A 57,671-nucleotide genomic window follows, 5' to 3' on the forward strand; every position below is an offset into this window, starting at 1 on the left:
GGATGTCTGGGACCAGTTTAAATCGCACCGCGGTGCCTTGATCGGCGCTGGGTTCTTTTTGATCATTGTGTTTGGCGTAACCTTTGGCCCATGGTTGTGGACGATTGACCCAACCTACATTGATATTCGCGCCAGAAACCAAGGTCCTAGTTTTGCCCACCCCTTTGGCACCGACCAATTGGGGCGTGACACGCTGGCACGGATGATCAAAGGCGGACAAACCTCTATGTCCGTAGGGCTTGTCGCCATGGCGCTTGCCTTGTTCTTAGGAACATTCATTGGTGTGGTGGCAGGTTTCTTTAAGAAACTTGACGGCCCACTAATGCGCCTGACGGATCTGTTCCTTGCCTTACCATTGCTCCCGCTTCTGTTGGTTATGGTTATGTTGTTCCGGGATACTCTATCGTCGATCTTTGGTCCTGAGATGGGGATCTTTGTTTTGATGGTGACAGCAATCGGGATCACCAGCTGGATGCCCACAGCACGTATTGTACGCGGCGATGTTTTGGCAATCAAAGAACGTGAATTCGTTCTGGCTGCCCGGTCTATTGGAACGTCCAACCAAAAGATGATCATGCGGCATATTCTGCCAAATGTTCTAAGCCCAATTATGGTGTCTGCAACGCTCGGTATTGCCAATGCGATTATCACCGAAAGTGCGTTGTCGTTCCTTGGCCTTGGCTTCCCGCCGGATTTCCCAACTTGGGGACGTCTGTTGTTTGATAGCGTTGATTATCTCCAACAATACCCTGAACGCGTTATGTGGCCCGGTCTTGCGATTTCGTTCACCGTTCTCGCTGTGAACTATGTCGGTGACGGTCTACGCGATGCATTAGATCCGCGTATTCGTGGTCGATAGAATATTAAGAGAAAAAAAAGGCGGCTTGGTGCCGCCTTTTTCATGCCAACCATGCACCCTAAGTTTTAATGCGCTGAGTTTCGGATTTTTCGAATAATCGCCCAAACGCCCAAAATCACCGCCGGTGTCAAAAGTGCGGTCAGCGTATATTTTTCCAACCCAAACGTGCTGCCAATAGGCCATAACGCGTAAGTGGCCAGATTAACCGCGTAGTAGCTGATCGCAACAACCGATAGGCCCTCTACTGTTTTTTGCAATTGTAGCTGCACGTCTGCACGCCGATCCATGCTTTCAAGCACCTTTTGGTTCTGCGCTGATCTTTCGACATCCACCCGTGTCCGCAACAACTCCCCTACCCGCGTTGCACGTTCCGCCATTCGGGTAAGTTGTTCCCGCATAGATCGTACAGTTCGCATCGCAGGGTCAAAACGGCGCAACATAAATTCAGCAAAAGTCTGCCGGTGTTCAAATCGCTCTTCGCGCAGAACTTCAATCCGCTGTGCAACAATCGTTTCGTAGGCCCCGGTTCCCGCAAACCGGAACGCTGTCTGCGCCAACAGATTTTCAAGTTTGGCTGAAATAGGCAGCAGCGCATTCAAAGTGGTTTCGGGTGAGGTTACCTCATTTTCCATGTCGTTGACGACTTCGCGAAGTTGCTCATCAAATTCCCCGAGCTTACGGGATATTTCACGCGCCCGTGCAAACCCAAGCATCGACATAGTTTTATATGTCTCAATTTCACACATACGCTGAATGATCTGCCCAACCGTTCGCGCATTGGTTTCGGGCGGTACAAAAACAGCAAACCGCATGTGCCCTTCAGAATCTATCCTAAAATCAGCAGCAATCACTGCAGAACCATCCAACACACGACTGACCGCTAGGCTTTCTGGTACAAACCACTGCCGTAATTTTGGGCTTATGTCAGCATCTGTTGTGCCCTCTTCGACACGCACTAACGCCGAAGTCAATCGCGTGCCCGGAGCGTCTTTCAACCATTCTTTTGGAAACATGGAAAAGGTGCTTCCGTCAAATGGTCGCTCAGCAACCCCCTCCCCAAACAGAGTGTAAGTTACAAATTCAGTATGGCTTTCCCATTTCAAATACGCTTTTCCGATTTCACCGAAATAATGTGTCGCGCCAGGTTGCGGGTGCGCTGCACCATGACGATCCAATAAAGCAATCAGGTGTTTACGATCGGCATCTTTGTCACGTGATGCTGCATCAGTCGGACGCTTTAACGCAATGAAGGCCGCTCGACACGGAGCAGACATCGCAGGAAAAGGGCGTGCGTGTAGTTCATTTGATAACGCATAGCGCATCGGGTGGTCGATGATGTGTTGTTCCATCTCAGAAACTCTTTTTGCTGTTCGGAACCCTTTTTCGATTTTTGACCAATTGTAAATGGAAAACGGAGTTGTTTCAAAATGTTACAGGATACATCCGTATACAAACACCCATAAAAGCAAAAAGCGCCCCGCTTACAAAACAGGGCGCTTTTCCTTTTTTAGTTAGATAACTTATTGAATCATAGTCAGCAATTGATCGAGGGATGATTTCGCATCGCCATAGAACATGCGCGTGTTTTCTTTAAAGAACAGCGGGTTTTCGATGCCGGAATATCCGGTACCCTGACCACGTTTAGAAACAAACACCTGCTTGGCTTTCCAGCATTCAAGAACCGGCATCCCAGCGATTGGGCTGTTTGGATCTTCTTGCGCTGCAGGGTTCACGATGTCATTGGAACCAATCACAATCGCAACGTCAGTTTCAGGGAAATCATCGTTGATTTCATCCATCTCCATCACGATGTCATAAGGTACCTTAGCCTCGGCCAGCAAAACATTCATGTGGCCCGGCAAACGTCCCGCAACGGGGTGGATCGCAAAGCGAACGTTCTTGCCTTTCGCGCGCAAACGACGGGTGAGTTCCGCCACATTTTGCTGTGCTTGCGCAACTGCCATGCCATACCCCGGAATGATCACGATGCTGTCCGCGTCTTCCAAAGCTGCTGCAACGCCATCTGCTTCAATCGCGATTTGTTCGCCCTCGACTTCCATCTGAGGACCAGATGTGCCACCAAAGCCGCCCAAAATCACGCTCACAAACGAACGGTTCATCGCCTTACACATGATGTAGCTGAGGATCGCACCAGAGGAGCCGACCAACGCACCAACAACGATCAACAAATCATTGCCAAGGCTAAAGCCAATCGCCGCTGCCGCCCAACCAGAATAGCTGTTCAACATTGAAACAACCACAGGCATGTCAGCCCCGCCAATCCCCATAATCAGGTGATATCCGATAAAGAGCGCAGCCAAGGTCATCAAGAACAGGGGCAAAAACCCACCGGTGTTGAAGTACCAAATCAAACACAGAACGGAAATAACGGCCGCCCCAGCGTTCAACATGTGCCCACCCGGTAGTTTTTCGGCTGCCGACGATAGCTTGCCCGCAAGTTTGCCATAGGCGACAACTGACCCGGTAAAGGTCACCGCACCGATAAAGATGCCAAGGAACACTTCGACCCGCAGGATGTTGATCTCAACCGGTGATTTGTGTGCCAAAAGCCCGGCAAATCCTTCAAGTCCGGCACGTTCCTCGTGGCTCATCGCCAAAACGTTGCCCAGTTCAAGATGGGCGTTATAGCCAACAAAAACCGCAGCCAAACCCACAAGCGAATGCATCGCTGCCACCAGCTGTGGCATCTCGGTCATCTGCACCCGTTGTGCGACCTGATACCCGATCAGACCACCGCCTGCGATCAGCAGAAGCGATAGCAACCACAGACCAGAACCGGGTCCGACCAAGGTTGCAAACACCGCCAGCGCCATGCCGACAATGCCGTACCACACCGCGCGCTTTGCGCTTTCTTGTCCAGATAACCCGCCAAGTGACAGAATAAAGAGGACCGCCGCGACCACATAGGCCGCTGTTGTAAATCCGAAATCCATAATCCCTACCCCTTATGATTTCTGGAACATGGCGAGCATGCGCCGAGTCACGAGGAAGCCACCGAAAATATTGATCCCAGCCATAAAGACCGAAAGCGCGGCAAGCAGGATCACCAAGAAAGAACCAGATCCGATTTGCATCAAGGCCCCCAAAATGATGATTGACGAAATCGCATTGGTCACCGCCATCAATGGCGTGTGCAGACTGTGGCTGACGTTCCAGATCACTTGGAACCCGACGAACACAGAAAGAACAAACACGATAAAGTGCTGCATAAAGCTGGCCGGAGCGACCAAGCCAACGCCCAACAACAACACCGCACCAACTGTCAGCAAAGTGACCTGCTGTTTGGTTTGCTGCTTAAATGCTGCGACTTCGGCTGCACGCTTTTCTTCGGGTGTTAGTTCTGGAACCACTTCCTTGGGCTTGGCCGCGATGGCCTGCACTTTGGGCGGTGGCGGTGGGAACGTGATCTCACCTTCAAAGGTCACGGTTGCGCCGCGGATCACATCATCTTCCATGTCGTGATTGATCTGACCATCTTTTTCAGGGGTCAAATCTGTCATCATGTGGCGAATGTTGGTTGCATAAAGCGTTGAAGCCTGCGCCGCCATCCGAGATGGGAAATCGGTATACCCAACGATGGTCACACCGTTTTCGGTCACGATCTTTTCGTCCATCACCGTCAGTTTACAGTTGCCGCCTTTTTCCGCCGCAAGGTCAACAATGACCGAACCCGGCTTCATCGCGGCAACCATATCTTCTGTCCACAATTCGGGCGCTTCGCGGTTCGGGATCAATGCCGTGGTGATGACAATGTCAATCTCAGGCGCAAGTTCGCGGAATTTTGCAAGCTGCGCTTCGCGGAACTCTGGGCTGGACACGGATGCATAGCCACCAGATGACGCGCCGTCTTGCTGTTCTTCCTCAAAATCGAGGAAGACAAATTCAGCCCCCATGGATTCAACTTGCTCGGCGACTTCGGGACGCACGTCAAATGCATAGGTGATCGCACCCAAAGATGTCGCCGTACCAATCGCCGCCAGACCAGCAACACCTGCCCCAACAACCAAAACCTTGGCTGGTGGCACTTTGCCTGCTGCGGTAATCTGACCTGTAAAGAAGCGGCCGAAATTGTTGCCTGCCTCAATCACCGCGCGATAGCCCGCGATATTGGCCATAGATGACAAAGCATCCATTTTTTGCGCGCGGCTGATGCGTGGAACCATTTCCATCGCGATCACGTTTGCGCCCTTGGCTTTCGCTGCTTCCATCCCGGACTCATTCGCCGCCGGATTAAAGAACGAAATCAAAGTCTGACTTTTGCGCAGGCGCTTTAGCTCAGTGTCATTGGGTTGGCGCACCTTGGCGACAATATCCGCAGCCTTAAACAAAGCTGCACCCGTTTTGACAATTTCAACATTTGCACTCTGATACGTTTCATCAGAAAACCCTGCCGCTGCCCCGGCTCCGGTTTCGATGACACATTCATATCCAAGCTTTTGTAACTGAATCGCGCTTTCAGGGGTCATCGCAACGCGCGCTTCCCCCTCAAATATTTCCTTTGGTACGCCGATCTTCACGAACGCTGTCCCCCTTGATAGCCCCTTGGCAAGAAAAAGGTCCTGCTTTGCAGAACCCCTCCCCTTCATGAAACATTCATGTAGGTCATCTCATACCGGGCGAAACAATATTACGCAAGAATGATGGCGCAAACAGGAAAAAATCTGTCGCGTTTTTATTAAATCCAACGGCGGACTTTCCGGCAATACGCGGCATATTGAACTCGGAACTTACGGCGCAAACGGTCTTCTTCTGGGATGACAAATCGTTTTTCGATCACCCACAAGAACAGAGGGATCAGCGCGAGAGAAATGATTGCGTCCCACCGCAAGATGAATCCAGCAAGCAATAGCATGTCCGCGATATAGATCGGGTTCCGGCTACGTTTGAAAATCCCGCTTTGGATCAACTGCGTTGGCGTTTCATGTGGGACAGCCGTTGTCTTATGTTTGCGGAATTCAACAAAGGCCAGCATCATCAAAACAAGCCCACCCCCGATCAAAACACCGCTGATCAGGTCTGTTAATCCGCTTTCCAGCGATAAGATCGGGAAATACACCGCCTGCCACCAAGCGATCCCCAAAAACAAGAGAAGCCAAACAGGCGGAATATCAATGTATTTCATCACGGTCTCCTTTGCCCCTTCATACCTAGAACGCAAAGCGGTTCACAATGCGGCAAAACTGGCTCTTGCACGAATTGGGAAATCGGTTACTCTCCCCTATACTTTAAGCTTAAAACGTCTGGACCCCACATGATCGACTTCAAAGCCACCAAAGCCCTGTTTCAGCTGCCAGACGGCATGATCTATCTTGATGGGAATTCTCTGGGCCCATTGCCCAAGGCAACCTCAGATCGTGTGGCACGCACCATCAACGATGAGTGGGGCGAGATGTTGATCACGGGCTGGAACAAAGCGGGATGGATGGGCCTTCCTTCTGGGATTGGTGATCGGATCGCCAGATTGATTGGCGCCGAACCCGGCCACGTCACCATGGGGGATACACTATCGATCAAGGTTTATCAGGCGCTTGCCTCTGCCATGGAAATGAATGCACCACGTAAAGTCATTCTGTCAGACACGGGGAACTTCCCGTCTGATCTCTATATGGCGGCTGGACTGTGCAACACATTGGGCGACGGGTATGAATTGCGCACAGTCGCCCCCGAAGCGGTTGACGAGGCACTCAGCGAAGAGATCGCAGTTCTGATGTTGACCGAAGTTGATTACCGCACAGGCCGCATGCACGACATGAAGGCCCTCACGAAAAAGGCCCAAGCACTGGGTATTTTGTGTGTTTGGGATCTCGCGCATTCTGCCGGCGCGCTACCCGTTGATCTGTCAGGTTGCAACGCGGACTTTGCTGTAGGTTGCACCTACAAATACCTCAATTCCGGCCCCGGTGGCCCAGCGTTTATTTATGTTGCACCTCGTCATATTGAACGTGCGCGTCCCGCCCTGTCCGGGTGGTTGGGCCATGCTGCCCCATTTGCCTTTGATCTAGAATATCGCCCCGGCGAAGGTATCGAACGAATGCGCGTTGGCACGCCCCCAATTCTTCAGCTCGCAGCGCTTGATGCGTCGATGGATATCTGGGACACGGTTGAAATGGATGACATCCGGGCGCAGTCAATCGCGCTTTGTGATCGGTTTATTGCTGGGGTCGAAGCCACCTGTCCAGACCTTAGACTCGCCAGCCCCCGGGATGGCACACGTCGCGGATCACAAGTGTCGTTCCACTTTGAACATGGGTACGCCGCAATGCAGGCCGTGATTGCCCGTGGTGTCATCGGTGATTTCCGCGCGCCGGACATCATGCGCTTTGGCTTTACCCCGCTTTACATTGACGAAGGTGACGTAGACGCGGCAATCTCAATCATCAAAGATGTGATGGAGAACCGCCTGTGGGATCGCCCGGAATACAAAGTGCAAAATCGCGTAACTTAAATGTTTCGATCCGCCCCTATCATCCAGACGACCGCAGCGCCTGTTTTCAGGTGTTTCGGCGTGCTGTGCATGAAGGGGCGGCAAACGCCTACACAGCGGAGCAACGCGCTGCCTGGTGTCCCGCAACGGAACCAGACCTATCAACACCCGATCGCGCTGCTGACATGGTGGCATATGTCGCCTGCAAAGACAGCCAAATCATCGGCTTCATGGCGATGGAGCATGACGGCCACCTCGACCTTGCCTTTGTGCTGCCCGAATGGATGGGTCTCGGCGTGGCGCAAGCTCTCTATGATAAATTGCTTGAATGGGCGCAAGATCATCACCTGATCCACCTCACCACAGAGGCCAGTCTTTTGGCCCGCCCCTTCTTTGCGAAAAATGGCTGGGATGTCGTGACACCCGAAACCATTTTACGCCATGGCCAGCGAATAGACCGTTTTCGCATGGCTATTGATCTTGAAAGACCAGACAATGAAAAAACCATATAACCCCGCCGATGATGGCGCGCAGATGTCCTTTGACGGGCGCATGTCCTATAGCGATTACCTCGGGCTGGATGCGATCCTGAACGCGCATCATACCTTTAGCGATGCCCATGATGAATCCCTATTTATCATTCAACACCAAACCTCTGAGCTTTGGATGAAACTCGCCATTCACGAAGTCAGCGCAGCCCGTAAACTGTTGTTGCATGGCGAAACCCGCCCCGCCTTTAAAATGCTCGCGCGTGTGGCTCGGATTTTTGAGCAATTGAACAATGCCTGGGATGTGTTGCGCACGATGACTCCGAGCGATTATACTACCTTTCGCGATGCGCTTGGGCAGTCTTCTGGATTTCAAAGCTGGCAATACAGGCTGATTGAATTCATGGTCGGCAACCGCAACATCGCGATGTTAAAACCACATGAACACCGCCCAGATATTTTAGAAAAACTCGCTGCTGAACTTGCACAACCCAGCCTTTACGACGTTGCCCTTGGCGCATTGAACAATGCCGGGTTTACATTACCAGAAGAGGTTCTGAGCCGCGATCTGTCGCAGGCATATCAACCGCATGAAGCGGTGCAAGCCGCTTGGGTCAAGGTTTATCAAGACCCCACAACCCACTGGGAACTTTACGAGCTTGCTGAAAAGCTCGTGGATTTCGAAGATTATTTCCGCCGCTGGCGGTTTAACCACGTCACAACAGTTGAACGGGTGATTGGCTTTAAACGCGGAACAGGCGGCACCAGCGGCACCGCCTATCTAAAACGTATGTTATCTGTCGAGATTTTCCCAGAGCTCTGGCACCTCAGAACTGAACTCTAAAGCCAGTTCGCGTAGTCAGAGACCAGTAGATGTTTGGGCGGTTCGTCTTCCTCAATAGCGGCGAACCGCCCGATTGGCGCACGAAAGATATTGTCGGTTTCATCATCGTTCACTGTTGAAACCTCCCCAATCAGAACATCGCCGCCGTCCCCCCAAAACGCGTGCCAATCGCCGGGCATTAAGGTTACGCTTTCACCCGGGGCCAACATGAGAACTTCACCCCCGCCAAATTCGCGTTTGATCCCATCGCAAAACGCGGTCCCACCCGCAGTTTCATCAAAATTTCCCTCAGCATCGGATCCAAACAGTTCAATCGCTAATGTGGCTCCACCGCGATTGATAATGTCTTCGGCCTTTATCACATGAGTGTGCATCGGGCTGATTTGATCTTGCCGCGAAATTAGCAGTTTCTCCGCATAACACATGCCGCCGCCACGTTGCAGATCGCTTAGACGCCCGTTGCGGAGCGTAAACAAAAACAGACCAAGATTGTCAAAATCCCCCTGCCCGTAGTCCGTAATATCCCAGCCCATTCGCGCATTGATCACTGCTGCTGCATCAGGCGCGCGCGCTTTAAATTCCTCGGGTGACCAATAGGCAAACGGCGGCAGAACAAACCCATAAGACCGGATCATTTCATCCGCACGCGCCATAATATCGTTAATGCGTGATCGCTTCATTACCACACCTTTCTAATAGTCAATTAAACACGCGCAGCCCAAACCCGGACAGCCTCGCCAAATGCGGTAAACAATGGCCGCGATACAGGATCATTACTGGCATTCCATTCCGGATGCCACTGCACAGAGTAGGTAAACCCAGGGGCATCTTTGATATAGATAGCCTCAGGCGTTCCATCAGGGGCCGTGCCGTCAATGATCACATCCTTGCCGGCATCTTTGATCCCTTGGCCATGCAGCGTGTTGGTCATCACCTCTTGCGCACCCATCATTTTTTGAAAGGGGCCATCTTTGGAAAACGTTACGCAATGGCGCAGTTCAAACTTTTCCTCGAGCGTCCCATCAGGTGGCATGCGATGGTTTGTACGCCCCGGCAAATCGCGAATTTCAGGGTAAAGTGTACCGCCCATGGCAACATTCACCTCTTGGAACCCACGACACACGCCTAAAAACGGCTGCCCACGTTCAACGCAGGCCCGCACCAACGGTAGGGTAATCGCATCGCGACACCTGTCAAAGTCACCATGTGCTGCAGTCTCTGCTTCGCCATATTCTTCGGGATGGACATTCGGGCGCCCCCCGGTCAACAAAAAACCATCACAGGTTTCCAGCAACTCTTCTACCGATAAAAACCGAGGATCCGCAGGGATAAGCATTGGCATACACCCAGAAACATCGCTGATCGCTTCGGCGTTCATCGTCCCGCCTGCGTGTGCCGGATAATCATCATTCAAAAGGTAGCGATTGGAAATAATACCAACAATCGGGCGCGTCATGGGAATCCTGTCTATGGTGAACAGCGATCTTATAAACGCCCCAGCACAAAATGGGTAGGCATCTGGTGCACAGCAACCTGTGCACCAGTGTTTCCGTTACGTCAAATTTCCGCAACAAATCCCGCAGCCGCGATACCAACACTGCCCGCTTCGGCGTCATTGTCGGATGTATCGCCAGTTACGCCAACCGCTCCTAGCACTTCGCCTTTGGCATTGCGTACCAAAATGCCACCCGGTACCGGCACCACTTGGCCACCATAAACACCGTTGACCGCTGCCATAAAATAGGCCTGCTGTTCCGCACGCGCCATTTGCGCTTTGCCCGCCATGCCAAGCATGACTGCCCCGTAGGCTTTGCCATGCGCAATTGGAAAACGACCGGGTGCGGCACCATCTTCGCGTTCAAACGCCTTAACGTGGCCGCCCGCATCCAAAACCACAACAGACAAGGGCTTTAGCCCCATTTCATGTCCTTTTGCCAAGGTGGTCTTGATGATGGTTTTTGCTTTTCTCAATGAAATTTCAGCCATGTTTTACCCTTTAGCCTGCTGCTTTTAGTTCTAAACGACGCGCATGTAGAACTGGTTCTGTATAACCCGAAGGCTGAATACGCCCTTTGAACACCAAATCACAAGCTGCCTTAAAAGCGATTGTGTCAAAACTTGGCGCCATAGGAATATAGGCCGCATCGCCAGCGTTTTGGCGATCTACAACCGCTGCCATTTTGCGCATTGCCGCCATAACCTGATCTTGTGAAACCACACCGTGATGCAGCCAATTGGCAAGCGCTTGTGAACTGATCCGGCAGGTTGCGCGGTCTTCCATCAGCCCTACGTCATTGGCGTCTGGAACCTTCGAACAACCGATCCCGGCATCAACCCAGCGTACAACATAGCCCAAAATACCCTGCGCGTTATTTTCGATTTCAGCAGTGATGTCAGCATCCGAGCAATTCACGCCGTCCGCAACGGGAATGGTTAGCAAATCATCCAAAGTGCCCCGACGCCCCAAGGCAGAAATTTCATTCTGGCGGGCAAAAACATCAACCTTATGGTAATGGGTCGCGTGCAACGTAGCCGCTGTGGGCGATGGCACCCAAGCGCAGTTTGCACCGGACATTGGGTGCCCGATCTTTGTCTCCAGCATCTCGGCCATCCGGTCCGGCATCGCCCACATCCCTTTGCCGATCTGCGCTTTGCCCTGCAAACCACATTGCAGCCCGATATCGACATTGCGATCCTCATAAGACGCAATCCAAGGGGAAGATTTCATGTCCCCTTTAAGGATCATTGGCCCCGCTTCCATAGAGGTGAAAATTTCGTCCCCTGTACGGTCCAAAAACCCGGTGTTGATAAAGGCTACACGCGATTTAGCCGCGCGAATACACTCTTTCAGATTGACGGACGTGCGGCGTTCTTCGTCCATAATGCCCAATTTGACGGTGTTCTGTGGCAAGCCAAGTGCCGCTTCAACCCGTGTGAAAATCTCATCGGCAAAAGCAACTTCGGTGGGGCCGTGCATTTTGGGCTTCACAACATAAACTGATCCGCGCACAGAGTTTCCGCTGTCGCGCTGAAGGTCGTGCATAGCGGCCAATGTGGTGATCATCGCATCCATAAAGCCTTCGCCAATCTCGGCGCCATCGCGATCCAAAATGGCAGGATTAGTCATAAGATGGCCAACGTTACGCACCAACATCAATGCGCGCCCCTTTAAGGTCAAATCACTGCCATCGGGTGCAGTAAATGACAAATCATCCTTCAGCACACGGTGAATGGTCTTGCCGCCTTTTTGCACCTCTTCGCTCAGGTCACCTTTCATGAGACCCAACCAATTGCTATAGGCCAAAACCTTATCTTCGGCGTCCACAGCAGCGACAGAATCTTCGCAATCCATAATCGCAGACATCGCGCTTTCTAAAATCACGTCAGAAATACCGGCAATGTCAGCACTACCCACTGGGGTGGTGCGATCCAGAACCAAACGAATATGCAAACCATTGCGTTTCAACACGATTTCACGTGGGGCCTCTGCGTCACCAGAATAGCCTGCAAACGCAGACATATCTTGCAAAGCAATCGTTGCGTTGACTTCAGCCAGATCTGCCCAACTTCCCGATGCCAAAGGCACAGAACCATCCAAAAACGTTTTGCCCCATGCAATCACACGGGCACCGCGCGCCGCATCATACCCTTTGCCGCTTGGTAAATCGCCCATCGCATCGGTACCATAAAGCGCATCATACAAAGACCCCCAACGGGCATTTGCTGCGTTAAGCGCATAACGTGCATTCATGATCGGTACGACCAACTGCGCCCCCGGCACCTCAGCGAGCTCAGGATCGACGTTGCTTGTCTCAATCGTAAAATCTTCCCCTTCGGGGAGCAAATAACCAATCTCTTCTAGAAACGCCTTATACTGCGCCGCGTCATGGGGTTGCCCCTTGCGGGCAAGATGCCAGTCGTCAATTTCGCTTTGCATTTCACTGCGCACTTCTAACAAAGCGCGGTTTTTCGGCCGAAGATCATGCACGATCCCAGACAGCCCCGACCAGAATGCATCGGGCGACACACCCGTTCCTGGCAAGGCCTGTGTTTCAACGAAATCAAAAAGTTCCGGCGCGATTTGCAACCCTTGACGTTCAATGCGATCCGACATTTGGCATCCTTTGGTATATCACTGCATACAGATTCCCGCCACAAATAGGGGAAAAGTTTCCTATAGGCAACAAACGCGGTCATTTCATTTGACCAGTTTTCCCGAAAGGCTTTTCAAATCAAATCAGAGAGTACCCTTGCACCCCCCGACATCTGCGCTAAACCTATGGGCAAGTTACAAAGGATGACGTTATGTCGGATCAAACCATTTACCTCAAAGATTACACAGCCCCTGCCTTCTTGGTGGATGAGGTTCACCTGACATTTTTTCTCGCGCCAAAAGCGACGCGCGTTGTCTCAAAAATCAAATTCCGCCCAAATCCCGACAGCAGCGCAACAGAGTTCTTTTTGCACGGCGAACAGCTTCGCTTTCTCGGGGCAAAAATTGATGGTGCGCAAGTCACCCCTACCCTCACGGATACCGGGCTTACGTGTGATGTCCCTGATGGTCCTTTCACTTGGGAGGCAGAGGTCGAAGTCGCACCCGAAGACAATACAGCGCTTGAGGGGCTTTATATGTCCGGCGGCATGTATTGCACCCAATGTGAGGCCGAAGGTTTCCGCAAAATCACCTATTATCCGGATCGTCCCGATGTGATGTCTGTCTTCACCGTGCGGGTTGAAGGCGATTATCCCGTACTGCTGTCCAACGGCAATCCAACGGCGGCGGGCGAAGGATGGGCAGAATGGCACGATCCATGGCCAAAGCCGGCTTATTTGTTCGCCTTGGTTGCCGGAAATCTGGTCAATCACCCTGGCACGTTCACCACGATGTCAGGCAAAGAGGTAGAGCTAAACATCTGGGTCCGCCCCGACGATATCGGCAAATGCGCCTTTGGCATGGAGGCGCTAAAACGCTCAATGATATGGGATGAAGAGGTTTACGGCCGCGAATACGATTTGGACATATTCAACATTGTCGCCGTTGATGACTTCAATATGGGCGCGATGGAAAACAAAGGCTTGAACATTTTCAACAGTTCAGCGGTTTTGGCCTCTCCTGAAACCTCAACAGACGCGAACTTTGAACGGATCGAAGCGATCATCGCCCATGAATACTTCCACAATTGGACAGGCAACCGCATTACCTGCCGTGATTGGTTCCAGCTGTGTCTCAAAGAAGGTCTGACCGTTTTCCGCGATCAGCAATTTACGGGCGATATGCGCTCCCACGCTGTGAAACGTATTTCAGACGTTTTGACCCTACGCGCGCGTCAGTTCCGCGAAGACAACGGCCCTCTTGCCCATCCCGTACGCCCCGAGAGTTTTGTTGAGATCAATAATTTCTACACCGCGACAGTGTATGAAAAAGGTGCCGAAATCATCGGTATGCTGAAAACACTTGTCGGGGATGAAAACTACGCCAAGGCGGTACAACTCTACTTTGATCGCCACGACGGCGACGCCGCCACAATCGAAGATTGGCTGAAGGTTTTCGAAGACACCACAGGTCGCGACCTAACCCAATTCAAACTCTGGTATGGGCAGGCTGGTACTCCGCGTATCGCCGTAACTGAGCAGCTTGAAAACGGGACCTACACCCTCACCTTCAAACAATCGACACCCGCGACACCGGGCCAACCTATCAAGGACCCACGGGTTATTCCTGTCGCTGTTGGCCTATTGAATGACCAAGGCGAAGAAACCCAAGCGACAACCGTGCTGGAAATTACAGAAGCCGAGCAGAGCTTTACCTTCTCCGGCCTTTCGTCAAAACCCACACCGTCTGTCCTCAGAGGTTTTTCCGCACCCGTCATTATAGAACGTCAATCGAACAATTCTGAACGGGCGTTCCTGCTTGCCCACGACACGGACCCGTTCAACAAATGGGAGGCAGGGCGCGCTTTGGCCAAAGATTGCCTCAGCCGTCGGGTGATTGATGGCACACCTTTGCCAGCGGATTACCTTGATGCCTTGGCCCGTGTGGCACAGGACGACACGCTTGATCCCGCCTTCCGCGCGCTGGCCCTTGCTGCCCCGTCCCAAGATGACATGGCTCAAACCCTGTTTGATGCGGGTGTTACGCCTGATCCGCTAAAAATCTACGAAACTCTGCAAAGCTGGCGCCAAGAAGTCGCTGAACGCCTGCAAAACGCACTGCCAAATCTCTATGCAGCGATGCACGTTGAAGGTGCCTATTCCCCTGACGCAGAACCGGCTGGCAAACGTGCGCTTCAGGGGATCGTTCTCTCCTTCCTGTCGCGTTTAGACAGCGGCGATCAGGCCCGCGCACAATACGCCGCCGCCGATAACATGACCCAACAACTCAGCGCGCTCAGTTGCCTGTTGTCTGTGGATCGCGGCAAAGAACAGCTCAGCGCGTTTTATGACCAATGGAAATCAGATCGTTTGGTCATGGACAAATGGTTTGGACTACAAACCAGCCTCGCCAACCCTGATTCAGCTGCAGCAACCGCAACTGCGCTGACACAACACGCTGACTTTGATTGGAAAAACCCAAATCGTTTCCGCGCCGTGATTGGCGGCCTTGCGATGAACCCGGCTGGGTTTCACGACCCATCTGGCGCGTCCTATGAACTCGTGGCGGATTGGTTGATCAAACTTGATCCGCTTAATCCACAAACAACAGCCCGTATGTCCACAACATTTGAAACCTGGAAACGCTACGATGCGGATCGGCAGGCCCAAATGCGTGCTGCCTTGGAACGGATTCAATCCACCCCCGACCTCAGCCGCGACACATCAGAAATGGTGACCCGCATATTGGGGTGAAAATTTCCACTTTGTAGAGACGCGATTTCGCGCCATAATAAGGGCCATGCAAATGGAAAACACAATGAACGCTGAGGTTTACACGCATCAAAACAGAGGACGCGCCGCACGCACCGTGGCCGTCCTTGGCGCGATTTATGCGATTTCGGTCTTTGCCTTTGTTTGGCTCAATGCCGCGTGGTGGATCATTGCCGCGTTGGTTGTCTTTACTCTCCCGGCCATCTGGGACCTCGCGACAGACCGGGTTGCGGGGCTCACGTTATCCGATACGCAAATCACTTGGCGCTCTGGATCGTTTGAAGATTACCGCGCCTATGGGGAAATCGAAAAAGTACGCTTTGACACGCGGCTTGATTTCTCAGTGCGCGTGACTTTGGTGCTATCACGGGACAGAAAACTACGCCTCCCCTACGATTGCCTGCCGCCGCACAAAGAATTCGAAGACGAGCTAAACAAACGCAATATAAAAACTGAGCGGCATCATTTTTCTCTGATGTGAAAACGCTTTTTGCCCCCACGCAGGAAATTTACTTGCAACCTGTCCGATACAACGCCCCTCAAGCAATATTGCTTGGCCTCATCTTTTCCATCGCAATCGCAGCATTCTTTTTGATATTCAGAAGCGAAGCCGCCCCGCTCCTTGGCCAATTCCAACACGGCATGAGAATGTATGCTTTGCCACCTACATTCGCGTCAATTGCATCTTTCTTACTTGGCATGGGAATAGGCAGCCAAGTATCACTTCTTTGGACCAATGCGAATAGATTACGTGCGGTGTTCCGCCCGAATAAAGGGCGCGTTATCAGCGCTCTGGTCTTGGCTTTGGTGACTCCATTTAGCATTCTAATCATCTTGCCTGTAACATTTCTATTTTCTCTTTTGGTGATCCTAGGTCACCTCGCGGACGGAAGAGCCCTGCCTCCCGAGTCAAATTGGACCCTCTTGACTTTCGGTCTTGTTGCGTTGCCTTTGGCTTATGTATTTGCGTCCCTCATTATTTCGGGTGTTCGGGGCCGCGGTATTCGGGTTTTACTTTTCGCCCAAGTTTGGCTCGCTATCTACAGTGCTGTGCTGCTTTCTTCAGGGTTTTCAACCATTGATCTCTAAGAGCTTAAAGAAAACACAAACCTGTCATTAGACATTTCCGACGACCAACACATACACTCGTGCAAACTAACCTCATCACATCGGAAAGAGGATCATGCGCGCAACACTCCTTCTGCTGACCTTCGTCATTTCGCTTCTTCCCCCTGTGACCCAAGCCCAAGACCGCGAGGGTCGTGATACAGCCGGTGCGTGGCGCCCGACGTACCAAGAAACCTACGGCATTTGGCGGGTCGTCTGCGATGAACGCGACCGCGTGGCAGGTGTCGAAGGCGACGTTGAGCCGCGCTGTTATATCCGCTACGTCGATGTGTTTTCGCCCGCCCCGGCATTCGCGGCCCAGTTTATGTTCATCACCCCCGAAACCGGCGGCCTTAGGGTCGAATTTGGCACCGAGCCCGGCACGCGTTTTACCAATGACGGCTTTCGCATAGAAGATTGGGTCGGCATTCAGTGGTCCACGCAAAATCGGGGCTGTCTGTTTGGTGGGGAATGCGTGTTCGAAGGCGACGCCGCTATCCCGCTCTTAGACGCTATGCGAGATCAAGGTGCGCTGCGCTTTACCTTCACAGATCGTCACGGTTCCGCTCAAGACCTTAGTTGGCCTTTAACAGGATTTGACAGCGCTTTTTCTGATTTCCTTGCTCAATCAGACGCCCGCGGATTGCCATACCTACAGTAAATGCAAACAAACGGTCAGTTCTAAACAATAACCAACGTAATGTTGGTTGCACCAACAACATCCGATTGAGAGCATTAATCTTTATGCAGTAAAGTTACTGCACTTGACATGCCGTACTTTTACTGCATAAAGGCGTCATGCAAGATGATCAGCTTGATAAAATATTCAAAGCCCTTTCTGACAGCACCCGCCGCCGCATCATCGACCGACTGAGCAAACAACCGGCTCAATCGTTGTTCGAAGTCTGCGCTGCTTCGGTTGCCGAAGATGGTATCGCGTTGTCCCGCCAGACAGTCTCTCAGCATCTTGCTGTTTTGGAGAAAGCTAACCTAGTCGAGATCATATGGAAGGGGCGTACAAAAACGCACTCTTTGAACATCACTGAAGGTCACATCGAGGCCGCAACTTGGCTTATGAAATACAAACAGAATGGAGAAGAAGAATGAAAATCTATTTGACCCACGTCTTTGTCGACGACCAAGACAAGGCTGAGAAGTTTTACACAGATATCCTAGGTTTCACCGTGAAAAACAATGTCCCTTTGGGCGAACATCGTTGGCTTACAGTAGTATCGAACGAAGCCCCTGAGGGAACTGAATTATTGCTGGAACCAAGCGACCATCCCGCGGTGAAACCTTATAAAGAAGCCCTGGTTTCCGACGGCATTCCTGCGCATTCATTTCAAGTGGAAGATCTGCATGCCGAGCGGAAAAAACTGGGGGATTTGGGCGTTAACTTCACCGTTGAGCCAATGGATGCGGGTCCGGTTCGTATGGCGATTTTCGACGACACCTGCGGAAATCTCATTCAATTGATCCAAATGATGGACGTGACAAAATAACCAACCAACTATGCCTGGTCAGCAAAATCGCAAGTCGAACGGTGGAATCCGATAGTGTGAATAATTTACCAGTAAGAATATTGCCATCAGGCAAATATTGTGGTTCCCAAATCTGCCATTTACCACCAGCGAAATACAATCAGCTCTCATAGTTGCAATGGCTCCATGGGCCATAAAACATCAAAGTGCTGCCAGGCATAGCATCGGCAAGGATTTCTTCGGTGGCATTCTTGCCTTCCTCCTGCTCACGGAGAATCAAACCGAAGCGGTACCCATAAAATGATCTCGAGAAAGGTTTCACCAATACTTCGGCGCTTTCCTTAGCATCAATTTCCCTCTCAAGCATTTGAACAATTTCTTGCATTGATTGCTTGGTGGGCTAAGCTCGCATTCCTTGATCGACAACTTCGCAAAAAATCAACTTTCCTGACTTATCAAAAACATAAGCAGCGACAAAATCTCGAGTATCTCCATCCTCGACAGCAAGCTGAGGTGCGATCCAATAGCCATTCCCTTGCGCCGTATTGCCTACCTGTCGAAGATGGGGGTTATCAAGAACGAGAGGAAAGCCAAACTCCTCAAAGTCAGCTGCCGTACACGGCGACGCAAAAAGGTTAGCTTTACAAGAACTGACACTTCTCGGTTTATGCCTTCCCAAAAGGCGACCAATGATGGGTTTTAATTTTTTGAACCCTTTTTACGCTAACATACCACTTGGACTATACTATCTTAAGTATAGTTTGCCGTTCGAAGCATTAACAAGCTTCGCCCCAATCACCCGTGGGGTAGGCAATAGCCCAAAGGTTCTCTAATCCATTTTTCACTTCTGATCAGCCTTATCGTCTTAGCACGAAGGTTACGATACGAAATCATCTAGACAAATCACAACGCACAATAACTTTGTGCGTTGGTCCATTCTATCATGTCATTACGTTTACGGGTCGAATGAAAGGGGCCCCAATCCGCCGCTAGCCCTCGACCATTTGCAGCAACCACACCGTCACGCACAACCGTATGTGCCGCAATACGCACCGCGCACGACAAATTGGCCTCGCCATTCAGCAGTGCCTCCCCCGAACGTGCGTCGCACCCATAACCGCGTGCTGTCGCAGGTGCGATTTGAGCCAAGCCGAACCACCGACCATTCCCACCGACGGCCCTTTGGTTCCATGTGCTTTCATGTTTTGCAAGAGTCGAAAGCATCCCGGACCAAAACAAACGCCGCTGTTCAATCGAGGCTGCTTCATAGGCCGGACACCAAGTTTCGATATCTGCCGGAACAAGGTTTTCCAATGCAGCCCCATGTCCTGCAAGCGCATTGAGTGCTGCATCCGTCCAAGCAGTGGCTTGCGGCAAGTGATCCCACCGCATATCTGCCCGGACCTCTCGCGTCACCTGGACCTCAGCAGAACCGGAGCATCCAGCCATCACCACCATCGCCAACATTGATTTCTTAATCATCGAATTTCCTACCCAAACTTAATAAATATTCGCCACTCGGTAAAAAATTTGCAATCAATCCCCGTTCAATCCCAGAATTTTGGCAAACAGCCGCTTGCCCCCTTTCGCGCCCTGTCTTAGAAGAACTCAACTGCAAAACAGGACGATTGAACCATGCTCGACCTTTCATATGACGCCCCTACCCCCAAAACCATCGCTGGTGCGAAGGACGATTGGGAACTTGTAATCGGTATGGAAGTCCACGCTCAGGTGAGCTCAAACGCTAAATTGTTTTCTGGTGCGTCGACAAAGTTTGGTGCCGAACCGAACTCACACGTAGCCTTCGTTGACAGCGCTATGCCTGGCATGTTGCCAGTGATTAACGAATTTTGCATTGAACAGGCCGTGCGCACAGGCCTAGGCCTAAAGGCAGAAATCAACCTAAAGTCCGCCTTTGACCGCAAAAACTATTTCTACCCTGATTTACCCCAAGGTTACCAAATTTCCCAACTTTACCACCCTATCGTTGGTGAAGGCGAAGTTCTGGTTGAGATGGGTGATGGCACCGCGCGCAACGTCCGAGTTGAACGCATCCACCTTGAACAAGACGCCGGAAAATCCATCCACGACATGGACCCAAACATGTCTTTCGTCGATCTAAACAGAACCGGCGTTGCGCTGATGGAAATCGTGTCGCGCCCAGACATTCGTGGCCCGGAAGAAGCCGCAGCCTATCTTGGTAAGCTTCGCCAAATCTTGCGTTACCTCGGTACATGTGATGGCAACATGCAAAACGGCTCTATGCGTGCAGACGTCAACGTTTCCGTTTGCCGCCCCGGCCAGTATGAAAAATACCAAGCAACACAAGATTTTGGCCACCTTGGCACCCGTTGTGAAATCAAAAACATGAACTCAATGCGCTTTATCCAAATGGCCATTGATGTTGAGGCGCGTCGTCAAATTGCTATTCTCGAAGATGGCGGGGAAATCGTTCAGGAAACTCGCCTATACGACGCGGATAAAAATGAAACGCGTTCCATGCGCTCAAAAGAAGAAGCACATGATTATCGCTATTTCCCTGATCCTGACCTTCTGCCATTAGAAATCGAACAGGGCTGGGTTGATGATATCGGTGCAACTTTACCCGAACTGCCAGATGCGAAAAAAGCGCGATTTATCAATGACTTTAAATTGTCAGATTACGACGCCTCTGTGTTGACTGCCGAAGTCGAAAACGCCAATTACTTTGAAGCTGTTGCAAAAGGTCGTGACGGTAAGATGTCCGCAAACTGGGTCATCAACGAATTGTTTGGTCGTTTGAAAAAAGACGAAAAAACAATCACCGACAGCCCGGTTAACCCGACACAGTTAGGTGGGATCATCGAACTGATCTCTTCTGATGCTATCTCGGGAAAGATCGCCAAGGATCTTTTTGAAATCGTTTATACCGAAGGCGGCGATCCAGCAGAGATCGTCGAAGCCCGTGGTATGAAGCAAGTGACCGACACAGGGGCCATTGAGGCTGCTGTTGATCAAATCATCGCAGACAACCCTGCACAGGTTGAAAAAGCCAAACAGAACCCGAAACTAGCAGGTTGGTTTGTTGGGCAGGTAATGAAGGCTACAGGCGGCAAAGCCAATCCAAAGGCTGTGAATGAATTGGTCGCAAAAAAGCTTGCAGATTAATCGAACTCTCTTCAAAAACCCGCTTTTATAGCGGGTTTTTCTTTGCAAATGCGCAACAACCCAAAGTGAACCAATCCGCTGCAGGTCGTGTGGACTTGGAAAGTCTTGGTTCTATCTGCTACAAAAGACGTCTGCCACTAAGTCTGCCTCGGGGAACATTTTATGCCAAATTATGAATACAAAGTTATTCCTGCACCTAAGAAGGGGGAACGCGCGAAGGGCGTAAAGGGGAATGAGGCTCGCTTTGCCCAAACCTTGATGAATGTTATGAACGAATACGGTTCCGACGGTTGGGAATACCAGCGCACCGACACACTCCCTCTTGAAACCCGCTCAGGTCTCACTGGGAAAACCACAACATATCAAAACTTACTGGTTTTTCGCCGTGCTCTGCCAGAGACACATACTGGGACCGCGACCCAGCCAACTCAGCCAATTGTAGCACCTGTTATCGCATCTACAGAAGACGAGCACGACACCCCAGTGATTCAACTGGCCACATCTGAACACACCGAGCGTCTCGAACACATCCCGACAATCGGCCCTGCGCATTCAGACGTTGACGAAGTCGCGCAACGCTAACCACACATGCCAGCCTGAATGTCCTTCCAACCGGAAGGACATGAGGCGTATAGCGTGCCAAAGGCACTCATTTTCCTTAATTTACACTCGTATATCAAGTGCCAGAGCATGAATGCGCGCGAGTATGTCTTTCCCAATAGCTGCATGAACGGCACGATGCCGGGCAACGCGGCTCTGACTGGCCAATGCAGGCACTTTGAGCATCACGTTAAAATGGCTTTCTCCACCATCTTGAAAACCCGCGTGCCCGCGATGGGATTCGCTGTCGTCAACGACTTCTAACAATTCCGGCTGGAAGGCATCGTTCAATTTCTTGTGGATTTCGTCTGCAATTCTCATTTTTTAGTCTCTGCCCTCTTCTCTCTGACGGAAAAAAGTCTAAACTCTCTGGCTCGAGTCGGAAAGGTGCAGGCGATGAAGAAAGACGATCCATTCGGGTTCAATATGTCCGCGGCAGCAGCCAAGAAAAAAAACCCACGCGGCAAACGTGGGATGTCAGGGGCATTTGAAACCTCAACGCGCAAATGCGCAAATGAAGGCTGCCAAGAGGCGGGCCAATACCGTGCACCCAGATCACCAGATCATTTGGATGAGTTTCTGTGGTTCTGCAAAGATCACGTACGTGAATATAACCTCAAGTGGAACTTCTTTGACGGTACTCCTGAAGAAGCGGTTGAGGAACAGGAGCAATCCGATCGCGTTTGGGGACGCGAAACTAAACCCTTTAAGAAAAGCGATGAAGAGCGTGCATGGGCGCGGCTTGGCGTTGATGATCCCCATCAAGTTCTGGGTGAAAATGCGACGCGTAATCCCGGTAAATCAACCACAGGCAGCACTCGACGCCTTCCACCAACCGAAAGGCGCGCAGTTGAAATTCTTGAGGCCAAAGATCATTGGACCAAAACAGAAATTCGTAAGACCTACAAAAAGCTTATCAAAGTCTTGCACCCGGATATGAATGGCGGAGATCGTTCCCAAGAAGAGCAACTTCAGGAAGTTGTATGGGCCTGGGATCAAATCAAAGATAGCCGGAGCTTCAAGTAAAACAAAAGGCCACCCTCGGGTGGCCTTTTCTATGAGGTGGATTTTTGAAATTACGCTGCTCGGAAGACCAACGACACACCGTTCAAACAGTGCCGTTTTCCCGTAGGCGCTGGCCCATCATCAAAAATGTGACCCAAATGGCTACCGCAACGACGGCAGTGCGCTTCGGTCCGCGTCATGAAAAACCTTGTATCTGTGTGCGTGCCGATTGCACGCGGTAAGCTTTGATAGAAACTCGGCCAACCTGTCCCACTGTCAAATTTGGCATCCGACGCATAAAGCGCAAGATCACATCCGCGGCAATGATAGGTACCATCCGCGTAATTGCGATCAAGTGGCGAAGACCCAGCACGTTCTGTGCCCTCTTCGCGCATGACGTTATATTGCAGATCAGTCAGCATCGCACGCCATTCTTCTGGAGTACGCTCTATCTCAAATTCGCCTCCTGTCGCCAATGCACCCCGCGTCATAGCCAGTGCAGAAACGCCCGCCAGCGCGCCAAATGTCCAAAATTGCCGTCTATTCATCATCACACTCCGTTTACTTGACTAGAAGATAGGCAGCCGCCTGCGCTACGTCCACACACCCGCTGTCACAGCTACGTGAAATGGATGTAACCAATTTCTAAAAATTTTTAGGTCCAGAAGGCCGCATTTACCCGCCTTCCCCTTGCAAGGCACAACAATATCGGGCACGACTTGCCCGGTATGGTTTGGGTTGAACCCAACTTGAATTTTAGGGACGACAGATGGCGGACGGCACGATGGACATGAATGCAAAACCAACCGAGGATATTTCGGTTCGCGAAGTCTTTGGGATTGACACTGATTTGGTTGTCAAAGGCTTTCCTGAGCGCACAGATCGCGTGCCTGAAATCGATAGCACCTACAAATTTGACCCAGAAACCACATTGGCCATCTTGGCAGGTTTCAGCCACAACCGCCGCGTTATGGTTCAGGGATACCACGGCACAGGTAAATCTTCGCACATTGAACAGGTCGCTGCGCGCCTGAACTGGCCGTGTGTCCGCGTCAACCTCGACAGCCATATTTCACGGATCGACTTGATCGGTAAAGACGCGATCAAATTGCGCGATGGCAAACAGGTTACTGAGTTTCACGAAGGCATCTTGCCTTGGGCTCTGCGCAACAACGTTGCAATCGTATTTGATGAATACGATGCTGGCCGTGCTGACGTAATGTTCGTGATCCAACGCGTTTTGGAAACCGACGGCAAACTGACTTTGTTGGACCAAAACGAAATCATCACACCTAGCCCAAGCTTCCGCTTGTTTGCGACAGCCAACACCGTTGGTCTTGGCGATACAACCGGCCTGTATCACGGCACCCAGCAAATCAACCAAGCGCAAATGGACCGTTGGTCACTTGTCTGCACCTTGAACTACCTGAGCCACGACGCGGAAACCAATATCGTTTTGGCGAAAAACCCGGTGTTCAACACTGAATCTGGCCGCAAAACTGTAAGCCAAATGGTGAGTGTTGCTGACCTTACCCGGACCGCGTTCATGAACGGTGACCTGTCCACTGTCATGTCACCACGGACTGTGATCAATTGGGCGCAAAACGCCATGATCTTCAAAGATGTTGGATACGCTTTCCGTCTGTCCTTCCTCAACAAATGCGATGAACTTGAACGCCAGACTGTGGCAGAGTTCTATCAGCGGTGTTTTGACGAAGAGCTGCCTGAGAGCGCAGCGAGCATGAGCCTCGCTTAAGTTTGTAGAAGACGGCGCGTTTCGTGCCGTCTTCGCCCTGCCTATGTTAGGTAAGCCCGACAATGGCAAACGACAGCTATTGAATGTGAAAGTAGTCGCATGAAGAAAATCGACAATCCAGCCGATCCGTTCAAAAAAGCGCTCGCCGAAGCGACCAAAGTGATGGCGGACGACCGAGAGCTGTCGGTGACCTATTCTGTTGATCCTTCTGGTATCAACAATGACACTGTGCGCCTGCCGCAAGTGACACGTCGTATGACCCGAGAGGAAGTGCTACTTGCACGAGGTACGGCAGATGCGCTGGCAATGAAGCACAAGCATCATAACGCCACGACTTTTAATCGGTATCTACCACAAGGCCAGATGGCTCGTGATCTTTATGATGCAATGGAAACTGCACGTTGCGAAGCGGTTGGCGCTAGGGCAATGCCCGGCGCACTTAGCAACATTGATGTCAAAATCGAAAACGATGCGCTGCGCCGAGGGTATGATTCTATTACCGATCGCTCTGAGGCACCTCTGGCAACAGCCGCAGGTTATCTTCTGCGTAAAATAGCAACAGGGCGCGAACTACCCGAAGGCGCCCGTCAAGTTACAGAAGTCTGGGAAGACTTTATTGAAGCACAAGCTGGCGATACGCTTGAAAACCTTCAAGATATACTGGCTGATCAAACGGCCTTTGCAAAATTTGCGCGCCAGATGATCGATGACCTGGGGTACGGGGATCAGTTGGGCGACGATCCAGACGCCGAAGACGATCAAGCAGACGAAAACGCAGAGGATCAAGAAGAACAAGACGATAATCCCGATAGCCAAGGTCAGGACGAAGAACAACAAAACGAAGAAGAAGCGTCCCCAGAGCAAGCACAAGAAGAACAGCAAGACACCTCCCAAGCCCAAGTATCCTTGGATGAGATGGCTGATGAGGAACAAGGCGACGAAACGGAAATACCAGAGGGCGATGCCCCAATGGATCCGCCGCCCCCTGCACCAGTTTCAGATGCAGACCCAGATTACACCGTCTTTTCCGCAGATTTTGACGAAGAAATTCGTGCGGAAGATTTGGCCGAAATTGCAGAACTTGAACGCCTGCGTGCCTATCTGGACCAGCAACTTGAACCCCTTAAAGGTGCCGTGAGCCGTCTTGCAAATAAATTGCAGCGCCGTCTTCAGGCCCAACAAAATAGATCTTGGGAATTTGACCTCGAAGAGGGAACGCTGGATGCTGGTCGTTTGGCTCGTGTGATTGCGAACCCAACAACACCGCTTAGCTTTAAGATGGAGCACGACACTGAGTTTCGCGATACTGTTGTGACACTATTGATCGACAACTCTGGTTCGATGCGCGGGCGCCCTATTTCGATTGCAGCTATTTGTGCGGACGTTTTGGCCCGTACGCTAGAACGTTGTCAGGTAAAAGTCGAAATCCTAGGTTTTACCACTCGTGCATGGAAAGGTGGCCAAAGTCGCGAACGTTGGCTCGCGGATGGGCGTGCCCAACAGCCCGGCCGCCTGAACGACCTGCGCCACATTATCTATAAATCCGCTGACGCCCCGTGGCGCCGGGTACGCCCGAATTTGGGTTTGATGATGAAAGAGGGCCTTCTGAAAGAAAACATTGATGGCGAGGCCCTAGAGTGGGCCCACCGCCGGATGATGGGTCGTCCCGAAGCACGTAAAATCCTAATGGTCATTTCAGATGGTGCGCCGGTGGATGACTCCACCCTTTCGGTGAACCCCGCCAATTTTTTGGAAAAACACCTGCGCGATGTGATCGCCATGGTCGAAAAACGCAAAGCGGTAGAATTGCTCGCGATTGGGATCGGCCACGATGTGACCCGCTATTATGACCGTGCGGTTACGATCACTGACGTCGAGCAATTGGCGGGCGCCATGACCGAACAATTGGCGGCCCTTTTTGACAATGATCCACGTGCCCGCGCACGTGTCATGGGCATCAACAAAGCCCGCTAAATTCCCATCTCTGCCCCAAGTGCATGATTGCGCTTTGGGGCAGAGACAGGCACACTCTGGCGAAATCGCAGTCCAGAGGTCCCCTTATGTTTCAAAGCTTTGACATCCGCTCTCATCCCGAATTGGGCCCTGCACGCCTGTCTGACCTTCGAGCAGAAATGGGCAAAGAGCGTGTTAATGCTTTTCTCATTTCTCGTGCGGACGTGCATCAAGGCGAATATGTTGCGCCACGAGATGAGCGCCTGAACTGGCTCACTGGCTTTGCGGGTTCAGCCGGGTTTTGCGCAGCAACCAACGATCAGGCAGGCGTCTTTATCGATGGGCGTTACCGGGTGCAGGTGAAGTCACAAATTGACCTAGAGCATTACACTCCGGTTCCTTGGCCTGAGACACAATTGGGCGATTGGTTGATCGAACACCTCCCTGCAAATGCGACGGTGGCTTATGATCCTTGGTTACACGGGTATCAACAGATTGATGTGCTACAAACCCAGCTTGGCAAACATGGGATTTCCCTAAAAGAGACCGACAATCTGGTAGACCGCATTTGGGCGGACCAACCCGAAGCCCCAATGGGCGATTTCAGCATTCAACCTGTTGAGCTCGCCGGGGAGAACCATTCTAGCAAGCGTGAACGCCTCGCGGAAAAATTACGCAATGACGGTCACATGGCCACAGTTATCACCCTGCCCGACAGTATTGCATGGCTGTTGAACATTCGCGGCACCGATGTTGCGCATAACCCAATTGGTCATGCCTTTGCTATTTTACACGCGTCTGGCAAGGTTTCCCTGTTTGTGCACCCTGATAAATGCCCCGCCGAGGTGGTCGAACATTTAGGGTCAGATGTTCAGCTTTTCGCACCTACTCAGTTCGAAACAGCCCTTAAAGAAATAACTGGCAAGGTGTTGGTCGATCAAACAACCATTCCTATGCAGGCGATTCTTACGTTAAAACACAATGCAGAATTGGTGTTTGGCAGTGATCCTTGCATTCTCCCCAAAGCGCGGAAAAACAGCGCTGAAATCGCTGGAATGCGCGAAGCCCACCTTAGGGATGGCGCGGCCATGGTCGAATTTCTAACTTGGTTAGATACAGAGGCCCCGAAGGGTACGTTGACTGAAATAGGCGTTGTCAAACAGCTTGAAAGCTTTCGACGCGCGACCAACGCTTTGAAAGATATTAGTTTTGAAACCATTTCCGCGACGGGACCGCACGGGGCCATCTGTCATTACCGCGTGAGCGACGACAGCAACCTTCCTGTTGAGCAAGGCCAGTTATTACTCGTAGATAGCGGCGGCCAATACCAAGACGGAACCACCGACATCACCCGCACCATGCCAATTGGTGAAGTCGGGATAGAAGAAAAGCAATGCTTTACTCGTGTTCTACAGGGCATGATTGCAATGTCGCGGGCACGTTGGCCCGAAGGCCTCGCGGGACGGGATTTAGATGCAATTGCGCGTTATCCCCTATGGGTCGCAGGGCAAGATTACGATCACGGAACAGGTCACGGCGTCGGTGCATTTCTAAGCGTACATGAAGGGCCTGTTCGGCTTTCCCGTGTATCAGAAATTCCTCTTGAATCGGGCATGATCCTATCGAACGAACCTGGGTATTACCGCGAAGGGCATTTCGGCATTCGCATTGAAAACCTAATCGTCGTGCAAAAAGCACCCAATATTCCATCCGCGGACAGTCGCGATATGTTGGACTTTGAGACCATAACCTATGTCCCTATCGACAGACGATTGATCCTCATCGAAGAGTTGTCTCGTGCAGAACGCGGCTGGATCAACCAATATCATGCAAAAACACTAGAATTGATCGCACCCCGCGTATCTGATGGCGCTCAGCGCTGGTTAAAGGTCGCTTGTGCGGCCCTTTGACGTTTGCATGTTATGTTAGCGCTGATAGTGTCGCACAACATTCGTGTCACTCACTGGGGAAATACATGGCAGATCATATTCGCATACGGAAAACAGCAGGCACTTGGGTCGTACGGGCCGGCGGTGCGGTGCTTGGAGAAACAACAAACGCATTGGAGTTGTCCGAAGGAGATCTATCCCCGGCAATCTATTTTCCCCGTAGCGATATAGCCATGGCTTTTCTTGACAATAGTGATCACAAAACAAACTGCCCACACAAAGGTGAGGCACGCTATTTTTCCATTCAAACAAAAAGTGTACTGATCGACAATGCTGGTTGGTCATACGAAGACCCCGTTGAAGCTGTTGAACGCATCAAAGGTCATATTTCGTTTTACGGCGACAAAGTCACAGTAGAGCGCGTTTAAGAGTGCTCTTCTGCGGCTGTGTCCGCCAGCGCTTTGTTAAATGCCTTGAGCGCATCCACATGAAACAACGCTCCCCAAAGCTCTGGGGGGTGATCTTCGCCACCAAGCGTCACAACTGGAATAAAGTTACTGTTGGTGTTTTCAAAAATGGGCATAGCAGACTCTAATGTCGCGTTCCCATCGACATAAACTCCACTTTCGACCAATTCCCAACATTCCGCTATATCCGCAGCACGTTCGGATTCGGCCGCGCGCATAATTTTTGCCACGCGACATGTCGCAAGCAAATAAGCTTGGGGGCCCGCCGCTAAGTGAATATTTCGCCTTTCCAACTGCGTTAAGAAGAACGAACGATCCACGAGTTTGCTAGCCAACGCCGTAGATAGTGACACTGAGACCATAACAGCCAAACCAGTTTGCCAATCCCCAGTCAGTTCAAAGACAATCAACGTCGTTGAAATAGGTGCACCCAGCACCGCTGCGGCCACCGCGCCCATACCTGCAAGCGCGTATAGGGTTTCTTCGCCAGAGACCTCGGGAAAGATACCTGTCGCGATGATACCAAATGCCAACCCTGTCAGGGCCCCAACCATCAAGGCAGGCGAAAAGACCCCTCCTCCCATACGTCCAGCCATCGTAATGGCAACAGCAATAGTTTTTAGGACCGCGAAAACGACGACTTCGTGAAACATCAACGACCCTGTTAAAGCCTTTGATGTGGTTTCATATCCCACCCCGATGATGTGCGGAAACCCAAGCGCAATTACGCCCAACAGCGCCCCGGCGAACATTGGGCGAGCCCAGCGTGGGAAACCAAGCTTTCCCTGAATATGATTGCCCAAATCATCTGCTAAAAAGATCGTGCGCATCAGTACGGATGCGACAAGCCCACTTAATAAACCAAGGATCAAAAAGGCAGGTAACTCCACATAAAATGCCATTTCATTGGCAACTGGCAGCATAAATTCGGTAACATTCCCAAACTCTAACCGACTGATAATAGTTCCAGAAACGCTCGCAATGACAATCGGGGCAAATGCATGAACCGCAAAATGACGTAAAATCACTTCGAGCGCAAATAGCGCCCCAGCGATCGGCGCGTTAAATGATGCTGAAACAGCGGCCGCGACGGCGCACCCCAGCAAATCACGGCCAGTAATTCCGTTGGCATGAATGCGGTTCGACACCCAACTTGAAATGACCCCCGCCAAATGCACCACCGGACCTTCACGTCCAGAGGAGCCTCCGGTTGAAAGGGTGATCAACGATGCCAAACCAGATGCAAGTCCTGCACGTTTTTCAACGCGACCCTCGTGCATGGCAGCGCCTTCGATCACATCGGCCACAGAACGCACCCGCCCATCAGGTGTGAAGAAGTGCAGGACAAGACCGGTTATGAGGCCCCCTGCGATAGGCAACCCGACAATCCAATACCAAGGGAGCGTGCCGGCCAAAGTATGTAAACTTCCAGCGTCGTCGGTACCATAGAAGGTAGTCTGAAGGTAAGCGATGGCTTTGCGAAACCACAAAGTTGTAAAGCCTGAAGCAATCCCAATAATCAGCGCAATAAACCAAAACTGAATTTGGCTCGGACCTTTGCGGCGCAGCACCAACCAGGCTTTTTTCAACTCGTCTTGTGCATTCCCAAGCATCTGGACCACAACGTTTGATTCTGGCGCGCTCATCACTATTCTTTTCTATTCGCGTTTGGGTGCCTTCCCATACGTGAATAGATTAACGAAATCCACCGCCAATACCACACGTTCAATTCTCTTTGCAGTAACGACGTATGATATCAACATACCAACCGTACGCCCGTTGCGTATACACTAAGCCCAAATCATCACGAACAACGATTTTTCAAGGAAACCCAATGACCAACAGAAAACTAAGCACGGTGTTTGAAGTATCAGGATCAGTTCTGGCAATGATCTACGCATTGTTGATTGCCTCCAACACTGGGAATGAGGTGTTGGGGTTTTCGCTGCTGTTGCTGTCTGCGCTTTTGTTTGCAGCTTGGGCTCTCATCGACAAAAGATGGGCCTTTTTCGCACTACAGTTTTTCTATGCTGCCTCGGCAATCATTGGATTGGTGCGCTGGGGATAAGCGCGCCGTTGATACGTCATCCGGCCAGTAGCGCTTTCGCGGCGGCGCGGGCTTCGGGGGTAACTGTGTCGCCGGACAACATGCGGCCCAATTCCTCAACCCGCTCCTCAGATGTGAGCGGTACAACGGTTGATAGCGTCTCGCCTTTGGTCACAGATTTCTGCACACGCCAATGATACCCGCCAAGTGCGGCCACCTGCGGGGAGTGTGTCACGCAAAGCACCTGTGCCTCATCCGCAAGCGCCGCGAGCCGACGTCCAACGGCATCCGCAGTCGCCCCCCCAACACCTCGGTCGATTTCATCAAAGATCATGGTCAGGCCCTTGGCTTCCGCTGTGAGGCAGACCTTTAGTGCCAATAAAAACCGGCTGAGTTCACCGCCAGAAGCGATTTTATTCAAAGGACCAGATGGAGCGCCGGGGTTGGTGGCCACGGTAAAAGCGACCTCATCCACGCCGTCGGGTCCTGCATCAGAGGGTGTAACGCAAGTTTCAAACACTGCGCGTTCCATTTTTAGCGGCGCCAATTCGGCCGCCATGGCTTTGTCCAGTGTTTTGGCCGATTTCTGACGGGCTTTGGTCAGGGCCGTTGTGGCTTTTTCATAACGTGCTTCAGCTTCGCGCACAGAGGCTTGCAATGCCCCTAACCCGGACTGGCTATTGTCCAAGGCATCCAGCCGTGCTGATAGTTCGGCCCCAAAAGCAGGCAATTCATCTGCAAGAACCCCGTGTTTACGGGCCAAGGCACGGATGGCGAATAAACGTTCTTCGATCTCTTCGAGTTCAGCCGGGTTAAATGACATCGCGTCAAGACAGGTTTCAACCCCCTGCTGCGCATCAGCCAATTCAACGGCCGCGCGCCCAAGCGCATTTAGAGCCTCATCCAAGCGACCTTCGGCGCCATCTGCCGCGCCGTCCAGCCAACGAATTGCGTCAGAAATCTGCCCCTCAGCACCGTTAAGGCCAAGTGCGGCGAAACCTTTGGAAACATCATCACGCACGCGTTCTGCGCCCTGCATCTGCCGACGCTGTTTATCAAGCGCTTCGTCTTCGCCCGGTTCTGGGGACAACGCGTTAAATTCACTCACGGCGTGGCGCAGGAAATCTTCTTCTGCGCGGGCGGCTTCGATCTCAGCTTCGGTTTCAGCTAGAGCTTTGCGTTGCTTTGCAAGATCACGCCAAGCCGTTCGTGTTTTGGCGATGAGCCCGTCGAGTTGACCAAAGGTATCCAACAATATCCGGTGTCCACGCGGATTCAGCAGGCCGCGGTCGTCGTGTTGACCATGTAACTCCACCAGCCCTTCGGACAAACGTCGTAGGATTTCACCAGAACAGCGACGATCATTGACCCAAGCCGTTTTGCGCCCGTCCCGCGTATTTATACGCCGAAGAATGAGTTCATCCGCAGCGGGCAACCCTGCCTCTTCCAACACCGCATGGGCGGGGTGATCTGCGGGTAGATCAAATTCTGCAATCACTTCGCCCTGCTCTGCCCCGGATCGCACCAGTTCAGCACGCCCGCGCCAGCCTAACACGAATCCCAATGAATCCAACAGAATGGACTTCCCGGCACCTGTTTCACCCGTCAGCACATTGAGACCCGGCTGGAACTGCAGCTCCAGCCGATCAATGATAAGCATATCGCGAATTTCTAGGGTTCTAAGCATGCCGTCACCCCGCGTGGCTTAGAGCCATTCGCCGCGGATCGTTTGACGATAAATCTGCGCCAACCATCCGGTACCTCGGGCGCCCGGCTCCAGTCCCTGACCTGTCAACAGATCATAGCCAGATTGGTAGAACTCACTGGACTGGAAGTTATACCCCAAAATTGCACCTGCAGCTTGGGCTTCACCTTCAAACCCAAGAGCAAGATAGGCTTCGATAAGACGTAGCAATGCTTCTGGTGTGTGGCTGGTTGTTTGGAATTCTTCGACAACAACGCGAAACCGGTTAATCGCGGCAGTAAAATGGCCCCGACGCAGATAGTAGCGCCCGACTTCCATTTCTTTGGCCGCGAGGTGGTCAAACGCGAGGTCGAATTTCAAAATAGCAGAACGCGCATATTCGCTGTCGGGGTAACGTTCAATCACGGTCCGCAATCCTTGCAACGCTTGAAAGGTCAAACCCTGATCGCGACCGATTTCATCTATTTGATCATAATAGCTGAGCGCGAGAAGATATTGTGCATAGGCTGCATCTTCGTCAGCTGGATAGAAATCAATGTAACGCTGTGCTGCGGAACGGCTATTTTCGTAATCCCGATCCTGATGGAACGAATAAGCCTGCATAATCAACGCGCGCTTTGCCAGTTCGGAATAAGGATACAGCCGTTCGATTTCACTAAAGAGTTCAGCAGCACGAGCTGGTTCGTTCTGTGTTTCCAGTTCGAACTCGGCTTGTTCATAGATTTGCTGAGCTGTCAGGCTTTCCAGAGATACATCTTCTTCGCGTGCACCACAGGCAACCAACAAAGCTAACGAAGACACCGTCAAAACAAGCTTAATACGACCAGTACCAAATGCCATGTCGCGCCTACCCCACAAATTTCTTAATTAAGGCACCTCTGCCTTATGTTCCCGACTTCACTAACATAGAAAATCCGGTTGCAAAATGGCTTTGAGAGGGTTTTTCGTCACCGTCGGATATTCTCTGCTTAGTTCGCTTAGGCAACGCGCGGAATATCATGGGCGTGGACACCAGCCCCCGGCAACCGAGCTGCCAAAGAGGCACTACAATTGACGATACGGAAGTTGCGCGGATCAGCAAAAAGCGCGCGCAGCAAACGATTGGTCAAAGCATGCCCTGCCCGCTCACCTTCGTAACGCGCCAAAAGCGGACCGCCAGCAAGATAAAGATCACCCAATGCATCCAGCATCTTGTGACGGACTGCTTCGTCGTGGTGGCGCAAACCACCCGGGCTAAGCACATCTGCACCATCAACGACCACCGCGTTTTCCAAGGTGCCACCAAGCGCAAGCCCCATAGAGCGCATCGCATCAACATCTGACTGACGACAGAATGTACGGCTATCACAAAGTTCACGTACAAATGCACCATTGGCCATGTTCAATGCTTTGTCTTGCTTACCAATCGCGGCATCCGCAAAGTCAATTTGAAAATCAATATGCATGGTTTCCGCTGGCACCAAGCGTGCAACTGCAAGGCCTTCGGTGACTTCAACCGTTTTTAGAACTTCGATGGCGCGTGCAGGCGCATCAAGTTTTTGCAGACCAGCCTGAACCAAACCTTCGACAAAGATTTGCGAACTGCCGTCTAGAATAGGAACTTCAGGACCATCAAGATCAATGAGCGCGTTGTGCACCCCACAACCCGCAAGCGCGGCCATGATGTGTTCGATTGTTGAAATTTCAACACCAGCGTCATTTGCAATACGTGTGCAAAGCTGAACGCCGGGCAACACGCTGTCCCACCGTGCAGCAACCAAGTTTGAACCATTTACATCAGTGCGTCTAAACCAAATACCGTAATGTGCAGATGCAGGATGCACCACCATACGCGCAGCCGCGCCAGAGTGTAGCCCAACGCCGGTAAACGAAACTGATGTTTTGACTGTGGTTTGCAAGGTAGCCCCATAAGTAAGTCAGGAAGGTTTGCCCTGACACGCAATCAATTAAGTTGCCGGGGGCAAACACTCAACTCAATCTTTGTAACCGTTTGAAACATGGGGGAAACAGTTTGGCAAAAATCCGCTTAAGTGGATTTTAACCACCTTTAAGTCTCTGATTCACAACAAAAAAGAGGCGGTCAAAACCGCCTCTTTTTCTTGTAACATTTATGAAATGTTAATTAGCTTGCCGACGCAGGAAGGCAGGAATCTCGATCCGTTCTTTTTCTGGGTCTGCTTCTTGCTCTTCTTCGTAGGCTGTTACAGGCGGCTGACTGCGCATTTGTGGAACGGCACCACGCTCTGCGGTCTCGTTGTGACCTGTCATACGATTAATCAACGAATTGATACCAAAGCGTGCCCGAGCTTCGCCTTGTTCTTCTTGCGTTTGCTGTGGTTCAACATGCGTTGGACGCGGCGCTGGAGCCGGAGCAGAAGGTGCTTTTTGAACAGCTGCTTGCAGGCGCGCCATAGCTTCAGGCGAAGGCGTTCCTGGTGACGGAGGCTTTGGTGCGACGAAACCGTCCAGCTCATTCACATGATCGTAATGATCCTGCTGAACCGGCGCTGGCAGAGGCTGATATGCGGGAGGAGGCATATCATCTACGACCTGATCCTGCGCAAAGATATCTTCGGCCTGCTCCTGAACGGCAGCTGCTTCAGCATCCATTTGCGGGAACAACGATGGTTCTTGAGCAACCGGTTCGGCAACAGGTGCTGCGGCGACTGGTGCAGGTTCAGCGACAGGTTGCTGAGTGACCAACGGCTCTGACAAGCGACGACGCGGAACTGGAATTTCAGCTTTCAATTCGCGTGCGTCGATACCTGTTGCAACAACTGAAACACGCATCATGCCCTCAAGGCCGGTATCAAGTGTTGAACCAACAATGATGTTCGCATCCGGATCAACTTCTTCGCGGATGCGGTTTGCGGCCTCATCTAATTCAAAGAGGGTAAGATCATAACCACCTGTGATGTTGATCAATACGCCGCGTGCACCGCGTAGGCTGATTTCATCAAGCAGTGGGTTTGCGATGGCTTTTTCAGCAGCTTGAACAGCGCGATCTTCACCCTCTGCTTCTCCGGTGCCCATCATCGCTTTGCCCATTTCGTCCATTACGGCGCGAACGTCAGCAAAGTCGAGGTTGATCAAACCAGGGCGAACCATCAGGTCGGTCACGCCTTTGACACCTTGATACAGCACGTCATCAGCAAGGGAGAATGCTTCGGTAAAGGTGGTTTTTTCATTCGCGAGGCGGAACAGGTTTTGGTTTGGAATAATGATCAGCGTATCCACAACCTTTTGAAGGGCTTCGACACCCTCCTCGGCCTGGCGCATGCGCTTATTGCCTTCAAACTGGAAAGGCTTCGTAACAACACCAACAGTCAACACACCCAGTTCACGCGCCGCTTGGGCGATGATTGGGGCCGCGCCAGTACCGGTGCCACCACCCATACCTGCAGTAATAAAGCACATATGCGCGCCAGCCAGATGATCAACGATCGCCTCGATCGTTTCTTCGGCGGCAGCTGCACCAACAGAAGGTCGCGCGCCAGCGCCTAGACCTTCGGTAACTTTTACACCCATCTGAATACGGGCTTGCGATTTAGAAGACTGCAGCGCTTGCGCGTCGGTATTTGCAACCACGAACTCGACCCCGTCGAGTTCTTTCTCGATCATATTGTTGACCGCGTTGCCACCTGCACCACCTACACCAAAAACGGTAATGCGGGGTTTCAAATCTTCCTGTTCGGGCATCATCAGATTAAGTGCCATAGAGTTATCCGCCTGTTCATTATGATACGGCGTCTAAGCGCCGTTTATTCCTAAACCACCCTCAGCATACGCCTCCGAATCAGGAACGTCACCAAAAAAAGGCACAATAACCACAAAATATAGTGATCCCGCTGAAAACTTCGGCGGGATTTTGCCATAATGTACAGATGATGTGGTTTACCAGTTGTCTTTGAACCATTTCACAGCACGGCGCAAAGAGCGCGCGGGATAGCGTTCGGCGGGAATATCAAAGTCCCACCATTCGTCTTGCGGGTGCGCGGCGAACAGGCTGAGCCCAACTGCGGAAGAAAATGCGGGCCCGGTTGCCGCTTGCGGAAGCCCCTGCACACGCAATGGCCGCCCCAAACGAACACGCTGACCTAAGATACGTGAAGCCAGACCGTCAAGCCCCGGAATTTGGCTACCGCCGCCGGTCAACACAATCTGCTGGCTGCGCATATGTTCAAAGCCAGCCGCATCAAGTCGCGTACGGACCTCTTCGAGGATCTCTTCAACGCGTGGCCGCATAATGCCGATCAGTTCTGCCCGGCTCACGGTGCGGCGGTCATGTTCCCAATCACCTGTATCACCACCGATTTCGATCATGTCACGATCATCCATGCCCGTAGCGACAACACCGCCGTAAAAGGTTTTAATCCGCTCCGCCGTCGCCAAAGACACCTGAAGCCCTTTGGAAATATCCGATGTCACGTGATCCCCGCCCATACGGACAGAGTCGGAATAGATCATGTGTTTCTTCATAAAGATCGACAGACCTGTAGCGCCGCCGCCAAGATCAACGCAGGCGGCACCCAGCTCTTGTTCATCTTCGACCAGCGATGAAACGCCAGACACATAGGCCGATGAGGCAAGCCCCGCGAGTTCCAGATCACAGCGTTTCACGCAATAAAGCAGGTTTTGGATCGCATTTGAATCCACGGTGAGCAAATGCATATCCGCCGCTAAGCGGTTCCCGCGCTGGCCGCGTGGATCAGACAACCCACTGCGATGGTCTAATGCGAAATTCACCGGCTGCGCGTGTAAAACTTCGCGGCCCTGCCCGTAATGCGGCACATCACAAGCCGCCAACACACGTGCGACATCATCCTCGGAAACGATGCTTTCCTGAAGATCAATATCCCCAGCCAAACCATAAGATTTTGGTGTGGCGCCCGCAAAACACGCAATCACATGATCCACCCGTTCATTGGCCATTTTCTGGGCCGCCTGAACAACCGTGCGAATGGCGCGTTCGGTTTCTTGCATCGCTTCGATTTCACCAAAACGCACGCCGCGTGATCGTGTGGTGGCTGCGCCAATCACCCGAAAGCTTGACTGCCCTGCCAAGGACCCGATGCCATCGGTTTCGTTAAACTTAGCCGGTCCATCAAACCGCAGCACAAGGCAAGCAACCTTTGAACTGCCCACATCCAAAATCGCAATCACACCGCGCTGCATCGCGGCTTTGCGCATATTTCTCATGGCCCGTTGGGATTGATACAGGTCATTCATCATTGGCTGGACACTCCAAAATCGCCGCGAATACGGCGTAACTCATCTACGGCAGAGCTCGACAAACGAATGGTCGGGCGGCTCTGATTTCTCATATCTATGGCGACAACATCACGCGCCAGAAGGTCTTGGGCCTGATCTAGCGCAATAATTTGTTCAAGCGCGGCAACAGGGTTTTCTTCGGGCAGCATCAGCGTTTGACCATCGGCAAGCGCGACATTCCAACGCCGCTCGCCAACCCGGATCATCCCCAGCATTCGGTCCTGCAACGGGCCAGACGCCTCAAACAACGCGAGCGCCTCATCGACCACCATTTCAGCACCAGTTCCGGTGATCAACGGAAGGTCCGTGCGTTCAGCGCGCGCAATCAACCCGCCAACGCGGTGACCTTCGGCATCTAATGTTTCCACCCCTTGCGGGCCACGCCACACCACCACCGGATCGCGCTCGACTACATCAATTTGCAAAACGCCCCCAGCCCTGATGCGCACATCTACATCGGCCACAGCGTCAAGCGATGCGATCACGTCACGCGTGTCGGATAGGTTTAGATCAAAAGATGTCATCGGAAAATCAACCGGCACAATTTCGCGAATGTCAGTCGCAACATCCGTAGACGCCCCATCAATCGCAATCATGTGCAGCATAAATTCTGGACGTTCCTGCACCGAACGTTTGAGTTCCACATATTGCATATGGATAGAATCTCGAACGTCCTGATCCCCAAGAACAAACATTCCAACCGCAGCAGCCGTGCCCATCGGCACCCCAATACGCAAAAAGGCGCGAAACATTGGCGTCAACAAAAGACGCTGAAGTTTATAGGCGACACGACTGGGTGCAGGATCGGGACGAGTCGCATTTATCTGTGACATGATGCGTCCTCCACCATCCAGCGGCACAATGCTCCAAAGCTCATACCAGTATGGGCCGCCTGCTCTGGTGCAAGGGAGGTCGGCGTCATGCCGGGTTGCGTGTTGGTTTCAAGCAAGATCAGCCCGTCCAGCCCTCGGCTTTCATCCCAGCGAAAATCTGTTCTACTCACGCCGCGGCACCCCAAAACGTCATGTGCGCGCAACGCGTAATCAAGGCACGCATCGAAAATCTCTTTTGGTAGGTCCGCAGGCAAAACATGGCTGGATCCACCTTCGACATATTTCGCGTCGTAGTCATACCAACCATCAACCAAAATATCCGTCACCGTCAGGGCGCGATCGCCCACCACCGTCGTCGTGAGTTCACGACCGGGAGCATAGGTTTCAACCATGACCGTTTCTGGCATCGCCTCAGACATCACCGGCGGGCCATTAGCGGCCTCGTGCACGATGTAAATTCCAACAGAGGAGCCTTCGTTATTTGGCTTCACCACATAGGGCGGTTCCATCACGTGGGCTTTGGCGACCTCAGAAGTTGGCGCTAGAATACTGTCAACAACCGGCAAGCCAACGCTGCGATAGGCTGTTTTGCAGCGTTCTTTATCCATCGCCAATGCCGATGCCAAAACACCCGAATGCGTATAGGGAATTTGCAACCACTCAAGCACGCCTTGAACGCAGCCATCTTCGCCCCAACGTCCGTGAAGCGCATTAAACACAACGTCTGGCTTTAGGGCAACCAAACGCTGCGCGAGGTCCGCCCCTGCGTCCAGTTCCGTGACATCAAATCCTTCCCCACGCAGTGCCGTCGCGCATTCGCGCCCCGAACTGAGAGATACCTCTCGCTCGGCTGATGGTCCGCCCATCAGTACCACTACTTTCGGGGTTGCCCTGCTCGACATACCCGCCTCGTTCTGTGTTCAGACCCTTTTTATGGGCCTTTGTTGTTATTGCAGACCATTTTTATGGCCTTTGACAATGTCTTTTAGGTCTTTGCGACCCTTTATATATTCTTGATCGGTTCACCGACCCGTTTGATTTCCCACACTAACTCAATTCCGCTGTGTTCGAAAACCCTTTTTCTAACTTCTTCGCCCAATCCTTCCAAATCTGCGGCAGATGCGCCACCCGTATTGGTCAAAAAGTTCGAATGCATTTCGTTCATCTGCGCACCGCCCAAACGCGCACCGCGCATTCCGGCGTCTTCGATCACCTTCCACGCCTTTAAATCGTGAGTGTCATCCGCGCGCCCCGTTGAGCTAAATCCGGCAGGGTTGCGAAACGTACTGCCCGCCGTGCGATCTTTGGTAGGTTGGGTTTCATCGCGTTTTTTCAGCTGCGTTTCCATACGCGTTGCCAATGCATCGGGGTCGCCTTGTCCACCTTCAAAGGTCGCGCTCAGTAAAATCCACCCATCGGGCAGATCAGAGTGACGATATTGAAAATTTAAATCCTGCGCGGTCAAAGTCACCTCTTCGCCACTGCGCGTTAGGGCCTGTGCGGACACAAAGTGATCTGCAACATAACTGCCATAACACCCGGCGTTCATCCGTACAGCGCCACCAATTGAACCCGGAATAGTTCGTAGAAACGTAAGATCGACACCTTCAGCAGCGGCCTTGCGCGCGACATGCGCATCAAGTGCTGCCACACCTGCCGTCACACGGCTGCCGGCGATTTCAATTTGATTGAACCCGCGCCCCAACTTAACAACCACAGCCCGTAACCCACCATCGCGCACGATCAAATTGCTGCCAACCCCCATGGGGAAAACCTCAATTGCCGGATCTAACACCTTGAGAAATTGCGTCAGATCTTCGACGTCTGCGGGCTGAAACAATACATCCGCCGGCCCGCCTACGCGCAGCCAAGTGATTTCAGAAAGGGACCGATCACGGGTTAATACACCGCGCACGTCGGGTAGGTTCATTTAGCTTCTCTCCGCACCAGACGTTTCACCCAGCGCAACAAATAAACGACAGGCCACCGTAGCAAAGACGCCCCAGCCGCCATAAACAAGATTGCAACCCAAGGGCCGTTTTCATAGGTCAAATACCCTAATAGCGGAATACCGACAGCCATCAAAACATAGGCCCGCGCCCAATAGTTGTCTTTGCTTGGCAACATGGCTGAAACATTGGCCACGATAAGCCACAAACAGCCCAAAATGATAGATAGGCTCATGGTTGCTCTCCTTTCACAGGGAGACGTCCGATCCATTTACGCCCGTAATAAACAAGTGGGCGGCGAAACATCGACACAACAGCACACACAGCAGCAACAGCGGCCCAAAGCCCAAAAGCCTGCGCCAACAAAAACACCAATACTGGCGACACTAAAAGCAAAGCCAGCCCCGGCGCAAATTGAAATCGCATCGGCAAAAAGGCGGTGACGGTTGCCGCCAACACCCATAGGCTTGCCCAGACGATCAATCCATTCATGCGCCCAACATCCCCGGAAGGTTATTCGCCCAGCCTGAAATCGTACCGGCACCAAGGCAAACAACCATATCGCCCGGCTTTGCCTGCTCCCGAACCAAACGCACGAGATCTTCTTCGTTTTCGACCACACGCGCGTGGCGGTGCCCATGACGAATAAGGCCCGCGACCAAGTCATCGCGATTTGCGCCCTCAATGGGCTCTTCGCCCGCAGAGAAAACATCCGCAATCCCAACCACATCTGCGTCATTAAAACAGGCGCAGAAATCGTCAAACAAAGAGTGCAATCGCGTAAACCGGTGTGGTTGGTGCACAGCTATCACCCGGCCTTCGCAGGACTGACGCGCCGCTTTGAGCACCGCTGCGATTTCCACAGGGTGGTGGCCATAATCATCAATTATCGTCACGCCATCCACTTCGCCCACTTTGGTAAAGCGACGGTTCACACCGCCAAAGCCTGCTAATGCATCGCGAATTTCATCAAGCTTCATGCCCAAGTGCCGCGCAATGGCCACGGCGGACAATGCGTTGGATACGTTGTGATCGCCCGGCATGGGCAATTGGCAACCTTCGATCACTTTGTCTTCGGCCTGAAGCGCGATGTCGAAATGTGCAACGCCCCCCTTATAAGTCAGGTTCATCGCGCGCACGTCGGCTTGGGCATTAAACCCAAACGTCACAACACGACGGTCGGAAATTTTACCGACAAGCGACTGCACTTCGGGATGATCGGTGCAACATACGGCCAAACCATAAAACGGGATATTTGAAACAAACTGCAAAAACCCAGCGCGCAATGTATCAAAATCGCCCCAGTGCTCCATGTGTTCAGGGTCAATATTGGTGACAATGGCTATGGTTGCAGGCAAACGGTTAAAGCTACCGTCGCTTTCGTCCGCTTCGACAACCATCCATTCGCCTTCGCCCATACGCGCGTTTGATCCGTATGCATGGATGATACCACCATTGATGACAGTCGGATCAATTCCACCGCCCACCAACACCTCAGCAACCATCGTTGTCGTTGTTGTCTTACCGTGCGTTCCTGCAACCGCAATGTTTGATTTGAGGCGCATCAATTCTGCCAACATTTCAGCGCGGCGCACCACAGGCAAGCCGCGCATGCGCGCGCCATCTAATTCCGGATTGCCCGGCTTGATTGCAGTTGATACAACAATCACTGCAGCGCCATCCAGATTTTCAGCCTTTTGACCGATAAAGATTTGCGCACCAAGTTCGGACAAACGTTGGGTGATTTTGCTGTCTTTCAGGTCTGATCCCTGTACCTGATAACCATGGTTCAACAGTACTTCGGCAATCCCCGACATCCCAATTCCACCAATACCAACAAAGTGGATTGGTCCCATTTCGGTAGGAAGCTTGGTCGCGGCTGCGTTCATTTTTGTTTTCCTTCTTCGGCCAAATGTTCGACCAGATTTGCGAGTTGTTCGGCGGCATCAGGCTTGCCACAGGCCAAAGCTGACCTTGCCATATGTTCAGCCGCCTTGGGGTTGGACAGAACGGCCTCGATCTGTGCAGAAAGCGTATCTGCTTGCAAAGCGCTTTCTGGGATCATGATGGCGGCTTCGCCTTCGACCAATCCCCGCGCGTTAGCGGTTTGGTGATCGCCCGTTGCATGGGGATAGGGGATCAAAATAGAAGGACGCCCAATCACACTCAGATCAGCCACGCTAGATGCACCTGCCCGTGAAATTACAAGCTGTGCTTCTGATATACGTGCTGGAACATCATCAAAGAACGGCTGAACCTCCGCAGCAATACCGCGATCTGCATAATATTGCGTCACGTGATCATGGTCTTCGGCACGCGCCTGATGCGATACTCGGAGGTTTTGACGAATATTGATCGGCAGATGCGCAATCGCTTCGGGTACGACTTCTGACAGAACTTTGGCACCTTGGGATCCCCCCATCACCAAAATCGACATTGGGTAGTCACCCGGGGCGATATAGCCAGCCCCTGCACGCTTCATAACAGAAGCCCGCACGGGATTGCCTGTATGATATCCTTGAATCCCCTTTGGAAGATCGGTTGGCCAAGTGCCACATGCGACTGCTGAAACGCGTTTTACGAAAGCCTCGTTCACGCGGCCAAGCACACCGTTCTGTTCGTGCAACATACGAGGCAGCCGCAAAAACATCGCCGAAGACATCGCCGGAATAGTTGGATATCCACCAAAGCCGACAACGACATCGGGCTTATCCCCCATCATTTTCAAAACCGCAGACATTGTGCCTGCGAAAATGCGCAAAGGCACGAGCGCTTTGGCCAATAGACCGCCCCGCGCGAATGTTGCAGACGAAATCTGCTCGACATCCACAACATGCGGAAATCCGCCCGCATACCGCGCGCCGCGCGCATCCGTAGACAGCTTTACCCGCCAGCCACGGCGCAACATGGTTTCGGCCAAAGCTTGGGCCGGGAACATGTGCCCGCCCGTGCCGCCTGCCGCAATAACCAGGAGAGGTTGTTTTCTCATCGAACCCTCGAATTAATGACCGCGCCGACCAAAGTGATCTGCAATTTCACCCTGTGGCCGCGTCCGTGTAAAAGCGAGCAACATACCGATTGCTATGCCGCCTGCAATAAGCGATGAACCGCCGTAGCTGACAAACGGCAAAGTCATGCCTTTGGCTGGTAAAAGACGCACAGCAACACCCATATTGATAAAGGCTTGAATGCCAAACATGCACGCCAATCCGGTCCCGGCCAGCCTGATGAACGGATCACGTTCTTTCATCAAACGCGCTAAAGACCCAAAGGTGATAACCGCGAAAATCGCAATGATGATGAGAACCAAAACCAAGCCATATTCTTCGGCAGCGACCGCGATGATAAAATCTGTATGGCCATCTGGCAGCCACCATTTGACCTGACCTTCACCAAGACCAACACCAAAAATACGCCCTTCACGGATCGCGTCCGCGGCATAGCCAAGCTGTGTGGTTGGATCAACGTCGGAGGATAAAAATCCATCAATACGACGCGCAAAGTGTTCAGAGTTATTATAGGCAACGGTCCCGGCAAAAACGACCAAAAGAGCCATACCGATCAGCAAGATAAACGGCGCCCCCGCTACAAAGTACATGACACCCCAGCCAAACAGAACAAGGCTTGCCTGACCAAAATCTGGTTGCAGCGCCAAAAAGCCAACAATCATCAAAACCAACACAAACGACATGGTTTTACCGGGGGGGCCGTTAATTTCCTGACTTGCTGCCATCAGCCATGCTGCAACGATCACAAAACCCGGCTTGAGAAATTCAGACGGTTGTACAGAAGCAAAACCAAGCGAATACCAACGCGTCGCCCCTTTACCAAAATCGGTACCCAATACCGGGAGCAATGCCAGGGCGATAAAAGCGATGGCAAAACCCAACACACCCAAACGGCGCACCAGTTTGGGCGGCATCATTGACGTTAACACCATTGCAGTTAAAGCGAGACCACCAAAAACGGCCTGACGTTCCACATAGTGAAATTCAGAAAACCCATTACGCGATGCCAGTGGTGGGGAGGCCGCAAGACCCAAAAACAACCCCAGCGCGAACAGAATAAACACGCAAGAAAGAGTGAGTTTGTCGATTGACTGCCACCACCGCGGAAGCACGGGTTCGCCGCGCTCCACATGTACAGAACCATGGACCATTGCCGTCATGGGAAATACCGCCTTACTGCCTCAAAATACGCCCGTTTTCCGGGTCTGACTTAAGTGTAACCGAGAAAGCCCATTTGCGCCAGAGTTCTTATGACTTGCGCTTTGTTTGTTGACATGGTCATGAAGCCCAAAGCGGATGTGGGGCGACATGGACTACAAAACGATCATAATAGGTGCCGGTGCGGCAGGTATGATGTGCGCAGCACATGCAGGCAACACCAATGGTGCGCGCGGGCAAACGTTGGTGATAGATCACGCAAAAAACGCCGGTGAAAAGATCCGAATTTCAGGTGGCGGGCGCTGTAACTTCACCAATATATATGCCGAACCCAGCAATTTTTTGTCGCAAAATTCGCATTTCTGTAAATCCGCGCTCAAACGTTACACGCAATGGGACTTTATGGATCTGGTTGCACGGTATGGCATCCCCACGCATGAAAAAACACTAGGGCAGATGTTTTGCGACAATTCCGCCAAAGACATCATTCAGATGCTGCGTGATGAGATGGAACAAGCAGGGGCAGATCTTTGGTTAAGCACCCGCATTGCTAACGTCGAAAAGACCGAGGCGGGATTTCGCTTATCCGTTGAAAAAGGCAGCGAAACCCGCGACCTCAGCTGTGCCAATCTTGTGATAGCTTCGGGCGGAAAATCGATCCCCAAAATGGGGGCAACGGGATTTGGGTATCAGATCGCACAGCAATTTGGGTTGCCCTTGATTGAAACACGCGCAGGGCTTGTGCCTTTTACCTTTGGTGAGGACATTATGGCGCGCCTAAAACCGTTGGCAGGCATTGCGCTTGATAGCGTTGCCACTGCCCGGAATGGCCGATTTAAAGAGGCGCTGCTCTTCACCCACCGAGGCCTATCTGGCCCAGCCATCCTACAGGCTTCGTCGTATTGGCATGAAAGCGAACCCGTGACGCTATCGCTATTGCCGGATATCGATTTATTTGCCGCCCTTAAGGCGCAAAAGCAGCTGCGAGGACGGATAAGTATTGCCAACGCTTTGGCCGATCATATGCCCAAACGTATCGCGGATGTTTTATGCAGCGAATTTGGTGTCGCTGGAAATCTCGCAGACTTTTCGGACAAAGCGCTTCAGGCGTTTGTCGATCAGCTACGCAACTGGCAACTTACCCCGTCAGGCACCGAAGGTTATCGCACCGCAGAAGTAACATTGGGTGGCGTGGACACCGATGCATTGTCATCAAAAACCATGGAATCCAAATCAACGCCCGGCCTCTATTTCATTGGCGAGGTCGTCGATGTTACCGGTTGGTTAGGTGGGTTCAATTTCCAATGGGCTTGGTCGTCGGGTTGGGCGGCTGGCACGGCCATCGCCCAAAAGCCCTAATCAAGCATCGCCGCGATAGATATAATAGATAGACGACACATCTAACGGGAACGCATCATGCGTGGTATCGTATTCAATGCGATCCACGAGAAGAGTGCGTTCAATTCCATCGTGTTCATAGCCTTGAATACCTTCAAGCACCCCAAACACTTCGCCGTTTGGCACACGAATTTGGATACAAGGCACCGGGCGTGGCATCATTCCACGACATTTGCCCATTTCGGCCAAAACGGTGATCACCATTTCGGTACGCTCAACGATAGGCGCAGCTGGAAATGGGCCATTCATATCGGTTTCGGCATGTGAAGGTGGCTGTGGCATGCAGGCTCCTAGGAAAAATGCGGCACTTAGAATTTTGAGAATCTTCACTTAGGTCACTCCAGCGCATCCAACACTTCGTTGGTGAAATCCTCTCCCCGTTTTTCGAAGTTCGGATATTGGTCGAAACTTGCAGCAGCCGGGGCAAGCAATACCGTATCGCCCTCTTGTGCATCTTGTTTCGCTGACGCTACCGCGTGATTCATCGTTTCGCAAATCTCATGCGGCATATCCCCCAATTCCAGCGCAAAGTCGCGCGCGGAGTGCCCGATAAGATAAGCTTTTTTGACAGACCCAACATGCGGCAACAGATCGCCCAAGCCGCCGTCTTTGCCGATCCCCCCCGCAATCCAGCGGATGTTTTTAAACGCCTGCAACGCCTTTGCCGCGGCGTCTACGTTGGTGGCCTTAGAGTCGTTCACATAGGTAACGCCGTTGGCTTCAGCGACAATCTGGCTGCGATGCGGCAATCCGGCAAAGCTCATGAAACCTTGCTCGATCACACGCGGGGCCAACCCCAATGAACGCAAAGCAGCATAGGCGGCACAGGCGTTTTGGTGATTGTGCGAACCCGGCAATCCTTTGATCGGGCGCAAATCAATTGAACCAACCTGCCGGCCTTTGCGGTATTCAGACAGGAACCCTTTGCGCGCAAATACATACCAACCGGGGCCGGACAGTTTGCGCTCCACAGATATTTTGATCACCCGATCATCGGTCGGGCCTTCGGACAGTTGGTTCGACAGATAAAGCCCTTCGTCTTCATCCACGCCAATTACCGCGCGATCAGGGCCCCCTTCGGCAAACAAACGGCGTTTGGCTGCAAAATAGCCACCAAGGCCAGCGTGACGATCAAGGTGATCCATACTCAGATTGGTGAAGACTGCAATATCAGGCGTCAACGCCCGCGCCAGATCTGTTTGGTAACTGGATAGTTCCAAAACGATCACTTCACCATCATGCGCAGGATCAATATCCAACACACCGCGACCAATGTTACCTGCCAATTGGGAGGGGCGTTTCACATGCTCCAAACAATGATGGATCAACGCAGATGTCGTAGATTTCCCGTTTGAACCAGTGACCGCAATAACGCGCGGTGTCGTATCAAAATCATCCCATTCGTGGCTGGCAAATGATCTGAAAAACAGCCCGATGTCATTATCCACAGGCACCCCGGCCCGCATGGCATTTGCGATGATCTTATTCGGTGTCGGGTACAGATGCGCAATCCCCGGTGACACGATGAGCGAAGCAACATCATCCCATACGCCATCACGGCCCAGATCGACGGGTGTGAAATCCATAGCTTCGGCATTTGCGCGCGCCTCTGGGCTGTCGTCCCACAAGAGAGGAATAGCACCGCCCGCCTCAAGCGCTTGCGCTGTCGCCAAGCCAGACCGTCCCAAGCCTAAAACCGCTACTTTTTTACCTTCAAAGCCTTGAACTGGAATCATATCCGCCTCTTTTGTTTGTTGCGCTATTCCTACCTCTTTGAATGACGCGGCGCTATCGGCTTTTGCAATGCAACAATATCGCCTAACGTACGTTCATGTTCGATATTTCTATGATTAGGGGCTACCACGCCCATGTCTATTTTGACGGGGCCACCGTTGAAAAGGCGCGAAGCCTTTGTAGTACTGCTGGTGAACTCTTTGGCGTTCAAGTCGGTAGAATGCACGAAAAGAATGTTGGGCCACACCCAACGTGGTCTTGCCAATTGGGGGCATCACCAGAGCAATTAGCGGACTTGCTCCCTTGGTTGTCACTCAACAGAAATGGCCTGATCGTCTTTTGCCATCCAGACACAGGCGACCATCTGACAGATCATCGCGACCGCGCGATTTGGCTTGGGACTGGATTGGAGTTGGATTTGACAATCTTTGATTAAAAAGGCCCGGGCAATTTGCCCGGGCCTTTTTAATCTATCGCAATTTCAGTGTCGCTAGACCAATCAAAGCTAGGATTAGCGCTATAATCCAAAACCGGATCACGATCTGCGGTTCATGCCAGCCTTTTTTCTCAAAGTGATGATGGATCGGCGCCATGAGAAAAACTCGTTTTCCTGTGCGTTTATAGTAAAGCACCTGAATGATCACGGACATGGCTTCGGCAACGAAAATGCCACCAACGATACCCAAGACCAATTCGTGTTTTGTCGCGACCGCAATCGCCCCCAACGCACCACCAAGTGCAAGCGATCCTGTATCCCCCATGAAAACAGCAGCAGGCGGTGCATTGTACCATAGAAACCCAAGGCCCCCACCAACAAGCCCAGCGACAAATATCAAGATTTCGCCTGTGCCTTCTACGTAGTGCACATCCAGATATTCGGTAAAATCTGTCCGTCCGACAACATAGGCAATCACACCAAGTGTAGAGGCCGCGATCATCACCGGCATAATAGCCAAACCATCAAGCCCATCAGTCAAATTCACTGCATTCGCCGCACCCACAATAACAAACATCGCGAAAGGTATGAAAAAGAACGACATATTTAACAATGTGTCTTTGAACACGGGTAGCGCCAAATGATATGCAAGTTCAGGTGTCTGGGCCTTCATAATTGCTACAGATGCAACAAAGGCGATCAAAAACCCGACGGCCAGCCTTACTTTACCAGAGACGCCTTTGTGATTGTTTTTTGTAACTTTTTGATAATCGTCCACAAACCCAATTGCGCCAAAGCCCATGGTCACAAATAGCACAATCCAAACATAAGGGTTATCAAGCCGCGCCCAAAGCAATGTGGCCACCGTCAATGCCCCCAAGATCAGCACACCGCCCATTGTCGGCGTTCCAGATTTGGTTTCGATGTGGCTTTGTGGCCCATCTTCGCGGATAGGTTGGCCATTACGCTGCTTGCGACGCAATAGATTGATCAAAGGTTGCCCAAAGATAAACCCAAAGATCAACGCAGTAAAAAAGGCCGCGCCTGCGCGAAACGTAATATAACGGAACAGATTGAAAAAATCCCCGCCATCTGAAAACTCAGTAAGCCAAAAAAGCATCCGCTCTACCCCTTATTATTGTTGGGGGTCGGATGCCCCAGTTTGCGGATCGCGTCAACTACGAGGCTCACTTTTGATCCTTTTGATCCCTTAATGAGCACAACATCGCCAGCATCAACGATCTCATGCGCACAGGCCGCAAGCTCTGGTGCCGTTTCAAACCACAGACCTTGTTTATGTGCAGGTAACGCATCCCACATGGCTTTCATGCGCGGACCGGCTGCGTGCACCACATCTATTGCCTCAATAAATCCAAGTTCGGCAACGGTTCGGTGGATTGAAACTTCTTCACTGCCCAACTCTAACATATCGCCCAAAACGGCTACGCGCCGTCCCGTTTCGATACGCCCCAAACCATCTTTGGGAACGCTGGCGACCAGCACTTCGAGCGCCGCCTCCATAGAAGTTGGATTGGCGTTAAAAGCATCGTCTATCAGTTCGATTGTTTGCTCGATCTCAACGTCGTCTAAAATCAGAGTTTCGCGAGTGCCCCGCCCTGCTGGTGGCAACCAATGCATCATATCGCGCGCCGCAAGCGCCGCATCGCCCCCCAACGCATCCACCACGGCCAAGCACCCCAGTGCATTCGCGGCGAAATGGCGGCCAGCACTATTGATCCTAAGTAAAGTTTCACCAAGCGGGATATCTGTTTTGGCAACAGTTGTGTTGCCAACAATTTTCACATCCAACAAACGATATAAGTTGTTTTCGTTCTGTCCGAATGTCCGGCTTTCAAAGCCCAAGGTTTCGCAGACGCCCAATAGTATTGGCAATGTCTCAACATCCCCATTCACAATCGCAACACCATCAGGCTCCAGCCCCTCGCAAATGGCGGCTTTTTCGGCGGCTATCCCCTCAAGACCATCGAAGGCTTCCATATGCGCTGGGGCGACCGTGGTAATCATCGCCACATGTGGGCGCGCCATTTTTGCCAGTGGGGCAATCTCGCCCGGATGGTTCATACCGATTTCGACAACAGCATAATCCGACTCCTGAGGCATCCGCGCCAATGTAATTGGAACACCCCAGTGGTTGTTAAAACTCTTTTCAGCAGCATGCACTTTGCCTTGCCGGGCCAAAATGGCGCGCAGCATTTCTTTGGTTGATGTTTTGCCAACTGATCCGGTGACACCAACAACTTGCCCTTGAAACCGCGCGCGCCCGGCGCGCGCCAGATCCTCAAGCGCCTCAAGCACGTCATCCACCAACAGCAATGGCGCATCAGCGGAAACACCATCAGGGATATGCGAGACCAAAGCCGCACCGGCACCTTTTTCCAACGCTTGCCCGACAAAATCATGGCCATCGCGCACGTCTTTCAGTGCGACGAACAAATCCCCAGGTTCTATCGAACGGGTATCAATTGAAATGCCCGAAACTGCCCATTCACTGATCGCCTGTCCGCCCGTGGCCGCAGCTGCATCAGAAGCCGTCCAAAGTGTCATGCGAGGCGCCCTTCTAATGCGGCGACAGCAACGCTGGCCTGTTCAACGTCGTCAAACGGCAAGATATCAGTCCCAACCGTTTGCCCAGTTTCATGGCCTTTCCCCGCGATCAAAAGCGCATCACCAGCCCCAAGCGCGTCAACGCCGCGCAAGATGGCTTCGGCCCGGTCGCCTACATTTGTTGCCTCTGGACAACCTTCCATGACCATTTCACGAATAGTAGCTGGGTCTTCTGTCCGCGGGTTATCATCCGTCACAAAAACTACATCCGCATTTTGCGCAGCCGCCTGCCCCATCAATGGGCGTTTGGTTTTATCACGGTCCCCGCCTGCCCCCAGAACAACAATCAGCCGCCCCATTACATGAGGACGCATCGCCTGCAATGCAGTTTTAACAGCATCTGGCGTATGCGAATAATCGACATAAACCGGCGCTCCGTTTTCACGCGTGGCCGCAAGTTCCATCCGTCCTCGCACGGTTTTGAGTTCATGCAGCGTTGCAAAAACATCTTTGGCATCTTCGCCCGCACCAATCGCCAATCCGGCAGCGGCCAACACATTTTCGGCCTGAAACCCACCAACAAGATTGAGGCGAACCTGCTGAGCTGGCCCATTTTGCCAGCTAAACCGCAGCTCTTGCCCCGTCAGATCAAAGCGTTGTCCTAAGATACGCAAATCTGCGTCTTCAGCCTTGCCGATGGTAATCACATGCAGATCATGTGCATCTGCAACCATCTTCATCTCAACGCCTTTTGGATCATCAATGTTGATCACAGCGGTTCCATCTTCGGCAACCACCCGCGAAAACAAACCGGCTTTGGCGGAAAAATAGGCCTCAAAGGTTTCGTGATAATCCAAATGATCCTGCGTGAAATTGGTAAAGGCCCCTGCGGCCAAACGCACACCATCTAGGCGACGCTGTTCCAACCCATGACTGGAGGCTTCCATTGCGCCGTGTGTAACGCCCGCCGCTGCCGCATCTGCCAATAGACGGTGCAACGTGATGGGTTCAGGCGTCGTATGAGACAAAGGGGCTTGATAAGCGCCTTCGACGCCCGTCGTACCAAGGTTCATTGCCTCTTTGCCCAAAAGCTCCCAAATTTGGCGGGTAAATGTCGCCACGGAGGTTTTGCCATTGGTCCCAGTTGCCGCCACCATAGTCTGCGGCTGCACCCCAAACCAAAGCGCCGCTGTATAAGCGAGAACTTGCCGGGGATCTTCGGATAGGACCAAAGCTGCATTAGATTGCTCCAACTCTTTGGCTGCTATCTGTGCCCCTTCGCGATCTGTTAGAATCGCGGCCGCCCCCATACGCAATGCATATTGAATGAATTCGCCACCATGAACCCTTGTTCCCGGCAGGGCCGCAAAGAGAAATCCGTCTTTGACGTCGCGGCTATCCACTGCAATTCCAGTGATTTGGGCTTCGCGCCCATCTTGGGCTGTCAGGCCCAAACCCGCGAGCGTTTTCGTCTTTGCCTGATCCGCCATGTTTGCCCCGTTGTTGGTCATTAATTGCTGGAGAGTGTTATCCCAACTGGACCCTCAGTTTCAATCTCTGGTCTGAGACCAAGCAAAGGCGCGATGCGACGGATCATTTCAGCCGCAACCGGAACAACGGTCCAACCAGCTGTCCGGCGTGTTTCACCCGCAATGAATGTTTCGGGTTCATCCAAAGTAACCACCAGCACATAGCGTGGGTCTGAGGCAGGGAAAATCGAAGCGAACGTCGCAATTGTTCGGTCTTCGTAATAGCCGCCTTGCGGACGGGGTTTATCAGCTGTTCCTGTTTTTCCGCCGACCTCATAACCCGGAACCTCACCAAAGCTAGCCGTACCGCGACTAACCACCTGACGTAACATCGAACGCGCGGCTGCAGAGGTTTCGGCAGATACGACGCGCGGACCCAACCGCGGACCATCCTGACGTAATAATGTCGGCTCAATACGCAAGCCGCCATTAAGAACAGAGGCATAAGCCGTCGCAAGATGAAGCGGGCTGGAAGACAATCCATGCCCATATGAAATGGTCATCGTTGAAATTTCAGACCAATTCGGCGGTAACAAAGGCCGACCGCCACGGGCTTCGATAATTTCAAACGGTGTGGCCTCAAGCAGGCCAAGCGATCCAAGAAAGGTACGTTGACGTTCTGCACCAATCATTTGGGCCAGATGCGCCGTTCCCACGTTTGATGAACGCACGATGACATCTGTTAGCGAAAGACGCGGCCCATAGTTGTGGAAATCATTGATGGTAAAGCGACCCCACCGCAACGGGCCCTGCGTTTCAATTTCAGTGCTTGGGTTTGCGATCCCCTCTTCCATCGCTTGCGCGGCGGTAAAGATTTTAAACACGGAACCGAGTTCATACACCCCTTGCACGGCACGGTTAAACAGTGGCGATTGGGAGGCGTCCCCCTCGGTCGCAGGGCGCGGGCGATTGTTGGGGTCGAAATCAGGAAGTGATGCAATTGCAATCACTTCGCCCGTATAGACGTCCATCAAAACCGATGAGGCCCCTTCAGCGTTCATAAGGCGCATACCGCCATAAAGAACATCCTCAGTTGCCGCTTGAACGGTCAGATCCAAAGACAACTGCAACGGAGCACCATCATTCACGGGATCGCGTAAAAATTCGTCAAACTGCGCCTCAACGCCAGCCGTCCCTACGATCTCAGCGGAGTTTACCGCTTCGCGCCCATAGGTGGCACCACCCATGATATGCGCTGCAATATCGCCATTCGGGTATAGGCGCATTTCGCGTGGTCCAAACAAAAGACCCGGTTCACCAATGTCAAACACCGCTTGCTGCTGCTCTGGTGACAGCTGACGACGTATCCAGACGAACCGACGTTCCCCCGTGAAATCGCGCAGCAATCTTTCCAGCTCTAACTCAGGAAAGATCCCGACCAAAGCATGTGCAGCCCCTTCGGGGTTCACCATATCCTGTGGGTGCGCATAAAGCGCGCTGGTGTTGATATTGGTCGCAAGAATGCGGCCATTGCGATCTGTGATGTCAGCCCGCAACGCCACAATACCCGTGCCAGAGCCTGAGCTTTGGGGTTCAATCGGGGTGCTAATCGCCATTTGCCCCATACGCACGCCAACAATACCAAAGGCACACAAGAAGAAAACGCCAAGCACCAAAAGGCGCCCCTCGGAACGCAAACGCGATTTGTCCCGCATATCTTCGTGGCGCAGACGGATATTTTCTTTTTCGATGTTATCGGGGTTTTCCCCCCGGCGTCGCGCCGCCAAAATACGCGCTAAAGGCCGAAGCGGAGTACGGAGTTCAGAGTTGTCGCTCATTCCTGCGCCCCTTCCAATGTGCCGATCACTTCAACGCTGTTTGACACATTGCGCAATTCAAAGGGTGGGAAAGAAATTTGATCTACTCGCGCAAATTGGCTGGGATCAAAGGTCAACAATTGCAAACGATCAAAGTTAATCGAAGCAAGCTCACGCAACCTGTCGGGACGATTTAAATAAGCCCACTCAGCATTTAAAACGGCCAACGCTTCGCGCTCAAGTCCGATTTGTTGCCTCAATTCACGTACTTCGCGTGCGGCAGATTGTGTTTGATAATTTTCGCGATACGCCCAAAATCCGAGCCCCATCACCGCCAAAGCAGAAAGGATATAAAATATACTGCGCATCAATTCATCCCTTCAGTGAAAGCTTCGGCAGCCCAAGTCCCTTGCGTGGGGTCTCTTCGGCCGGTGCCTCTGTCCGCAGCGCAACCCGTAATTTGGCTGAGCGAGAACGCGGATTTTCAGCAAGTTCAATATCATCCGGCCCAATGGCCTTACGGTTTTTCAATGTGAAACGTGGCAAATCAGCTTCTGACATTGGCGCATATCGGTTCACGCGCGCCCCGCCACCTGTTCGAGCTTGAAAAAACTTTTTCACAACGCGGTCTTCCATCGAATGGAACGTAACAACAGCCAATTGCCCGCCGGGCTTTAGCGCGCGCTCAGCGGCTTCCAACCCTTCGATCAATTGACCAAATTCGTCGTTCACCGCAATTCTCAATGCTTGAAAACTACGTGTCGCAGGATGGCTACCACCGGGTTTACCGCGCCCAATTGTATTTTCGATCAGTTCCGCCAAACGCAACGTCGTCTCAAACGCGCCATTCGCGCGTTCGACAACTATCGCTTTAGCGATACGACGCGAAGCGCGCTCCTCGCCGTACTGAAACAAAATATCTGCAATCTCCGCCTCAGATGCTTCGTTCACGATATCAGCAGCTGAGGGCCCTGTTTGGCTCATCCGCATATCGAGCGGACCATCTTTCATAAAAGAAAACCCACGTTCCGCCTGATCAAGCTGCATCGACGAAACACCCAAATCAAGAACAACACCGTCGAGCAAACCATCGGGGTATTCATCTAATTTGCTAAATGTCCCCTCGACAAGCTTGAGTCGATCCCCGTAATCTGCGGCCCATTCCTGCGCCATATCAAAAACCATTGGATCCCGATCAACGCCATAAACGCAATCCGCGCCAGCATCCAAAAGGCCACGTGTGTAACCACCCGCACCAAAGGTTCCATCAAGCCACTGCCCCGAAATCGGGGCGACAGCCGCCAACAACGGGCGCAATAAAACCGGAATATGGGGGGCATTCTCAGACGGGGGGGATAGCGGTGCCATCGACTATTCGTCCTCTTCTCCGTCAAGATAGATTGATGCATCAGCGTCTGGATCAAAATCATCATCTTCGTCCAACCCAGCGAACATTTCATCGTCGTAGGTTTCAGGGTTCCAGATTTCAAAGGTGTCCAACTTACCCGCAAAAAACGCATTGCCATCTAGGCCGATTTTTTCGCGAAGCTTTGCGGGCAACACAAGACGCCCCGTATCATCTACAGATGTTGTTGTGGCTTGTGTTGAATAAAGGGTTTGCAGCGCTTTACGTTTCTTGGATCCGCGCGGCATTTTTAGAATGCGGCGTTCTACGTCCAAAATCGCTTCGATTGTAAAGCATTCTAAGTGACGACGGTTTTTCCCGCCGTAGACAATAACCAACTCTGGTTGTTTGCCTGTTTCCCAATTGGGATCCCCTGCCTCCAACACACGGCGAAACGAAGCCGGAATCGACATCCGACCTTTCGTATCCACCTTGTTGAGGCTTTCGCCCCGGAAGCTGCGAACCACGGTTGGCTCCTTAATGTTGCCTCATTTCGTTCCCCAAAAAAGGAAACGGCGGGTTGAGCCGCTGCCACTGCTCAATCCGCCGCCCTCGTCCCGTTACCGGGTATGTCCGACTGCACGCGCCACCTGGGGGGATGTCTGCTCGCTCGCGCGCCGGATCTCTTAATTCGATAAAAGCGGGGCCTGTATGAAACCTGACTTTGGTATTTTGTTTGGGGTTCTTGTTGCTGCCCCTGCGACCCGTCTTATCGTGTAACTAGGGATGCCATGGGAATTCATGGTAATCAAGAAAAATCTGCACAGAACCGACACATCATATTGTTTTCAATTAAGTGCAAAATCAACATTTAGATGTGATAGCCACAATTAAAACACATTTTATCGCGGAAATTCAACACACGAGACACAACATATAGCGCAAAATTATTTTTCACGAGCATTCCCATGATTTCCCAAAAAATACTCAATTCCGCGAGACAGAGGCCAAATTACCACATGAACTCCAACCAACTTAGCTCAATACAACCACTAAACACCCCGGAAATTTGATTCGAACGGGGTAAAATAGAAAAGAGGCGCGAATATTCACGCCTCTCCCATAAATTCCCACAGCATCCTAAAACGTGAAGCTAGGCGATACCACCTGCAACCAGCCCTTTTGCCAACGCAGCGTAGGCGTCAGCCAACGGCCCATCGCCAGCAGCAATAGGTGTTCCACTATCGCCTGCAACGCGTACCTTAAGATCAAGAGGCAATTCAGCGAGCAAAGGAACTCCGAGCTTCTCTGCCTCCTCGCGCACACCGCCATGGCCAAAAATATGTTCTTCGTTTCCGCATTTCGGACAAACATACATCGACATGTTTTCAATCAACCCTAAGATCGGAGTCTTTAGCGTCTTAAACATATTAATGCCTTTGCGTGCATCCAACAGTGCAACGTCTTGCGGCGTCGAGACAACGATCGCACCTGTTAAGGCCGTGCGTTGGCACAGCGTTAACTGAACATCACCCGTACCTGGCGGAAGGTCGATGATCAAAACGTCGAGCTCCCCCCATTCAACCTGCCCCAGCATTTGCTGCAAAGCGCCCATCAACATTGGACCGCGCCAAACAACCGCCTGATCAGGGTCGACCATCAAACCAATCGACATCATGGTGACGCCATGCGCCTGCAGCGGAATGATCGTTTTACCATCAGGAGATGCAGGGCGTTTAGAAACCCCCATCATCCGTGGCTGCGATGGCCCATAGATATCAGCATCCAACAACCCAACACGACGACCCTGCTTTGCCAACGCAACCGCTAGATTTGACGAAACAGTCGATTTCCCAACGCCGCCCTTGCCGGAAGCAACCGCAATAATACGATCAATACCCGCAACTTTTTGCGGGCCTTCTTGCTGTGCAGGCTTCGGGTGTCCACCAATCTTTAGGCTCGGCGCTTCGCCCTGACCACCACGAGGGACCTGTTTTGCGGCCGGTCCATGCGCAGTCAATACGATAGATG

Annotated in this window: 56 protein-coding genes (2 of these 56 running past the window's edge); 20 read left to right on the plus strand and 36 right to left on the minus strand. The window is 52.1% G+C overall.

What is annotated here, in order from left to right:
- On the plus strand, positions 1-859 hold the 3' portion of the coding sequence (locus G9C99_RS04145) for an ABC transporter permease (RefSeq protein WP_166416156.1). Its footprint begins 50 nt before the window's first position; 859 of the gene's 909 nt are visible here — the last part of the coding sequence; its start codon lies off the left edge, out of view; it ends in the stop codon at positions 857-859.
- A 65-nt stretch (positions 860-924) separates the two neighbouring features.
- On the opposite strand, the gene G9C99_RS04150 is transcribed toward G9C99_RS04145, so the two are convergent.
- From G9C99_RS04150 to G9C99_RS04165, 4 genes are all read right to left on the minus strand, one after another.
- Complete coding sequence (locus tag G9C99_RS04150) at positions 925-2,208, minus strand: DUF3422 family protein (RefSeq protein WP_166416157.1); 1,284 nt, start codon at positions 2,206-2,208, stop codon at positions 925-927.
- A gap of 171 nt (positions 2,209-2,379) precedes the next feature.
- Positions 2,380-3,813, minus strand: coding sequence for an NAD(P)(+) transhydrogenase (Re/Si-specific) subunit beta (locus G9C99_RS04155; RefSeq protein WP_166416158.1), 1,434 nt, complete (start codon positions 3,811-3,813; stop codon positions 2,380-2,382).
- Between the two features lie 12 nt (positions 3,814-3,825).
- Positions 3,826-5,397: a Re/Si-specific NAD(P)(+) transhydrogenase subunit alpha gene (locus G9C99_RS04160; RefSeq protein ID WP_166416159.1), complete on the minus strand. Its 1,572-nt coding sequence runs from the start codon at positions 5,395-5,397 to the stop codon at positions 3,826-3,828.
- A 158-nt stretch (positions 5,398-5,555) separates the two neighbouring features.
- Complete coding sequence (locus G9C99_RS04165) at positions 5,556-6,002, minus strand: methyltransferase family protein (protein ID WP_166416160.1); 447 nt, start codon at positions 6,000-6,002, stop codon at positions 5,556-5,558.
- 129 nt (positions 6,003-6,131) lie between these two features.
- Here G9C99_RS04165 and kynU point away from each other — a divergent pair, with 129 nt between their 5' ends.
- From kynU to kynA, 3 genes are read left to right on the plus strand one after another with little or no spacing between them, the layout of a single operon-like run.
- Positions 6,132-7,325: a kynureninase gene (kynU, locus tag G9C99_RS04170; protein ID WP_166416161.1), complete on the plus strand. Its 1,194-nt coding sequence runs from the start codon at positions 6,132-6,134 to the stop codon at positions 7,323-7,325.
- The gene (locus G9C99_RS18405; protein ID WP_166416162.1) at positions 7,283-7,816 is read left to right on the plus strand and encodes a GNAT family N-acetyltransferase; all 534 of its coding nucleotides are present in this window, start codon (positions 7,283-7,285) and stop codon (positions 7,814-7,816) included. The genes kynU and G9C99_RS18405 overlap by 43 nt, the downstream gene beginning before the upstream one ends.
- Positions 7,800-8,636, plus strand: coding sequence for a tryptophan 2,3-dioxygenase (kynA, locus tag G9C99_RS04180; protein ID WP_166416163.1), 837 nt, complete (start codon positions 7,800-7,802; stop codon positions 8,634-8,636). The genes G9C99_RS18405 and kynA overlap by 17 nt, the downstream gene beginning before the upstream one ends.
- On the opposite strand, the gene G9C99_RS04185 is transcribed toward kynA, so the two are convergent.
- From G9C99_RS04185 to G9C99_RS04200, 4 genes are all read right to left on the minus strand, one after another.
- On the minus strand, positions 8,633-9,316 hold the full coding sequence (locus tag G9C99_RS04185) for a D-lyxose/D-mannose family sugar isomerase (protein ID WP_166416164.1): 684 nt from the start codon (positions 9,314-9,316) through the stop codon (positions 8,633-8,635). The two genes, kynA and G9C99_RS04185, sit on opposite strands and share 4 nt — an antisense overlap.
- 23 nt (positions 9,317-9,339) lie before the next feature.
- Positions 9,340-10,092, minus strand: a complete 753-nt coding sequence (locus G9C99_RS04190; protein WP_166416165.1) for a gamma-glutamyl-gamma-aminobutyrate hydrolase family protein — start codon at positions 10,090-10,092, stop codon at positions 9,340-9,342.
- A 101-nt stretch (positions 10,093-10,193) separates the two neighbouring features.
- The gene (locus G9C99_RS04195; RefSeq protein WP_166416166.1) at positions 10,194-10,622 is read right to left on the minus strand and encodes a GlcG/HbpS family heme-binding protein; all 429 of its coding nucleotides are present in this window, start codon (positions 10,620-10,622) and stop codon (positions 10,194-10,196) included.
- Positions 10,623-10,632: 10 nt separating this feature from the next.
- Positions 10,633-12,750, minus strand: coding sequence for a malate synthase G (locus G9C99_RS04200; RefSeq protein ID WP_166416167.1), 2,118 nt, complete (start codon positions 12,748-12,750; stop codon positions 10,633-10,635).
- A gap of 191 nt (positions 12,751-12,941) precedes the next feature.
- Here G9C99_RS04200 and pepN point away from each other — a divergent pair, with 191 nt between their 5' ends.
- The 6 genes from pepN to G9C99_RS04230 all read left to right on the plus strand — a co-directional run bounded on the left by pepN (position 12,942) and on the right by G9C99_RS04230 (position 18,109).
- Positions 12,942-15,482 carry an aminopeptidase N gene (pepN, locus tag G9C99_RS04205; RefSeq protein ID WP_166416168.1) on the plus strand — a complete coding sequence of 847 codons (2,541 nt, stop codon included), beginning with the start codon at positions 12,942-12,944 and terminating at the stop codon, positions 15,480-15,482.
- A 52-nt stretch (positions 15,483-15,534) separates the two neighbouring features.
- Entirely contained in the window at positions 15,535-15,981 is a 447-nt protein-coding gene (locus tag G9C99_RS04210) for a hypothetical protein (RefSeq protein WP_166416169.1), read from the plus strand.
- 32 nt (positions 15,982-16,013) lie between these two features.
- Positions 16,014-16,589 carry a hypothetical protein gene (locus G9C99_RS04215; protein ID WP_166416170.1) on the plus strand — a complete coding sequence of 192 codons (576 nt, stop codon included), beginning with the start codon at positions 16,014-16,016 and terminating at the stop codon, positions 16,587-16,589.
- A 94-nt stretch (positions 16,590-16,683) separates the two neighbouring features.
- On the plus strand, positions 16,684-17,268 hold the full coding sequence (locus tag G9C99_RS04220) for an invasion associated locus B family protein (protein WP_166416171.1): 585 nt from the start codon (positions 16,684-16,686) through the stop codon (positions 17,266-17,268).
- A gap of 137 nt (positions 17,269-17,405) precedes the next feature.
- Positions 17,406-17,714, plus strand: coding sequence for an ArsR/SmtB family transcription factor (locus G9C99_RS04225; protein WP_166416172.1), 309 nt, complete (start codon positions 17,406-17,408; stop codon positions 17,712-17,714).
- Positions 17,711-18,109, plus strand: coding sequence for a VOC family protein (locus tag G9C99_RS04230; RefSeq protein WP_166416173.1), 399 nt, complete (start codon positions 17,711-17,713; stop codon positions 18,107-18,109). The genes G9C99_RS04225 and G9C99_RS04230 overlap by 4 nt, the downstream gene beginning before the upstream one ends.
- A gap of 139 nt (positions 18,110-18,248) precedes the next feature.
- Here the strand turns inward: G9C99_RS04230 and G9C99_RS04235 are convergent, their stop codons facing one another.
- Together G9C99_RS04235 and G9C99_RS04240 are read right to left on the minus strand one after the other, a co-directional pair.
- A complete protein-coding gene (locus G9C99_RS04235) occupies positions 18,249-18,473 on the minus strand; it encodes a hypothetical protein (protein ID WP_166416174.1) in 225 nt (74 codons plus the stop codon).
- 518 nt (positions 18,474-18,991) lie between these two features.
- The gene (locus G9C99_RS04240) at positions 18,992-19,570 is read right to left on the minus strand and encodes a lytic transglycosylase domain-containing protein (RefSeq protein ID WP_166416175.1); all 579 of its coding nucleotides are present in this window, start codon (positions 19,568-19,570) and stop codon (positions 18,992-18,994) included.
- A 153-nt stretch (positions 19,571-19,723) separates the two neighbouring features.
- On the opposite strand from G9C99_RS04240, the gene gatB reads away from it, so the two are divergent.
- Together gatB and G9C99_RS04250 are read left to right on the plus strand one after the other, a co-directional pair.
- Complete coding sequence (gene gatB / locus G9C99_RS04245; protein WP_166416176.1) at positions 19,724-21,235, plus strand: Asp-tRNA(Asn)/Glu-tRNA(Gln) amidotransferase subunit GatB; 1,512 nt, start codon at positions 19,724-19,726, stop codon at positions 21,233-21,235.
- Between the two features lie 162 nt (positions 21,236-21,397).
- On the plus strand, positions 21,398-21,817 hold the full coding sequence (locus tag G9C99_RS04250; RefSeq protein ID WP_166416177.1) for a DUF4177 domain-containing protein: 420 nt from the start codon (positions 21,398-21,400) through the stop codon (positions 21,815-21,817).
- 81 nt (positions 21,818-21,898) lie between these two features.
- Here G9C99_RS04250 and G9C99_RS04255 read toward each other — a convergent pair whose 3' ends face one another.
- Complete coding sequence (locus G9C99_RS04255; RefSeq protein WP_166416178.1) at positions 21,899-22,156, minus strand: BolA family protein; 258 nt, start codon at positions 22,154-22,156, stop codon at positions 21,899-21,901.
- 75 nt (positions 22,157-22,231) lie between these two features.
- Between G9C99_RS04255 and G9C99_RS04260 the strand changes: the two genes are divergently transcribed.
- Positions 22,232-22,861, plus strand: a complete 630-nt coding sequence (locus G9C99_RS04260; RefSeq protein ID WP_166416179.1) for a DnaJ domain-containing protein — start codon at positions 22,232-22,234, stop codon at positions 22,859-22,861.
- A 50-nt stretch (positions 22,862-22,911) separates the two neighbouring features.
- On the opposite strand, the gene msrB is transcribed toward G9C99_RS04260, so the two are convergent.
- Complete coding sequence (gene msrB, locus G9C99_RS04265) at positions 22,912-23,388, minus strand: peptide-methionine (R)-S-oxide reductase MsrB (protein WP_166416180.1); 477 nt, start codon at positions 23,386-23,388, stop codon at positions 22,912-22,914.
- Positions 23,389-23,609: 221 nt separating this feature from the next.
- On the opposite strand from msrB, the gene cobS reads away from it, so the two are divergent.
- The 4 genes from cobS (at position 23,610) to G9C99_RS04285 (ending at position 28,866) form a co-directional block, all read left to right on the plus strand.
- Positions 23,610-24,596 carry a cobaltochelatase subunit CobS gene (cobS, locus tag G9C99_RS04270; RefSeq protein WP_166416181.1) on the plus strand — a complete coding sequence of 329 codons (987 nt, stop codon included), beginning with the start codon at positions 23,610-23,612 and terminating at the stop codon, positions 24,594-24,596.
- A 99-nt stretch (positions 24,597-24,695) separates the two neighbouring features.
- Positions 24,696-26,570, plus strand: a complete 1,875-nt coding sequence (gene cobT, locus G9C99_RS04275; RefSeq protein ID WP_166416182.1) for a cobaltochelatase subunit CobT — start codon at positions 24,696-24,698, stop codon at positions 26,568-26,570.
- 86 nt (positions 26,571-26,656) lie between these two features.
- On the plus strand, positions 26,657-28,459 hold the full coding sequence (locus G9C99_RS04280; protein WP_166416183.1) for an aminopeptidase P family protein: 1,803 nt from the start codon (positions 26,657-26,659) through the stop codon (positions 28,457-28,459).
- A 65-nt stretch (positions 28,460-28,524) separates the two neighbouring features.
- Complete coding sequence (locus tag G9C99_RS04285; protein WP_166416184.1) at positions 28,525-28,866, plus strand: DUF427 domain-containing protein; 342 nt, start codon at positions 28,525-28,527, stop codon at positions 28,864-28,866.
- Here the strand turns inward: G9C99_RS04285 and G9C99_RS04290 are convergent.
- Positions 28,863-30,551 (minus strand): chloride channel protein, encoded by a 1,689-nt coding sequence (locus G9C99_RS04290; RefSeq protein ID WP_166416185.1) that lies wholly within the window; start codon positions 30,549-30,551, stop codon positions 28,863-28,865. The two genes, G9C99_RS04285 and G9C99_RS04290, sit on opposite strands and share 4 nt — an antisense overlap.
- A 188-nt stretch (positions 30,552-30,739) precedes the next feature.
- On the opposite strand from G9C99_RS04290, the gene G9C99_RS04295 reads away from it, so the two are divergent.
- Complete coding sequence (locus G9C99_RS04295) at positions 30,740-30,973, plus strand: hypothetical protein (protein ID WP_166416186.1); 234 nt, start codon at positions 30,740-30,742, stop codon at positions 30,971-30,973.
- A 16-nt stretch (positions 30,974-30,989) separates the two neighbouring features.
- On the opposite strand, the gene recN is transcribed toward G9C99_RS04295, so the two are convergent.
- The 13 genes from recN to G9C99_RS04360 all read right to left on the minus strand — a co-directional run bounded on the left by recN (position 30,990) and on the right by G9C99_RS04360 (position 44,878).
- A complete protein-coding gene (gene recN / locus G9C99_RS04300; RefSeq protein ID WP_166416187.1) occupies positions 30,990-32,639 on the minus strand; it encodes a DNA repair protein RecN in 1,650 nt (549 codons plus the stop codon).
- Positions 32,640-32,657: 18 nt separating this feature from the next.
- Positions 32,658-33,497 carry an outer membrane protein assembly factor BamD gene (locus G9C99_RS04305; RefSeq protein WP_166416188.1) on the minus strand — a complete coding sequence of 280 codons (840 nt, stop codon included), beginning with the start codon at positions 33,495-33,497 and terminating at the stop codon, positions 32,658-32,660.
- Between the two features lie 137 nt (positions 33,498-33,634).
- Positions 33,635-34,555 carry a UDP-3-O-acyl-N-acetylglucosamine deacetylase gene (gene lpxC / locus G9C99_RS04310; protein ID WP_166416189.1) on the minus strand — a complete coding sequence of 307 codons (921 nt, stop codon included), beginning with the start codon at positions 34,553-34,555 and terminating at the stop codon, positions 33,635-33,637.
- Positions 34,556-34,775: 220 nt separating this feature from the next.
- Positions 34,776-36,374, minus strand: coding sequence for a cell division protein FtsZ (ftsZ, locus tag G9C99_RS04315; RefSeq protein WP_166416190.1), 1,599 nt, complete (start codon positions 36,372-36,374; stop codon positions 34,776-34,778).
- Between the two features lie 177 nt (positions 36,375-36,551).
- Positions 36,552-37,886 (minus strand): cell division protein FtsA, encoded by a 1,335-nt coding sequence (gene ftsA, locus G9C99_RS04320; RefSeq protein ID WP_166416309.1) that lies wholly within the window; start codon positions 37,884-37,886, stop codon positions 36,552-36,554.
- The gene (locus tag G9C99_RS04325; protein ID WP_166416191.1) at positions 37,886-38,761 is read right to left on the minus strand and encodes a cell division protein FtsQ/DivIB; all 876 of its coding nucleotides are present in this window, start codon (positions 38,759-38,761) and stop codon (positions 37,886-37,888) included. The genes ftsA and G9C99_RS04325 overlap by 1 nt, the downstream gene beginning before the upstream one ends.
- On the minus strand, positions 38,749-39,663 hold the full coding sequence (locus tag G9C99_RS04330) for a D-alanine--D-alanine ligase (protein ID WP_166416192.1): 915 nt from the start codon (positions 39,661-39,663) through the stop codon (positions 38,749-38,751). Before G9C99_RS04330 ends, G9C99_RS04325 begins: the two co-directional genes overlap by 13 nt.
- 101 nt (positions 39,664-39,764) lie before the next feature.
- Positions 39,765-40,691, minus strand: coding sequence for a UDP-N-acetylmuramate dehydrogenase (gene murB / locus G9C99_RS04335; protein ID WP_166416193.1), 927 nt, complete (start codon positions 40,689-40,691; stop codon positions 39,765-39,767).
- The gene (locus G9C99_RS04340; protein ID WP_166416194.1) at positions 40,688-40,945 is read right to left on the minus strand and encodes a DUF2484 family protein; all 258 of its coding nucleotides are present in this window, start codon (positions 40,943-40,945) and stop codon (positions 40,688-40,690) included. Before G9C99_RS04340 ends, murB begins: the two co-directional genes overlap by 4 nt.
- The gene (locus G9C99_RS04345; RefSeq protein WP_166416195.1) at positions 40,942-41,202 is read right to left on the minus strand and encodes a DUF2484 family protein; all 261 of its coding nucleotides are present in this window, start codon (positions 41,200-41,202) and stop codon (positions 40,942-40,944) included. Before G9C99_RS04345 ends, G9C99_RS04340 begins: the two co-directional genes overlap by 4 nt.
- Positions 41,199-42,599: a UDP-N-acetylmuramate--L-alanine ligase gene (murC, locus tag G9C99_RS04350; RefSeq protein ID WP_166416196.1), complete on the minus strand. Its 1,401-nt coding sequence runs from the start codon at positions 42,597-42,599 to the stop codon at positions 41,199-41,201. Before murC ends, G9C99_RS04345 begins: the two co-directional genes overlap by 4 nt.
- Entirely contained in the window at positions 42,596-43,699 is a 1,104-nt protein-coding gene (locus G9C99_RS04355; protein WP_166416197.1) for a UDP-N-acetylglucosamine--N-acetylmuramyl-(pentapeptide) pyrophosphoryl-undecaprenol N-acetylglucosamine transferase, read from the minus strand. Before G9C99_RS04355 ends, murC begins: the two co-directional genes overlap by 4 nt.
- 12 nt (positions 43,700-43,711) lie before the next feature.
- Entirely contained in the window at positions 43,712-44,878 is a 1,167-nt protein-coding gene (locus tag G9C99_RS04360) for a peptidoglycan glycosyltransferase FtsW (protein ID WP_166416198.1), read from the minus strand.
- 148 nt (positions 44,879-45,026) lie between these two features.
- Between G9C99_RS04360 and G9C99_RS04365 the strand changes: the two genes are divergently transcribed.
- Positions 45,027-46,235: a BaiN/RdsA family NAD(P)/FAD-dependent oxidoreductase gene (locus tag G9C99_RS04365; RefSeq protein ID WP_166416199.1), complete on the plus strand. Its 1,209-nt coding sequence runs from the start codon at positions 45,027-45,029 to the stop codon at positions 46,233-46,235.
- Here G9C99_RS04365 and G9C99_RS04370 read toward each other — a convergent pair whose 3' ends face one another.
- Together G9C99_RS04370 and murD are read right to left on the minus strand one after the other, a co-directional pair.
- The gene (locus tag G9C99_RS04370) at positions 46,236-46,556 is read right to left on the minus strand and encodes a hypothetical protein (protein ID WP_166416200.1); all 321 of its coding nucleotides are present in this window, start codon (positions 46,554-46,556) and stop codon (positions 46,236-46,238) included.
- A gap of 53 nt (positions 46,557-46,609) precedes the next feature.
- A complete protein-coding gene (gene murD / locus G9C99_RS04375) occupies positions 46,610-48,010 on the minus strand; it encodes a UDP-N-acetylmuramoyl-L-alanine--D-glutamate ligase (RefSeq protein ID WP_166416201.1) in 1,401 nt (466 codons plus the stop codon).
- A gap of 110 nt (positions 48,011-48,120) precedes the next feature.
- Between murD and G9C99_RS04380 the strand changes: the two genes are divergently transcribed.
- Complete coding sequence (locus G9C99_RS04380; RefSeq protein ID WP_331459969.1) at positions 48,121-48,444, plus strand: DOPA 4,5-dioxygenase family protein; 324 nt, start codon at positions 48,121-48,123, stop codon at positions 48,442-48,444.
- 34 nt (positions 48,445-48,478) lie between these two features.
- Here the strand turns inward: G9C99_RS04380 and mraY are convergent, their stop codons facing one another.
- The 8 genes from mraY to G9C99_RS04420 form a co-directional block, all read right to left on the minus strand.
- On the minus strand, positions 48,479-49,564 hold the full coding sequence (gene mraY / locus G9C99_RS04385) for a phospho-N-acetylmuramoyl-pentapeptide-transferase (RefSeq protein ID WP_166416202.1): 1,086 nt from the start codon (positions 49,562-49,564) through the stop codon (positions 48,479-48,481).
- A 5-nt stretch (positions 49,565-49,569) separates the two neighbouring features.
- A complete protein-coding gene (locus tag G9C99_RS04390; protein WP_166416203.1) occupies positions 49,570-51,009 on the minus strand; it encodes a UDP-N-acetylmuramoyl-tripeptide--D-alanyl-D-alanine ligase in 1,440 nt (479 codons plus the stop codon).
- Positions 51,006-52,499, minus strand: coding sequence for a UDP-N-acetylmuramoyl-L-alanyl-D-glutamate--2,6-diaminopimelate ligase (locus G9C99_RS04395; protein WP_166416204.1), 1,494 nt, complete (start codon positions 52,497-52,499; stop codon positions 51,006-51,008). Before G9C99_RS04395 ends, G9C99_RS04390 begins: the two co-directional genes overlap by 4 nt.
- Before the next feature lie 20 nt (positions 52,500-52,519).
- Positions 52,520-54,316: a peptidoglycan D,D-transpeptidase FtsI family protein gene (locus G9C99_RS04400; RefSeq protein WP_166416205.1), complete on the minus strand. Its 1,797-nt coding sequence runs from the start codon at positions 54,314-54,316 to the stop codon at positions 52,520-52,522.
- A complete protein-coding gene (gene ftsL / locus G9C99_RS04405) occupies positions 54,313-54,663 on the minus strand; it encodes a cell division protein FtsL (protein ID WP_166416206.1) in 351 nt (116 codons plus the stop codon). The genes G9C99_RS04400 and ftsL overlap by 4 nt, the downstream gene beginning before the upstream one ends.
- Positions 54,664-54,667: 4 nt before the next feature.
- On the minus strand, positions 54,668-55,663 hold the full coding sequence (gene rsmH / locus G9C99_RS04410; protein ID WP_166416207.1) for a 16S rRNA (cytosine(1402)-N(4))-methyltransferase RsmH: 996 nt from the start codon (positions 55,661-55,663) through the stop codon (positions 54,668-54,670).
- A 3-nt stretch (positions 55,664-55,666) separates the two neighbouring features.
- The gene (gene mraZ / locus G9C99_RS04415) at positions 55,667-56,167 is read right to left on the minus strand and encodes a division/cell wall cluster transcriptional repressor MraZ (protein WP_166416208.1); all 501 of its coding nucleotides are present in this window, start codon (positions 56,165-56,167) and stop codon (positions 55,667-55,669) included.
- A gap of 626 nt (positions 56,168-56,793) precedes the next feature.
- Positions 56,794-57,671, minus strand: partial view of an Mrp/NBP35 family ATP-binding protein gene (locus G9C99_RS04420; RefSeq protein WP_166416209.1) — the 3' portion only. 220 nt of this gene lie beyond the right edge of the window; the window shows 878 of its 1,098 coding nt (coding positions 221-1,098); its start codon lies beyond the right edge, outside the window; it ends in the stop codon at positions 56,794-56,796.

The sequence above is a fragment of the Cochlodiniinecator piscidefendens genome (genome assembly GCF_011326755.1).
Taxonomy (GTDB): Bacteria; Pseudomonadota; Alphaproteobacteria; order Rhodobacterales; family Rhodobacteraceae; genus Cochlodiniinecator; species Cochlodiniinecator piscidefendens.

Coding starts and splice junctions, on each gene's coding strand:
- G9C99_RS04305 (WP_166416188.1), bottom strand. CDS start 33,497: ATGGCATTTGGTACTGGTCGTATTAAGCTTGTTTTGACGGTGTCTTCG.
- ftsA (WP_166416309.1), bottom strand. CDS start 37,886: ATGAATGACCTGTATCAATCCCAACGGGCCATGAGAAATATGCGCAAA.
- ftsL (WP_166416206.1), bottom strand. CDS start 54,663: ATGCGCAGTATATTTTATATCCTTTCTGCTTTGGCGGTGATGGGGCTC.
- G9C99_RS04340 (WP_166416194.1), bottom strand. CDS start 40,945: ATGAGCCTATCTATCATTTTGGGCTGTTTGTGGCTTATCGTGGCCAAT.
- G9C99_RS04370 (WP_166416200.1), bottom strand. CDS start 46,556: ATGCCACAGCCACCTTCACATGCCGAAACCGATATGAATGGCCCATTT.
- G9C99_RS04355 (WP_166416197.1), bottom strand. CDS start 43,699: ATGAGAAAACAACCTCTCCTGGTTATTGCGGCAGGCGGCACGGGCGGG.
- G9C99_RS04395 (WP_166416204.1), bottom strand. CDS start 52,499: ATGGCGGATCAGGCAAAGACGAAAACGCTCGCGGGTTTGGGCCTGACA.
- gatB (WP_166416176.1), top strand. CDS start 19,724: ATGCTCGACCTTTCATATGACGCCCCTACCCCCAAAACCATCGCTGGT.
- msrB (WP_166416180.1), bottom strand. CDS start 23,388: ATGAATAGACGGCAATTTTGGACATTTGGCGCGCTGGCGGGCGTTTCT.
- G9C99_RS04240 (WP_166416175.1), bottom strand. CDS start 19,570: ATGATTAAGAAATCAATGTTGGCGATGGTGGTGATGGCTGGATGCTCC.
- G9C99_RS04295 (WP_166416186.1), top strand. CDS start 30,740: ATGACCAACAGAAAACTAAGCACGGTGTTTGAAGTATCAGGATCAGTT.
- rsmH (WP_166416207.1), bottom strand. CDS start 55,663: ATGGCACCGCTATCCCCCCCGTCTGAGAATGCCCCCCATATTCCGGTT.
- G9C99_RS04365 (WP_166416199.1), top strand. CDS start 45,027: ATGGACTACAAAACGATCATAATAGGTGCCGGTGCGGCAGGTATGATG.
- G9C99_RS04225 (WP_166416172.1), top strand. CDS start 17,406: ATGCAAGATGATCAGCTTGATAAAATATTCAAAGCCCTTTCTGACAGC.
- G9C99_RS04235 (WP_166416174.1), bottom strand. CDS start 18,473: ATGCAAGAAATTGTTCAAATGCTTGAGAGGGAAATTGATGCTAAGGAA.
- murD (WP_166416201.1), bottom strand. CDS start 48,010: ATGATTCCAGTTCAAGGCTTTGAAGGTAAAAAAGTAGCGGTTTTAGGC.
- G9C99_RS04165 (WP_166416160.1), bottom strand. CDS start 6,002: ATGAAATACATTGATATTCCGCCTGTTTGGCTTCTCTTGTTTTTGGGG.
- pepN (WP_166416168.1), top strand. CDS start 12,942: ATGTCGGATCAAACCATTTACCTCAAAGATTACACAGCCCCTGCCTTC.
- kynU (WP_166416161.1), top strand. CDS start 6,132: ATGATCGACTTCAAAGCCACCAAAGCCCTGTTTCAGCTGCCAGACGGC.
- G9C99_RS04260 (WP_166416179.1), top strand. CDS start 22,232: ATGAAGAAAGACGATCCATTCGGGTTCAATATGTCCGCGGCAGCAGCC.
- G9C99_RS04325 (WP_166416191.1), bottom strand. CDS start 38,761: ATGTCACAGATAAATGCGACTCGTCCCGATCCTGCACCCAGTCGTGTC.
- G9C99_RS04380 (WP_331459969.1), top strand. CDS start 48,121: ATGATTAGGGGCTACCACGCCCATGTCTATTTTGACGGGGCCACCGTT.
- G9C99_RS04200 (WP_166416167.1), bottom strand. CDS start 12,750: ATGTCGGATCGCATTGAACGTCAAGGGTTGCAAATCGCGCCGGAACTT.
- mraY (WP_166416202.1), bottom strand. CDS start 49,564: ATGCTTTTTTGGCTTACTGAGTTTTCAGATGGCGGGGATTTTTTCAAT.
- G9C99_RS04150 (WP_166416157.1), bottom strand. CDS start 2,208: ATGGAACAACACATCATCGACCACCCGATGCGCTATGCGTTATCAAAT.
- G9C99_RS04250 (WP_166416177.1), top strand. CDS start 21,398: ATGCCAAATTATGAATACAAAGTTATTCCTGCACCTAAGAAGGGGGAA.
- G9C99_RS04220 (WP_166416171.1), top strand. CDS start 16,684: ATGCGCGCAACACTCCTTCTGCTGACCTTCGTCATTTCGCTTCTTCCC.
- kynA (WP_166416163.1), top strand. CDS start 7,800: ATGAAAAAACCATATAACCCCGCCGATGATGGCGCGCAGATGTCCTTT.
- G9C99_RS04390 (WP_166416203.1), bottom strand. CDS start 51,009: ATGACACTTTGGACGGCTTCTGATGCAGCTGCGGCCACGGGCGGACAG.
- cobS (WP_166416181.1), top strand. CDS start 23,610: ATGGCGGACGGCACGATGGACATGAATGCAAAACCAACCGAGGATATT.
- G9C99_RS04360 (WP_166416198.1), bottom strand. CDS start 44,878: ATGACGGCAATGGTCCATGGTTCTGTACATGTGGAGCGCGGCGAACCC.
- G9C99_RS04155 (WP_166416158.1), bottom strand. CDS start 3,813: ATGGATTTCGGATTTACAACAGCGGCCTATGTGGTCGCGGCGGTCCTC.
- G9C99_RS04190 (WP_166416165.1), bottom strand. CDS start 10,092: ATGACGCGCCCGATTGTTGGTATTATTTCCAATCGCTACCTTTTGAAT.
- G9C99_RS04330 (WP_166416192.1), bottom strand. CDS start 39,663: ATGTCGAGCAGGGCAACCCCGAAAGTAGTGGTACTGATGGGCGGACCA.
- G9C99_RS04285 (WP_166416184.1), top strand. CDS start 28,525: ATGGCAGATCATATTCGCATACGGAAAACAGCAGGCACTTGGGTCGTA.
- murC (WP_166416196.1), bottom strand. CDS start 42,599: ATGAACGCAGCCGCGACCAAGCTTCCTACCGAAATGGGACCAATCCAC.
- G9C99_RS04185 (WP_166416164.1), bottom strand. CDS start 9,316: ATGAAGCGATCACGCATTAACGATATTATGGCGCGTGCGGATGAAATG.
- G9C99_RS04400 (WP_166416205.1), bottom strand. CDS start 54,316: ATGAGCGACAACTCTGAACTCCGTACTCCGCTTCGGCCTTTAGCGCGT.
- G9C99_RS04210 (WP_166416169.1), top strand. CDS start 15,535: ATGGAAAACACAATGAACGCTGAGGTTTACACGCATCAAAACAGAGGA.
- recN (WP_166416187.1), bottom strand. CDS start 32,639: ATGCTTAGAACCCTAGAAATTCGCGATATGCTTATCATTGATCGGCTG.
- ftsZ (WP_166416190.1), bottom strand. CDS start 36,374: ATGGCACTTAATCTGATGATGCCCGAACAGGAAGATTTGAAACCCCGC.
- G9C99_RS04280 (WP_166416183.1), top strand. CDS start 26,657: ATGTTTCAAAGCTTTGACATCCGCTCTCATCCCGAATTGGGCCCTGCA.
- G9C99_RS04230 (WP_166416173.1), top strand. CDS start 17,711: ATGAAAATCTATTTGACCCACGTCTTTGTCGACGACCAAGACAAGGCT.
- G9C99_RS04345 (WP_166416195.1), bottom strand. CDS start 41,202: ATGAATGGATTGATCGTCTGGGCAAGCCTATGGGTGTTGGCGGCAACC.
- murB (WP_166416193.1), bottom strand. CDS start 40,691: ATGAACCTACCCGACGTGCGCGGTGTATTAACCCGTGATCGGTCCCTT.
- G9C99_RS04255 (WP_166416178.1), bottom strand. CDS start 22,156: ATGAGAATTGCAGACGAAATCCACAAGAAATTGAACGATGCCTTCCAG.
- G9C99_RS04195 (WP_166416166.1), bottom strand. CDS start 10,622: ATGGCTGAAATTTCATTGAGAAAAGCAAAAACCATCATCAAGACCACC.
- cobT (WP_166416182.1), top strand. CDS start 24,696: ATGAAGAAAATCGACAATCCAGCCGATCCGTTCAAAAAAGCGCTCGCC.
- G9C99_RS04290 (WP_166416185.1), bottom strand. CDS start 30,551: ATGAGCGCGCCAGAATCAAACGTTGTGGTCCAGATGCTTGGGAATGCA.